Origin of the sequence: Staphylococcus argensis (genome assembly GCF_002902305.1) — a bacterium.
Taxonomy (GTDB): domain Bacteria; phylum Bacillota; class Bacilli; order Staphylococcales; family Staphylococcaceae; genus Staphylococcus; species Staphylococcus argensis.
The window spans coordinates 19,609-77,279 of record NZ_PPPX01000004.1 but is presented as its reverse complement, the minus strand read 5'-3'; the positions used below and the strand labels follow the sequence as shown (position 1 = coordinate 77,279).

Genomic DNA, 57,671 nt, shown 5'->3' with positions numbered 1-57,671 from the left:
TCTACGAGATCGTATAAGTCCTTGAGTTGCGTCACATCACGCTGTTGTGTCGCTGGATTACATGAAATATAAATAATCTTCTTAGGTTGAAGTTCACGTAACGTTTGGATAAAGCGTTCGTCGCAACCTTTACGCGGTGGATCCACCATGACCACATCAGGACGAATACCTTGCTCTTTCCATTGTAGAATAACTTCTTCTGCTTTACCAGGGACAAAAGTCGTATTGTTAAATCCATTTCGAGTCGCATTAAGACGGGCATCCTCAATAGCATCAGGTATCACTTCTACCCCGTACACGTGTTTAGCTTTAGGTGCCATATAGAGACCAATTGTACCGATACCACAATACGTATCTAGCACGACTTCTTCACCTTGTAGATCCGCATAATCGAGCGCTTGCTGGTAAAGTTTTTCAGTTTGTGAAGCGTTGATTTGATAAAATGATTGATCGCTAATCTTAAATTCTACATCGGATAAGCGATCGTCAATTTGTTCGTCACCAAATAATAATATCGATTTCTTACCCATAATCACGTTGGAATGAGACATGTTAATATTCTGTTTGATACTCTTAATTTGAGGGAAGTGTGAGGTCAAACGTTGAACGAGCGTATTGCGTTGTTTAAACTTTTTACCATTCGTCACGAAGATGACCATGAGTTGATCTGTATAGTGACCGCTTCGAATCACCACATGACGCATGAGACCGCGCTTACTCCGTTCATCATAAACGCTCACACCAAGCTCATCGAACCACTGTTTCAATGCCACCATAATCTCATTCTGTGAAGGATGTTGAATCATGCATTCTTCCATATCAATGATATCGTGGCTCCGTTGTCTAAAGAAGCCCATCTTAACATGTCCATCTTTATTTCGCCCTACTGGTAATTGCGATTTATTGCGATAATACCAAGGGTCTTCCATACCAATTACGTCACGGATAGGTGTATCCGCAAAGTCTCCTTTACGATGGAATAAATTAACGACTTGTTCCCTCTTCATCGCAAGTTGCGCCTGATAATCCATGTGTTGGAGCTGACATCCGCCACACTTGTGATAGTACACACAAGGTGGGTCGACACGGGATTCACTCGCAACGTTGACTTGTTGCAACTTCCCTATCGCAAAGTTCTTCTTGACCTTAATAATCTTATATTCAATTTCCTCGTCTATTAACGCATAGGGTACAAAGATGGGATAGCGGTCAATCTTTACTACACCATGACCTTCGTGGGTTAAATCTTGAACTGTCCCTGTCTTTATATCGTTTTTCTTAATATCTATCATCTTACTCTCACTCCACATGAAAAGAGGTTAGGTACTGACTCAACTGCCTAACCTCGTGAATTGAAGAATAAGGTCTTTCTTTGCCTTATTCTTATACAGGACTTGTTTTGAAATGATATAAACTTTCTTATCAATACAAACCAACTATGACGTTACTTCGTATTAACATCTTCCGATTGTGTTAATTCTTCGTTATGAATATCATTTGGCGTAAACACTTCAATATGTCTTTCTAAATTCAAGAAATTTCCTGGTAGTTTACCACCGTATTCTCCATCCACATTCAGTTGCATATTCGCAAACGACGAGATACTTACTGATTTCGCCTTTTTATAAATCACTTTCGGATGTTTCGTATGTTCTCCGCGTGATGCAAGTGTCATAATGTGGCCTAATTCCGCTAGGTTGGCCTTTTCAACAATAATAAGTGTAAAATAACCGTCGTCTAACTTGGCATCTGGAACAAGCTTCTCAAAGCCGGCCATAGAGTTCGTCAATCCAAGAAGGAAGAGTAACGCTTCGCCTTGAAAGACCTCCTCATCATACTCAATACGAATATCCACAGCTTTCATCTGAGGCAACATCTCGAAACCTTTAATGTAATATGCGAAAGGCCCAACTATCGATTTCAACTTGCTCGGTGTTTCATAGGATACCTCTGTGAGTTTACCACCTGCAGCCAAGTTGATAAAGTAACGGCTATTCATCTTACCAATGTCTACTTGCGTCGTGTGACCATTAACGATGACATCTACGGCTTTCATGATATTAGATGGTAAATGTAAGGCACGACCGAAGTCATTGACTGTTCCCATTGGGATGATTCCGAGTTTCGGACGATTGGGTTGTTCAGCAATTCCGTTCACAACCTCATTTAACGTTCCATCGCCCCCTGCTACGATCAGCAAGTCATATTCTTGTTCTAATGCACGTTCTGCTTCTTTCGTCGCATCACCAGAGCGTTCTGTCGCGTAGGCGCTCGTTTCGTATCCTGCCTTCTCAAGTTTGATGAGTACATCCGGTAGAGCGCGTTTAAACATCTCCTTACCTGATGTGGGGTTATATATTATTCTCGCTCGTTTTCTCATAATTTCAACCTCGATTTTATATACTCATATTCTATATTAAAGGATATATACTATTCTTCAAAGCATTTAGATTTTAGCGAGAAAGCCATTGTTTGCGCATTTATAGATTGGTGGTTGAGACATTGAGTTATTATGTAAAAGTGTTATACAACATGGATGAATTCATTTTACTCACTGAAACAAAAAAACTGCCGATAAAGCCATTCACTTTATCGACAGTCGTAATCATCTATTAACGATTATCTAATTCTTGTTTCAATAATTTGTTAACGATTTGAGGGTTCGCTTGACCTTTAGACGCTTTCATGATTTGACCGACTAAGTAACCCATCGCTTTACCTTTACCGTTCTTGTAGTCTTCAACGGATTGAGGGTTGTTGTCTAACGCTTCGTTCACGTATTGTTTCAACGTATCTTCATCAGAGATTTGAACTAAGCCTTTATCTTCCATGATTTGCTTAGCATCGCCGCCATTCGCAGCTAACTCTGGGAAGACTTTCTTAGCGATCTTACTACTCATCGTACCGTCTTCGATTAATTTGATCATACCAGCTAGGTTCTCAGGCGTTAACTTCGTATCTTGTAACTCAACTTGGTGTTTGTTGAGGTACTCGTTCACGCCACCCATGAGCCAGTTAGAAGTCAACTTGATGTCAGCGCCATTTGCGACAGCACCTTCGAAGAAATCGGACATTTCTTTCGTTAATGTTAAGACGTGCGCATCATATGCTGGAAGTTCGTACTCTTCAACATATTTCTTCTTACGTGCATCTGGTAATTCAGGAATCGTTTGACGTACGCGCTCTTTCCATTCTTCATCAACGTAGAGTGGTACGATATCTGGTTCTGGGAAGTAACGGTAGTCGTCAGAACCTTCTTTGACACGCATTAAGATCGTCTTACCAGTAGATTCATCGAAACGACGTGTTTCTTGAAGAATTTCGCCACCATTCAATAATTCTTCTTCTTGACGTTTTTCTTCATATTCAAGCCCTTTACGCACATAGTTAAATGAGTTCAAGTTCTTCAACTCTGTTTTAACACCAAATTCTTCTTGGCCGTATGGACGTAAAGAGATATTGGCGTCACAACGAAGTGAACCTTCTTCCATCTTACAGTCAGATACGCCAGTGTATTGGATGATAGAACGTAATTTTTCTAAGTATGCATACGCCTCTTGTGGAGAACGGATATCTGGTTCAGATACGATCTCAATTAAAGGTGTACCTTGACGGTTTAAGTCTACGAGAGAGTAGCCTTCTTTGTGTGTAGACTTACCAGCATCTTCTTCCATGTGTAGACGAGTGATACCAATGCGGCGTGTTTCGCCATCCACTTCGATATCGATGTGACCATTCTCACCAATAGGTTGGTCAAATTGTGAGATTTGGTACGCTTTCGGATTATCTGGGTAAAAATAGTTTTTACGGTCAAATTTAGATTCAGTTGCAATGTCCATGTTCAACGCCATTGACGCTCTCATCGCCCAATCTACTGCGCGTCTGTTCACGACAGGTAACACACCAGGATAAGCTAAATCGATGACATTCGTATTAGAGTTCGGTTCTGCACCGAAATGCGCAGGTGATGGAGAGAACATTTTAGAATCTGTCTTTAATTCTACGTGGACTTCAAGTCCGATAACTGTTTCAAAATGCATAATTCCACTCCTTATAATTGTTCATATTCATCATGTAAATTGAATTGTGTTTCGTATTGGTATGCAACACGATAAAGTGTCTTCTCATCGAATGGTTTACCGATAAATTGTAAGCCAACTGGACGACCTTTAGACTTGCCACAAGGTAGAGAGATACCTGGAAGACCAGCAAGGTTCACTGGCGTAGTGAGTAAGTCATTTGCATACATAGTTAGTGGATCGTCAATCTCTTCACCAATATTGAACGCAGGTCCTGGTGTTGTTGGTCCGACAACGACATCATACTCATTAAAGATACGTTCGAAGTCTTGTTTAATTAACGTTCTCACTTTTTGAGCTTTTTTATAAAAGGCATCATAGTAACCTGAGCTTAACGCGAACGTACCTAAGTAGATACGACGTTTAACCTCTTTACCGAAACCTTCGCTTCTTGAGAATTTGTAAAGTTCTTCTAAAGTCTTCGCTTCTGGTGAATGATAACCGTAGCGAATACCATCAAAACGCGCTAAGTTAGCTGACGCCTCTGAAGAAGCGAGTAAGTAATATGATGGAATACCAAATTTCGTATTTGGAAGTGAAACTTCATCAACAGTTGCACCGAGTTCTCTCAACGTTTCAACTGCTTTCTTCACGAGTTCTTTCGTTTCTTCTTCTACACCTTCACCTAAGTACTCTTTAGGTAAAGCAATCTTCATACCTTTGATGTCTTGTCCGATTTCAGAAGTGAAATCAACATCATCGACAGGCGCACTCGTTGAATCATGTTCGTCTACACCTGAGATTGCTTGTAATACTAAGGCATTGTCTTTAACATTGCGAGTTAAAGGTCCAATTTGGTCTAATGAAGACGCAAATGCGACTAAACCGAAACGAGAAACACGTCCGTATGTAGGTTTAAGACCCACAATACCACAGTACGCTGCTGGTTGACGAATAGAACCACCTGTATCTGAACCTAAACTAAATGGTACGAGTCCAGCGGCTACAGCTGCAGCAGAACCACCTGATGATCCGCCTGGTACAGCATCATGGTCAAATGGGTTAAGTGTCTTCTTGAAGTAAGATGTTTCAGTAGAACCACCCATCGCAAACTCATCCATGTTGAGTTTACCGATTAATACAGCGTTCTCATTGTGCAATTTGTTCATTACAGTAGATTCATAGATCGGTACGAAACCTTCTAACATCTTACTTGCACAAGTTGTTTCAACACCTTCAGTGATAATATTATCTTTAATACCCATTGGAATACCAAAGAGTAAACCTTCCATTTGATCTTTCTCTTGTAATGCGTCGAGCTCTTCAGCTTTCTTCATCGCATTCTCTTTATCTAAAGCTAAGAAAGATTTAATCGTAGCGTCAGTTTCTTCAATCGCATCATAGATATCACTGACTACTTGAGATGGTTTAATCTCTTTGTTGTGAATCATGTTAATTAAATTCTCTACAGACTCATAACGAATCGTCATCTTACGCATCCTCCCCGTTCATGACTGATGGTACTTTGAATTGTCCATCTTCTGTTTCTTTCGCATTCTTCAATGCAAGCTCTTGAGGAATGCCCTCTTGCGCTTTATCTTCACGTAAGACATTCTGTAAGTCTAATACGTGGCAAGTAGGTTCAACATCTTCAGTGTTCGCTTCATCTATTTGATTAGCAAAGTTTAGAATACTCTCTAAAGATTCTTGCATTTCAGTTGTTTCATCTTCAGTAATTTGAAGTCGAGCTAAGTTCGCAATATGCTTAACCTCATCACGTGTCACTCTAGCCATTAGTTTAAAAGCCTCCTTAATTACTCATTCATTACAAAATTGTATCAAAATTAATAGAGAAAATCTATAAGCAGGCGCATACTCGTAAGTTTGAAGTTGAGGTAACAGTGTGTTTAAACAATTTGTTCTTACTTGGTTTTGATTATCGTAGCAACTACCAAACTAACAAACCCGTAGATACATCTCTAAATGTGGATCTACGGGCAGTCATTAAACTAGCTCAATGATCTACTTGTATGATTTCAATCGATTTATTTGTCCTTTCTACCATGATAAATCGTATTAAAATAAGTGCTTGAGGTAATTAAATATATAAATCCATAAATGAGTGTAACCAACACTAGAATAATGAGATTCGAGATTAAATAATCCCCATAGTTAATCATCATTATCGAACCAAGTAAACGATATGCCATTTTACTTGCGACTAAAGAATGTACTACTGTTACACCTATAGGTAAAGCAAAGATCCAGATAATTTGCTTACGAATAATTCGCTTGATGAGCGGTTTATCAAGACCAACTTTTTTCATAATTTGATAGTTCCGATGATCTTCAAAGCCTTCAGAAACTTGTTTATAGTACATCATTAGGAATATGCCAATGAGTAAAGTAATACTAACAATCGTTCCTAAGAAGACAAATCCACCAAACATATCAATCATCACTTCACCTTTTTCTTTCTTACTTTCTATTTGAACTTCATATTTATCTTCAAAATCTTCTTTATGAGATTCAATGGCTTGTGCGTTATTGACATTAAATCTGGCTTCAGCATTCGTAGTTAAAGCATTATCATCAGTGACATGTTGCGTTACTTTATTGAGTACGTCTTGATCTTTAACGACAATATAAGCATAAGAAAGTGCTCCAGCTCCTTCAATTTGATTCTCATTTAAATGTCGCGTTTGAAATGTATGCCCCAATAATTTTAAATGCTTAGCCTTTTGAAGCTCCTCGAGATTACTACCTAACCCTATTTCATCTTTTGATATATGAAGATGTGCATGTTTCTCTCTATTGAAATCTTTTTCTGTTTTAAAGTTCAACATTATTCGTGAACCTGATCCTTGTTCTCGAATTTCTCCTTTATGTTCGCTCGCCATCATCGTCGTTTCTTTAACATTTTTGATATCTTTAACCTTCGTATACTGACGTAGTTCTTGAACTATCTTCTTATTCGACTTCACTTGCTTGTCATACGAACTATCATCAAGTTGCGTTATCGTATAATCTTCTGAGGCCAAGCTTACAATTGTTTTTTGGATTCCTCGATAAGTTGTTAGAGATAAAGATAAAGTTACGACTAAGAATGTACATAACAATGTAATGCTTGCTAGACTTACCGCGTTGACTTTCATTCGGGAAAGTAAACCTGAAATAGAGAAGAAATTCACCTTTCGATAATAAATATTAGGAATATTTTTTAAAGCTCTAAGAACTAATACGCTACAGGATATAAATAATAAGTAAGTTCCTAGTATGACACTAGCTAAGGCACATAAGAACCCTAGTAAGTGATATTCATTTAAAAATGGATTAATCATCAAAGCGCAGCTATAAGCGATGATAACGAGTATTACTCCTACAATGCCAACTATACTTAACAACCACTTCGATCTGTGTTTTTCGGCCTTTTTACTACTTTGCAATAACCCTAACGGCGATTGCAATGAAATTTGGACATTATTAATCATAAGCAGAATAAGCATTACCACAGCTAAAGCGATAATCGTAATCAACATCGCTCGTACATCAAACGGATAGTCCATTGCAGTAAAGTTCTTATTCTCTGTGAGTTTGTTGAGTAAGACAAACATTAATTGACCAAATAAATAACCGCCGATAATACTTAATATTGCAGTAACGATATACTCAACAATACTTTCAATCAGTAGAATCAATCTAAGATGTTTCTTCTCCATACCTAAGATAATATTGAGCGCAAACTCTTTCTTACGCTGTTTCATTACGAAACGATTGGCGTAAAGTATAAAGATAATAAGAAGTACTGAGACGAAGAAATCACCCGCCACTGCAATTAACTTTGTCGTATCACTTCTATTCTCTAAAAACTCATTATTAAAAAGCGAAAAGAGTATATATTGCATACCAAACATCATAGACATCGAGATGACGAAAGGAAAGATGATTCGGGGTAAAGTAATAAAGTTACGCATCGCGATTTTCCACATTAAACGAAAGGTCATGCCTATACCCCACTTCCGTTAATCATCGCTAAACTATCTGCAATCCGCTTCTGGAACTCACTTTGTGATTCTTCGCCACGATAAATTTCATGATAAAGTAAGCCGTCTTTAATAAACACGACTCGCTTTGCATAGGAAGCATCCGTATTTGAATGCGTAACCATTAGGACGGTCTGACCATCCCGATTGATGTCTCGAAAGATATTCATGATATTCGCCGAAGTCTTTGAATCGAGCGCTCCTGTAGGTTCATCAGCTAATAATAACTGCGGTCGACTAATTAATGCTCTACCGATAGCCACACGCTGTTGTTGTCCTCCAGAAACTTCATAGGGATATTTGTTGACAATATCGTGAATGCCCAGCTTATTTGTAATTTCTTCAAGTCGTTCATTCATCACATTCACTTTTTCGTCAGACAAGACGAGCGGCAATAGAATATTATCTTTATTGTTCATCGTATGTAATACATTGAAATCTTGAAAGACAAATCCAAGTTGGTTACGTCTAAAGCGTGCTATGTCTTTACTTTTTAAATGACTCGTTTGTTGACCATCTAAAATAATTGATCCTGCCGTCTCTTTATCGAAAGTCGCTATGAGATTAAGTAAAGTCGATTTGCCCGAACCTGATTCACCCATAATGGCTACAAACTCACCTTTTTCTATAGAGAAGTTCATATCTTTGAGGGCTGTAACTTGATTGCTACCCCTACCGTAAGTTTTCTTCACATTTTGTATCTGTAGTAACATTCGCAGGTCCTCCTTCTTCCTTACTTCAATGATATAAGAAATAGCGTTACGATTCATTCAATCTTTCAATATTGTAAGGTTCAATTTTTGAGTATATGAGTTTGTATGAAACTGAGCACATTAACCACCTCTAGCCGCATAACATAAAAAGTCAGAGAGCGCGATACTCTCTGACTTAACTTCAGTTAATTACTATTTTTATAAATATGAACTTGAGGCTCGTCATCATCTTTACCTTTACTAATTAACGCTTGCGGATTATTACCATCTTTGATGTGAATTTCATACTCATCCACGTTATCAAAGTATTTTTTCGCCTGCTCTGTCACATATTGTGTGATACCAATCGTTTCAGCCTTGCCGTAATAATCAATAGGCACGTCGATAGAAAGCTGTTGCGGTGACTTCTTGTTGAATTTCACAGTACCTACCGCTTGAGTAAAGTTATTAAAGTAAGATTGGAGATTGTCATTAAACTGCTTAAAGTTATTATTCAGACGTTCATCTTTATCAGCAGCTGTTTCTGAAGGCAGCAATGCTGTCGTTTGGTCGATATCTTTCCACTCATTGATACGCGTTTTACCTTCGTCAACTGTCGTACCTGCCATAAATTCACCCGGCGTAATTGCATTCTCGCCTGACTGTTTGTAAATCGCGAAATGAATAGGAATATCTTTCAACTCTTTATTCTCACGCAGACGCGTTAAGATTTCGCCTGCCATTTGCTTACCTTGTTTCTTCACTTCGTCCGAATCTAATTTCTTACTATACGTTTCTCCATTCTTCTCTTTCTGATAGTAATATTTACTATTCATCGCAAGACCAATCGTCATACCTTTGATGTGCTTACCTTTCGTATCACCACTGTCGTAGAAGTCTTGTTCGAGGATGTTAGAGAGATAAGCTGGTGAGTGTTCAGCAATCTTCTCAGGATCTTTCTCACCTTCATGAGACGGATTCAAACCTAGATTCTCATCCGCTTTCTTCTCTTTACGCTCATCTTTATCCATCTTCTTGATTTCATCTTTCGTATATTTAGGATCTAGATAAGCATTGACGGTATCTTTATCTAAATATTGACCATCTTGATAGAGATACTTGTCAGTTGGAAAGACTTCCTTACTCAAGTCCAGCAAACCACTCTCGAAGTCTTGACCGTTATAACTATTCGCCATGTTATCTTGTAGTAGACCACGTGCTTGGCTTTCTTTAAAAGGCAAGATAGTGCGGTAGTCGTTACCTTGCACGTCTTTATCTGTTGCCTTCTGCTTTACTGAACTTGAATCTTTCTTGCTACTTTGTTCTTCTTTATTGCTCTCTTCTTTCTTGTGGCTATTATCTTGACCACAAGCTGAGAGCATTACTACTGCTGAGATTAGTAATATGAATGTTCTTTTCATGCTCAATCTCCTCTAACCCTCTATTTCTTTTTGCTTATCCACAAAGTCTTCTTCAGACCAAATAGGTGTGTCGAATTTCTTCGCTTTGTCGAGTTTCGAACCTGCATCTTCACCTGCAATGACTAAATCCGTCTTCTTCGTCACACTGCTTGTTACTTTCGCCCCTTGAAGTTCAAGCCAATTTGAAGCTTCTTTACGCGTCATTTGATGCAGCTTACCAGTCAGTACGATAGTTTTATCTTTAAAATCAGGGTGACCGTCGACCTCAGTGCGTTTCACACCTTTATAGTCCATATTAACATCTTTGTCTTTTAATTTATTAATTAAAGCAATAATATCATCATTTTCAAGATAAGTGACGACAGATTGCGCTAATTTATGACCGAAATCAGGAATTTCCATTAACTCGTCCTCAGTAACATGGAATAAGTGATCAATCGACCCATATTTCTCAGCTAGAACTTGACTTGCTTTAACACCGAGATGACGAATACCTAAGCCGAAGAGTAAATGCTCAAGTGAATTGGCCTTAGAGCGCTCAATTGCTTCTAGTAAATTCTCAACTTTCTTCGCACCCATACGTTCTAAAGGTAATAAATCTTCTTCAGTTAGATAATAAATGTCAGCGATATCACGAATCACGTTGTGCTCATATAGCTGGTGGATAATCTTCTCACCTAAGCCATCGATATTCATCGCTTGACGAGAGACGAAATGAATTAAGCCTTCAACAAGCTGCGCTTGACATTTCGGGTTGATACAACGCAACGCGACTTCTCCTTCAATACGAACGAGCTCATGACCACAACTTGGACAGTGCGTTGGCATATGATAGGTTTCCGTACCTTCTGGACGGCGATCGAGAATCGGTTTAATCACTTCTGGAATGATGTCGCCTGCTTTCTTAATCACCACACTGTCGCCGATGCGAATATCTTTCTCGTGAATAAGGTCTTCATTGTGTAATGAAGCACGAGAAACAGTCGTTCCTGCCACTCTTACAGGTTCTAATATGGCAGTTGGTGTTACCACACCAGTGCGACCGATGCTGAGTTCGATATCCGTTAGTGTCGTCACAACTTCTTCAGCTGGGAATTTATACGCAATAGCCCAACGTGGTGATTTCTGAGTAAAGCCCATTTCCTGTTGTTGTTCTAAATTATTCACTTTAATTACAATGCCGTCGATGTCATAAGGTAATTCTTCACGATGCTCCGTCCATTTTTCAATATATGCTAAGACTTCATCAATATTATCCACGCGTTGACGTTCTTGGTTTGTCTTGTAACCAAGTTGGTCGAGTTCGTCTAACGCTTCACTTTGCGTCTCAGCGTTAAAGTGAGTGAAGTCGTTCACGCTATAAAGGAAGACGCTGAGCTTACGTTTCGCTGCGAGTTTAGAATTGAGCTGACGTAGTGAACCTGCCGCAGCGTTTCGTGGGTTAGCGAAAGGTTGTTCACCGTTGGCCTCTTTCTCTTCATTTAAAGATAAAAATGATTGACGGGGCATATACGCTTCTCCGCGTACTTCGAAAGTTAACGGTTCTTTAATTTTTAAAGGAATCGCATGAATCGTTCTCAGATTCTCAGTAATATCTTCACCTGTCGTACCATCGCCTCGTGTTAACCCTTGAACGAAACGACCGTTCTCATATTTTAAAGATACGGCTAAACCATCAATCTTCAATTCACACATATATTCAACTTGACCGACCTGCTCACGAATACGTTGGTCAAATTTACGTAATTCTTCTTCGTTAAATGCATTCCCTAAACTGAGCATCGGCGTATCATGGTTTACCTTTTCAAAGGTAGATTGGGCCTGCCCTCCGACACGGACAGTTGGAGAATCAGGCGAACGAAACTCTGGATGTGCCTCCTCTAGATCGATGAGCTCACGCAATAGTTTGTCATACTCACTGTCGGGTACGGAAGGATTATCTTGGACATAGTACTCATAACTATATTGATTTAATAATTCGTGTAATGTCTCCACACGTTCTTGTAATTGACTCACGCTTTAGTCCTCCTTCTTATCAATAGGTGCAAACTGAGCAAGGAGTCGTTTCGGTCCTGCAGATTTGAAGATAATATCGAGTTCAACAGAACCATTCTTCTCGCTCACATTACTTACCATACCCTCGCCCCATGATTTATGCACAACTTTATCTCCGACATTCCAATCGGTAGCGACCTGTTTCTTACGTGGGGATACGGTACGTTTACTAAAACCACGTTTCTTAGGTTGTTTCGTCGCAGAGTGGAATTTGCTTCCGCTACCATAGAGTTGATCTTTCTTCTCGACATCTAATAAACCTTCAGGAATTTCATTGATAAAACGAGAAACCATATTAGATTGAGAGCGTCCATACAACATACGAGACGTCGCATGCGTCATATAAAGTTCTTCCTCTGCTCGTGTAATCGCCACGTAAGCAATACGGCGTTCCTCTTGCATTTCATGGTCATCATCGCTTTTAATCGCACGAATATGAGGGAAGATTGATTCTTCCATACCCATGATAAAGACGATTGGGAACTCTAGACCTTTCGCAGAGTGCATCGTCATGAGTGTCACACCATTTTCAATTTCCGCTTCATCAATATCTGCTACAAGTGATAGATCAGTTAAGAAATTAATGAGTGATTGTTCTTCAAGTGGTGTCTCTTCTTCGTAGTTCGTCGGCACAGACATAAATTCATCAATGTTCTCTAAGCGGCTGCGAGATTCAATCGTTTGAGCTTTTTCCAACATTTCACGATAGCCAGATTTAGTTAGTACTTCTTCCACGATTTCACTGATTTCTAAGAATTCTTGTTCTTTGATGAGATTGTTGATCATATCGTAGAAGTGAATACATTCTTGAGTGACTTTTTTCGATAAACCAATAAAGTCTACTTCAGCTAAAGCATCAAACATACTGATGTCACTTTGTTGCGCATATTTTTGAATCTTTTCAACAGACGAAGGACCAATACCTCGTTTAGGCACGTTGATAATACGTTGTAAACTAATGTCATCATTACTATTCGCAATGACGCGTAAATAACTAAGTAAGTCTTTAATTTCTTTACGGTCGTAGAACTTCTGACCACCGACCATAACGTAAGGAATATTCGATTTCATAAATGATTCTTCGAGCACACGAGATTGTGCATTGGTACGGTAAAGAATCGCCATATCTTTATAGTCTTTACCTTTTTTACGTTGTTTCATGATTTCTTTCACTACGTACTCTGTTTCATCTTTCTCAGTTGTCGCTTCATAGTAATGAATCTTCTCGCCTTCGACGTTAGCTGTCCATAATCCTTTAGGTTTACGCTCAGTATTATTCTTAATCACTTCATTGGCAGCGTTAAGAATCGTTTTTGTTGAACGATAGTTTTGTTCGAGATAGATTGTTTTTGCTTCTGGATAATCTTCTTCAAATGACAAGATATTTTGAATATCTGCCCCACGCCAACCATAAATAGATTGGTCAGAGTCCCCTACGACACATAAATTTTTGAACTTTTTCGCGAGCATATTCACGAGCGTATATTGTGCTCTGTTCGTATCTTGATACTCATCGACGTGAATGTACTGGAATTTATTTTGATAATACTCTAATACTTCGGGTACACGTTCAAAGAGATGGATAGTCGTCATGATAAGGTCATCAAAGTCGAGCGCTTCATTTCTAAAGAGCTGACGTTGATAGCCTTTATACACTGTAGCTACCATTTGTTCCATGTAGTCAGAAGCTTCTTTTTGAGCATCTTCAGGCGTTTTAAGCTCATTCTTCAAATTACTAATTGCGCCCATAAACATACGCGGCTCAAACTTCTTACTGTCGATATTCTCCGTCTTCAACACATCTTTAATCACTGATTTCTGGTCAGTTGGATCGAGAATAGTGAAATTACGCTCAATACCGATACGGTCAGCATCACGGCGCAAGATACGTACACACATTGAGTGGAAAGTAGACATCCAAATCACTTGTGCTTCTTCACCTACGAGTTGTTCCACACGTTCTTTCATCTCACGAGCTGCTTTATTGGTAAAAGTGATCGCTAAAATATTGTAAGGTGAAACATCTTTTTCATCGAGTAAATATGCAATTCGATGCGTCAATACGCGTGTCTTACCTGAACCTGCGCCAGCCATTATTAAGAGCGGGCCTTCAGTTGTGCGCACCGCTTGGCTTTGTTCATCGTTCATCTTCGCTACTAATGGATTCATTTATGACGTGACTCCTTTACTTTGACAGTTTTTAAAGCTTTTTTAACATCTTTATAAATAATATCTCCGACGATAATGGTATCTGCAAACTCGGCCATCTCTCGTGCTTTCTCTAAACTTGAGATACCACCGCCGTAAAATAATTGCGTTTCTGTTAGCATCTCGCTCGCCATCTTAACCTCTTCAACGTCACCGTATGTACCACTATATTCTAAGTACATTACTGGCAACTTGTACATATTGTTGATCATACGCGCATACGCTTCGATGTCGTCTAATGAGAGCTCCGTGTTAGCTTCAGTCTTAGTTGCAACTTTGCTTTCTTCATTCATCACGACGTATCCTTCGAAGACCACTTCATCGAAATCAATGACGTGGCCAAATTGTTTCATGGCTTCGAGCAAGATTCCGTTATGATATGTAACATTCGTGCTATTCAACACTGTTGGGACGAAATAGAAATCGAACCCTGGCATAACACTTTCTACATTAGAAATTTCTAACACTAATGGTAGTGGATAGCGACGCACACGGCTCATGAGATGGATGACATTGTCTTCTGTAACATTGTCTGTTCCACCTATCATGATGGCATCTGTATTCGACATACAAACCGCTTCTAAATCATCATCGCTGATTTCTTTAGCGGGATCGAGTTTAAATATATGTTGCCATTTCGTAATGTCGTACATAGTCATTTCTCCTTTTCACATACATTGCATTATAGCATTTTTCAACCCACGTTTCTAAGTCGTTGCTATCCTTTCTACATATAATAAAGGGCTGAAACTCTTAGGTGTCTCAGCCCTTACTTCATACGCTATTCTATCGTTTCGATATCCATTCTGTCGAGGATCATTGTATATGCATCGTTGCCCCATTGTAATGAGCGTTTAACTCGAGAAATCGTTGCGGTAGACGCACCAGATTCTTCTTCAATCGTCGCGTAGGTGTAACCTTGCTTAATCATCTTCGCAACTTGAAGTCGTTGCGAAAGTAATTGCAATTCATTAACCGTACATAAATCATCGAAGAATTGGTAACATTCCTCACGGTTCTCTAAAGTTAAGATCGCATCAAATAATTCATTAAGTGCTTGGCCCTTAATCTTATCTATTTGCATTATGAAACAACCCCTGTTTTATGATATTTAACAATTTAACGGACTAACACGTTAAAGTGTAAACATTTTTACGTTAAATATCAACTAACTCAATCACGAAATCTTATTCTAAACCAGCACGTTGGAAGATAGTATCCACTTGATTCAAGTGATGTTCTGGGTTGAAGCATTCATCTAAATCTTCTTTAGAAAGTAAATCTGTAATCTTACTATCTTGTTCAACTAACTCTCTGAATGGTGTCTTCGTTTGCCAAGATTCCATCGCTTTCGGTTGCACTGTGTCATATGCCTCTTCACGCACCATGCCTTTGTTGATCAACGCTAGAAGCACACGTTGAGAGAATACGAGACCGAATGTCTTATTGATATTCTCTTTCATATTGTCTTCGTAAACTGTTAAACGGTCGATGATGTTTGTAAAACGATTTAACGCATAGTCTAATGCGATCGTTACATCCGGTAACATCACACGCTCAGCAGATGAGTGAGAGATGTCACGTTCATGCCAAAGCGGAACGTTCTCGTAAGCTGTAGTGATATAACCACGGATGACACGAGAGATACCTGTGATGTTTTCAGAACCTACAGGGTTACGTTTATGTGGCATCGCTGATGAACCTTTTTGACCTTTCGCAAAGGCTTCTTCTACTTCGCGTGTTTCCGTTTTTTGCAAGTTACGAACTTCTACAGCAAATTTCTCTAAAGAAGTACTGATAAGTGATAATGTCGCGATGTAATAAGCGTGGCGATCACGTTGTAAAGTTTGCGTAGACACAGGCGCGCAATCTAAGCCAAGTTCTTTACAAACATGCGCTTCAATTTCTGGAGGGATGTTCGCAAATGTACCTACTGCCCCACTCATCTTGCCGACTTCAATTTCTTCACGCAAGCGTTTGAAACGTTCAAAGTTACGTTTCATTTCTGCATACCATAGTGCCATCTTCACACCGAAAGTCGTTGGTTCTGCATGCACTCCGTGTGTACGACCCATCATCAATGTGTATTTGTATTTTTTGGCTTTTTCAGCAAGAACTTCAATGAAACGTTCTAAGTCTTTCTCGATAATGTCGTTTGCTTGTTTAATCACATAGCTCAATGCTGTATCTACGACGTCAGTTGAAGTTAAACCATAGTGTACCCATTTACGTTCTTCACCAAGTGTTTCAGATACTTGGCGAGTGAAAGCAACCACATCGTGACGTGTTTGTTCTTCAATTTCTTTCGCTCTATCAACGTCAACTTTGGCATTTTGACGAATCTTCTCTACATCTTCCTTTGGAATATAACCAAGTTGACTCCACGCTTCACATGCTAAGATTTCTACCTCTAACCATGCTTCATAGCGATTTTGGTCTGTCCAAATACGAGACATTTCTTCTCTAGAATAACGTTCAATCATGACATTAACTCCTATCTTTGTTTTAATATTTTTACAGTTAAAATATGTATATTTCCTTACAATCAATAATTATAGTTCGTCTTTGAACCCTTCAACTCTAGTTTACCAAAAATCATCGTAAATGTATAAGGCTTTTGTGAAATGTCTGAGATTTTTCTGCTCTGTAGTCAGTAAAGAAGTCGAATAAGACATACTTACTAGCGTTTTTTCTAGTCGCATAGCAGGAGCAGACATAATACTTTAAGTCTACAACTCCTCTAAATGAAGTGAGTTTCAATCGTTTCATTTTTCTAGACTTTTTCCTCTACAATAGCGAAAAAATAAGTGAAGGCCATTGCCTCGTTAAACCGACAATGACCTCCACTCTTCAACTCAACTGTTATTCTTCTATTCGTTTACCAACAAATTGAATTTCTTGTCTTAACACTTCAATTGAACCATCTGGTTGTTCTTGGTAAACGGGTTTCTCAAAGCGTTTCACAGGCATATAGCCCGCTTCACGCATACGTGCTAAACAATCTTGAATTGTTTCGTTATCCTCTACTTTGAACTTCTGTTGCTTCTTCATAAATACTTTCCACTTCATCCGTATCGTATTGTTTAATCTTACGGCTACGAACGCCACGTGCCCAGAAACCACCGTGAATTGTACGTGGTTCGTAAGCGATGACAAAGGCTTTCGCATCAATTTGTTTCACCGTTTCGATCAACTTAGCTTCGTAACGTCTCGGCGTTAAGATTTGCATGACGATACGTGCACCATCACGACCATATGCCGTGTAGTGTGTGACACCATAACCCACATCTCTAAGTTGACGTGGCAAGTCAAGCTCGTGTTCAGCCGAAGTTACGTTGATGACAGTATAACCTAGTGCGAGCTTTTCTTCAATCTTCATCCCAACAATGATACCGACAGAGAAACCTAATGCATAGGCGATGATATTCTGGATTTGATCTAAACTCGACATGACGAGTCCAAGTCCCACGACGTACACAAGTACTTCTAAAAAGCTAACGATGGCAGCCATATAACGATAGCCTTTTAAAGTTAATATGGTTCTCATCGTAAGAAATGTGACGTAGCAGACGTTAATAACGAATATGGCAGCGACCATGAGCCAAGGGTTGGAACTGATGAATGACATGAGGGCATGTTCCTTTCTTCTCGTTAAATAAATTCAGCTCATTTTACCAATTAGAAAGTTTCTCTGTCACTCAGAATGACTTGTATTCTATTAATTTTTTGGCCATGTATAACGCGTGTATGCGAGTTCGCGTTTATGCGCATTACGAACATAATGTTGTTCGATCTTCGCTTTCGCTTCACAAGGGACTTGCTTGCCTTCTAAATAGTCATCGATATCTTGATAAGTGACACCTAACGCTTCTTCGTCAGGCAATTGTGGTTTATCGTCCTCTAAATCTGCAGTAGGCACCTTATCATAGAGATGTTGTGGCGCGTCGAGGTATTGTAGTAATTGCTTGCCTTGTCTTTTATCCAAACCAAAGAGCGGTGCAATATCTGCAGCGCCGTCACCATACTTAGTGAAGAAACCAGTGACATTCTCAGCTGAATGATCCGTACCGATGACGATTCCAGAAGTATTCGAAGCGATAGAGAACTGTACTTTCATGCGCTCTCTCGCCTTCTCGTTACCACGTTGGAAATCCGTCAATTCAATACCCGCTTCTTTCAACGAAGCGACACTTTGATCTACTGCTGGCTTAATATTAACTGTAATCGTGCGATCAGGTTGGATATATTCTAATGCGTCTTCTACCTCATCAGCATCTTTCTGTTGACCGTATGGAAGTTTCACCGCGATAAATTCACACTCGCGCCCTTCTTCACGTAATGACTCTACGGCCATCTGACACAATTTACCAGCCAGTGTGGAATCTTGTCCGCCAGAAATACCTAAGACGAGACTTTGGATAAATTCGTGAGATTGAACGTAGTTTTTTATAAATTGTAAAATGGATTCTGTTTCTTCTTGACTGTCAATTTGAGGCTTTACTTTCATTTCTCTCACTATGATGGATTGAATATCACTCATGGTCTTCCTCCATTTCTTTAACATGTTTCGTCACTTCGTAAATACGTTCATGTTTATTGTGCCAACATCTAGAACTTAAATCGACAGGATATTCTTGTGGATTTAAGAGACGTTTGTTCTCTTCCCATAGTAATGCGAGGTTTGTCGTCAAATAATCACGCGCCGCATCTTCATCTGGTAAGTCGTAAACAAGTTCACCATCGACAAAGATATCTTCATGTAAATCTCTTGCTTCGAAAGATTTAATAAATTTCATCTTATACGTATGCACGGGATGGAAGAGTTTCAGTGGCGTTTCTGCTGTCGGATCTTCATCCGCAAGCGTGATATAGTCCCCTTCAGCTTTATTGGTCTTTTTATTAATAATACGATAAACATTCTTCTTACCTGGAGTTGTCACCTTTTCCGCATTATTAGACAACTTAATACGGTCCACATATTCACCATTCTCGTCTTCTACAGCCACGAGTTTATACACCGCACCTAAAGCTGGTTGATCATAGCCAGTAATAAGTTTCGTTCCGACACCCCAAGAATCTACTTTGGCACCTTGCGATTTCAAACTGGTAATCGTACTTTCATCTAAATCGTTAGAGGCCACGATACTTGCATCAGTAAAACCAGCTTCGTCGAGCATTTTACGTGCTTCTTTAGATAAATAAGCAATATCGCCTGAATCTAAACGGATGCCGATAAAGTTAATGGAATCGCCTAGCTCTTTCGCTACTTTAATCGCGTTAGGTACGCCAGATTTCAATGTGTGGAACGTATCGACGAGGAACACACAGTCTTTATGACGTTCAGCGTATTTACGGAAAGCTACAACCTCATCACCATACGTCTGAACCATAGCATGTGCATGCGTACCTGAAACCGGAATATCAAAGACTTTGCCCGCGCGCACATTACTTGTTGCGTCAAAGCCACCAATATAAGCTGCTCGCGCGCCCCAAAGTGCTGCGTCAACTTCTTGACCACGGCGGGTACCAAATTCCATCAGTTTGTCCTCATGTGCAGCCTGACGAATACGACTTGCTTTCGTTGTGATTAAAGTTTGGAAATTCACGATATTGAGTAACATCGTTTCAACGAGTTGCGCTTGAATTAATGGCGCTTCTACACGTAGTAAAGGTTCGTTGCCGAAGCATAATTCCCCTTCACGCATAGCACGGATGCTACCTGTAAAACGTAATGTTCTTAAATAATCTAAGAAATCATCTTGATAACCGATAGATTTCAAATAATCGATATCCGCTTCTGAAAAGTGAAAATTTTTAATATAATCAATCACACGTTTCAAACCGTTGAATACCGCATAGCCGCTATTAAAAGGCATCTCTCTAAAATATAAATCAAATACAGCTTTGCGCTCATGGATACCGTCGTTCCAGTACGTCTCAGCCATATTGATTTGATACAAGTCATTATGTAAGACGAGCGTATCATCTTTAAAACGTCCCACTTCTATCTCTCCAATCGTTCTTTTTTCACTAGTTTAACAAATCGCATGAGGCTAATCACTCAAAGACGTTCACTTTTCTTTCAAAAGCGTGATTTATGACTTTTAAATGAACAGTTATCGAAATATGAGGCTTTCTCAGTCAAACATCCTATAATAGACGTGAGGTGTTCACATGTATAAAGAAGCGAAAGATTTCATCGAGCTCATGTATGACGAGCTTGGTAAAGATAAACAAGAAATGACGCGACGTTTAGAACAAATTTATGCAGAAATTCAAAAGACAGGCACATATTGGCATACCTCTGAAGAATTAACATATGGCGCAAAGGTAGCATGGCGCAATTCCAATCGTTGTATCGGTCGTGCCCATTGGAATGGTTTGAATGTTGTCGATGCACGTGACATTACCAACGAATCAACGTTTATCCATTCTATTGAGGACCACATCGTGCAAGCGACAAATAATGGCAAGATCAAACCCTACATAACGATTTATCACTCCGACCATCCCCCGCGTATCTATAATAATCAACTGATTCGATACGCCGGGTACGACGATTGTGGTGATCCGATGGAACGAGAAGTGACCCAACTCGCCGAGCATTTAGGGTGGCAAGGACCACATACAGACTTTGATGTCTTGCCGCTCATCTATCAGATGCCTGGAGATAAAGTGAAATATCATGACTATCCTTCAGAAATTATTAAAGAAGTGCCAATCACACATCCACATTATCCTAAGTTACAAGATTTAAATTTACGTTGGTATGCGGTACCGATTATTTCAAGTATGGATTTAAAGATTGGTGGCATTACTTATCCCTCTGCCCCATTCAACGGTTGGTACATGGTAACGGAGATTGGTGTGCGTAACTTCACGGACAGTTACCGCTATAATTTATTAGAGCAAGTTGCGCGTGCTTTCGAGTTAGATGATTTAAAAAATACAAGTTTCAACAAAGACCGCCCCTTAATTGAACTTAATTATGCCGTCTATCACTCATTTAGAGCCCATGGCGTGTCGATGGTCGACCATTTAACGGCTGCTAAACAATTTGAAACGTTTGAACGGAATGAACACAAACGCGAACGTGATGTGACCGGTAAATGGTCTTGGTTAGCGCCACCATTATCGCCAACTTTAACACGTAATTATCACCATGGTTATTCTAATGAAATGCGAGATCCTAACTTCCATTACAAGAAAAAATCCCATTCAGGTTGCCCGATTCATAGCTCATAACCTGAATGAGATGTGCGCTGTTGCTTACACTGAATATTTGCGTCTATCAAGGGCGCGAACCTTTATAAGCAACAGCTTTTTAGTTGATATTAACTGTCTTCACTGAACATGCTTCTGGAACATCAAGTTGCAATCGTTGGATGCCTTTTAGATACAAGCGCTGATTGTCGGCTTCTTCAAATTGATTATCTGCGATGAGTACGCCATCATGTTGCGCGTTCTGGTAACTTTTAACCAATATCGCTGGATCTTTCATCGCACCGATAAACACGTTGTCAAAGATGTTCAAATTCTGACCTGACTGCGCCTCACGAACTTGCCCGCTCATGTCTGCAGCATTTTTACCTTTATTATTCTCACCTAAATAGCGAATGCCACCGTGACAGTGGTCAAAGTAATTGTGATGCACATACGTATCTTTATTCTTTAAAAGCGTCACAGCATAAGCTTGTAAATGGTCAAAATAGTTGTGACGGATATGAATATTCTCGTAGAACTTGTTATAACGGCTGGCGTGAGAACCGATAGCACGATGCCAAGGTCGCATACCTGGTGTATTAGAATTTCCGAAATAACAATGTTCAATTACGATATTCTTCGTAATCGTACCATCCCACGTCGAGAACTTAGGAAAGGCACCTGGCACTTGAATGTCGAGTTGCACCGCTTCAGAGAACCAGCGATCGCCATTATCGTCCGTAAACCCTTTGAAATCGCAATGACCGATGTACAAGCCGTCTAAACCGCACGCATCAATAGCATGACCGCCGACGATATCTTTAAACGTTACGTGCTTGAGCTGAATATCACGCGCATGACCCACACAGAGCGCAGTATTATTATAAGGATAACGCGCACCGTTCATATCGAACGTACCGCCAGAGATGTGAATATGCCCATTACCCTCATAGCCATGATAGAATTTGTAGCCTTTACCATTCTTCATCAACGCATCTTTACTATGGCGTTGCAATACTGCTTCGGCATCCATTTGAAGTGTCGTACCTTCGTATATGACGAGGGCTTTCGCAATATGATAGACCCCTTTCGGTACGTAGAGTGTCACTTCCGGATGCTTACGCGCGTAGTTGAGCGCACGTTGGAAGCCGATAGTATCAAATAGCTTATTACGCCCTTTTACTCCAAATTGTCGTACATTAATCATCATGAACCTGTTTCCCCTTTTGTAAAATCATTAGCATTACTTTATAACCCTTTTACACAACTCACAAACACGGGGAGTATAGGTGATTTGAACCCTTTGTGAAACCTGCTCACTTCACTCGTAATCGAAGGGTGAATGCGTTATGCTTAACTCAACTCGATTTACACTTTAACTCAAGGGGGATGTTATATGACGAACCGTGCTTTAATCGTAGTAGATTATTCGAATGACTTTGTGGCGCCGAATGGAGCGCTCACGTGTGGAGAGGCTGGCCAAGCGATTGAACCCTTTATCGTCAGTCGCATTGAGGAGTACAACAACAGTCAAGATACAATCTTCTTTATGATGGACTTACATTATGAGGATGACCCGTTCCACCCTGAAAGTCACCTCTTCCCACCTCATAACATTGAAGGGACGTTAGGGAGAGAACTTTATGGACGTGTGAACGATATTTATCAACGTATTCAATACAACGATTACGTTCATTATTTGGATAAAACGCGCTACGACTCATTCAGCGGTACACCGTTAGATTTGATGTTACGAGAACGTGGGATTACTGAGCTTGAGATTGTTGGTGTCTGCACTGATATTTGTGTTCTGCACACAGCAGTCTCAGCTTACAATTTAAACTATAAATTGACGATTCCAGCACGAGGTGTGGCTTCTTTCGATGACAATGGTCATCAATGGGCTTTGGGCCATTTCGCAAATTCTTTAGGTGCTGTGGTAGAACAATAAGTCCTAATCGTGCTAAAATATTAACAAATGAGAAACAAGTATGAAGAGGAGAATCAACAAATGGCTAAAACATATATTTTCGGACATAAAAACCCTGATACAGATGCAATTTCATCTGCATTAATCATGGCAGATTTCGAAAAGCAAACAGGAAACACTGATGCGACAGCTTACCGTTTAGGCGACATCAGTCCAGAAACACAATTTGCCTTAGATCACTTCAAAGTGTCTGCACCTGAATTACTCACAGATAACCTTGAAGATCAAGATGTTATCTTAGTTGACCATAACGAATTCCAACAAAGTGCAGACTCTATCGCTGATGCGAACATCAAACACGTGATTGATCACCACCGCATCGCTAACTTCGAAACAGCAGCACCACTCTACTACCGTGCTGAACCTGTAGGCTGTACTGCAACCATTCTTTATAAAATGTATAAAGAACGTGGCTTTGAAATCAAACCTGAAATCGCAGGTCTCATGATTTCTGGTATCATTTCAGATAGCTTATTATTCAAATCTCCAACATGCACAGATGAAGACCGCAACGCTGCTGAAGATTTGAAATCAATCGCTAACGTAGACTTAGAAGAATATGGTCTTGAAATGTTGAAAGCAGGGGCTTCTACAGCAGACAAATCAGCTGCAGAACTCATCGATTTAGATGCGAAATCATTCAACATGGGTGACCATGTAACGCGTATCGCACAAGTGAACACTGTAGATATCGATGAAGTGTTCGACCGTGCTGAAGAGTTAGAGAACGAAATGAACAAAGTGAGTGCAGAACAACAATACGATGTCTTCGTCTTACTCGTAACTGATATCATTAACAGTGACTCTAAAGTATTAGTGACTGGTGCTGATAAAGACAAAGTTGGCGAAGCATTTAACGTTCAATTAGAAAATGGTACTGCATTCTTACCAGGTGTTGTATCTCGTAAGAAACAAGTCGTACCCCCAATTACTGACGCGTTAAGCTAAGCGATACTAGCAAGCGCTTGAAATTAATAAATGAGGGTATATATAAAACTGAGAAAGTGACTTCTCAGTTGTTATGGAAAGTAGGATTTCAGTTGAAATTCTACTTTCTTCTTATTCTTAAATTTTTAATATGTGAAAGATACATAAATTTCGGTGGAGTGGTGGCATTTGTGCAATTCTGAGCTTGATGAGGTTCATTTTACCCAAATAAAGCTCGCAAGTGGCAAGATGCCCTATCCACGTCCTAGATATAGAATCCAAATAGGAGGCTTCACTGTGAGTACGATTGAAGCACGCGTTCGCGCAAATCAACAATACTTTAATACCCATGTCACTAAAGACATTAAATTTCGTAAAAAGCATCTCAAAGCCCTAAGTAAGAGCATTAAATATCATGAAGATCAGCTGCTCTCAGCTTTGAAAGAGGATTTAGGTAAAAGCAATATCGAAGCGTATATGACTGAAATTGGCTATACTTTAAAAAGCATTAAACATGCACGGAAAGAATTGAAAAACTGGTCTAAAACGAAACAAGTAGATACACCGCTCTACATGTTTCCCTCAAAAAGTTACATTATGAAAGAACCGTATGGCAGTGTCCTGATTATTGGACCATTTAACTACCCTTTCCAACTTGTGATGGAACCGCTAATTGGAGCTATCGCAGCAGGCAACACTGCTGTAGTCAAGCCCTCAGAGTTTACGCCACACGTGAGTCGGGTACTTCAAGCAATTATTGCGGAGGCATTCGATGAGCGATACGTGACTGTCATTGAAGGTGGTGTAGAAACCAATCAAGAATTATTAGTACAACACTTTGACTACATCTTCTTTACAGGTAGCGAGAAAGTGGGACGCATCGTTTACGAGGCAGCAAGTAAACATCTTACGCCAGTGACACTTGAACTTGGTGGTAAGTCGCCAGTAATTGTCGATGAGACCGCTAATATTAAGGTCACGAGTGAGCGGATTGCGTTCGGTAAGTTTATGAATGCAGGTCAAACATGCGTTGCACCTGATTATATTCTCGTTCAAGAGAAAGTTAAAAATGATCTCATCGAAGCACTGAAAAAGACCATTACTGAGTTCTATGGTAAAGATCCAAGTCAAAGTCCTGATTTCGGTCGTATCGTGAACGATAAGCATTTCAATCGCTTAAATGATTTACTCAATATTCACGAACCTGAAATTATTATGGGTGGAAAGGCTCAACGCGAAGATCGGTTTATTGCTCCGACGTTGTTAGATACTGTGACAACTGATTCAGCCATTATGCAGGAAGAAATCTTTGGTCCGCTTCTTCCTGTCATTACTTATGGTGAGCTAGACGAAGCTTTTGATATTATCAAATTTAAACCTAAGCCACTAAGTTTATATTTATTTAGTGAAGATGAGAATGTGACTGATCGCGTATTGAATGAACTTTCCTTTGGTTCAGGTGCGATTAATGACACGGTAATGCAATTAGCTAATCCAAACTTACCATTTGGTGGCGTTGGCCAATCAGGCATGGGTCATTATCATGGGCGTTACAGTTTCGAAACCTTTAGTCATGATAAATCTTATGTCTTTAAATCCACTCGTTTAGAATCTGGATTGATGTTCCCGCCTTACAAAGGTAAATTTAAATACATTAAACAATTTTTCAATAAATAAAATGAGGTCGCGCGCACTCAACTTTGACGCTCCCCTCTTCACTTTAGTAGTAATAAGAGATTCGAGCGTTTGTTGCGAGTGTGTCGCGACCTTTTGTGAATTCAAAAAGAGTCCGGGACGAATATTCAACGCCCCAGACTCTTATTTTATAATTATTGAACGAATTGTACGCATACACCTTCTGGCGCATGAGCTTGATTATCAGTCATCGTTAATTTGCCTGTTTCTTTATCTCTTTTAAACACAGTGAGAATAGAATCGTCTTCTTGATGTGCACAAACGAGATATTCATCAGAAGGACTAATATTGAAATCGCGTGGGAAGCTACCACCACTTTTAACAATATCTACTAGTTCTAATCCTTCAGCACCTTCAGTCACTTTGAAAATAGCGATGCTGTCGTGACCACGGTTACTGATATAGACAAACTTCTGATCGTGAGAAAGACGCACTGCCGCGAGCTTCGTATCACCTTCAAATGATTCAGGAATCGTCAAATGACGTTCAACCTCTTCGAACTCACCATCTTCATACGTCATCACACTCACGTAGTTAGACAGTTCGTGAACAACATATGCATGCTTGCCATCTTCATGGAAAGCGATATGACGTGGTCCATCTCCTGGCTCAAAGTCGTAAACAGCATATTCTTTAAGGCCGTCCATACCAAATTGATATGTCACAAGCTTGTCTGTGCCCAAGTCGAGCGCTACCACATACTGATGATCCGGCGTTTCTTTCATCATATGCACGTGCGGCGCATCTTGACGTTCTTTAGGGCCTGTTTCATAGTCATGCTTTAACTCATGCATAAGCCCTTCGATATGCCCAAATTGAGAGTTAATCTTGTAGAGACGAGCGAGCCCTGCCCCGTAACATGCTTCAAACACGTATTCACCATTTGAAGCCGCTTCTACATAGCAACCATTGCCTCTAGAAACGAGACAGTCGTTGATATAACCAAGCGTGCCATCTTCTTTAATCTTAAAGCTAGTGATGCCGCAATCGTCGCCATCTTCTTCCTTTGTTACAGCATATAAGAAATCTTGATGCTGATTAATATATGTTGAACCTTCTAATTCATATCCAGTTTCCACATTTGAAATTGTCCCCTTTGATTCGTCGAGATCAAAGCGATAAATACCTTTGCCTGACGCTTTCGTATACGTACCTACAAAGCCTTGCGTCATTATTGAACCCTCCAATGTATTGTTAACTTCATTCTAATAAATACCCGTTTGAATTAACACTGAAATGTTTTTGTTGAGGTGAATTCGCGTGTGGTGTTTACGAGCTCATACTTTTTATCCTATATGAGTAAAATTAATTATCTGAAATCTTGAAGAAAAGACTTGCGATATACGAACACTTGTTCTATAATATTGAGTGAAAGGTGGAGGTTACAATGATTCCTGATAAGTACAAAGACGAGACGGATTATCGCAAGATCCCTAGAGAATACTTGGATTCTCAGATTCCGCAAGGTCGAGGTATGGTCAAATGGGCGCCGTTCGCCACTTTACCCGAACAGTTCGAACGTATTCATGAATACATACTTGATCAAGATAAGATTCAGCGTCCAACATTATCAGAGGATCAGTTGAATGAATTGAATTGCAAGATGCATCAAGCCTTGCATGATGAGCAACCTGTGCAAATGGAATACTATCAAGCTGGTGCTCTACATACCGTCGAACTTCATATTACCCACATTGATATGTTGAATATGAGTTTGAAAGGTCGCGATTACCATTCCGATAAACCACTGACTTTCTCCTTGTTAGATATAACTGCTATTCATTTCCTCTCTTAGTATGAAAAAAACGGTTATAGCCATGGCTATAACCGTTCATATTCACATGATTAATCATGTGATTCAATATCAGAAACGATTTGTTTCGTTTTGTTTTCGATGTCTTCAAAGTCTTTTTTGAATACAAAAGCGAAAACTACAGCACCAACACCTGCAAGTAAAGAAAGTGTTAAAAGTGTGCCGAATGTAAATTTAAATAAACCTTTGATAAAATTCCACATGTCTTGTTCACCTCGTATTTATATTGCGTCACTATCACTATGATAGCACATTTCGAAGTATCAATAAATATATACCCTTTCTCATCTCAATTATGCAAAAAGGTATTATATTTCCCTATTACTCAATAGAAGTTAGATTGACTGACACTTCAAACACCTTGTGATACTATCAAAGTTGAATTCAATTCCGTAAATCATTTATACGTCTTCGGTGAATATGTGGGGTCTAACAACGTAAGCTAAAGTAACAAATTCTTATCTTGCCCACCAGTTCTTGAGGACATTGACTATAGTGCGGTAAATCATCATCACTCCCACATTTTTAATGAGTTTGATTATATTTTAAATGCTCAGTGTAGAATTTACCATTAATATCAAATTACACTATAATTACAATTTTGTAAGAAAGAGGTTTTGTCGGTGCAACAGGTCTCATCTGAAATTATGACGTTCAAAGGGTCGCATTATGACTTAGGTGTAGAAACGGCTAAGTGGTTACAAACGACCGAAATTTTGAAAAATCGTGAAAAAGAATGGCGCAAGCGAACGCCGAGATTCGATATTGATATCAACGAGACATATCAAATCTTCCAAACGTACGCGCCTCAGATTTGGGAAGAACTCAGAGGTATGCAAGATGTGCTTAATTTGCCTACACGACAAATGCTTCTCAATTTCGCACATTATCGCTTTACCGATTTGAAAGATAGTGGCTGTACGGTTTATATCGGTGATGATTATTTATTGAGAAATTATGATTATCATCCAGCTACATATGATGGCCGATACTTACTCTTTCAACCAAACGATGGTGGTCTTGCTCAAATCGGTCCTACCTCAAGAATTACAGGACGTATGGATGGGATGAATGAGGCAGGTTTAGTCATGGGGTACAACTTTATGCATCGAAAGAAACCTAAGAACGGTTTCGTTTGTTATATGATCGGTCGACTTGTATTACAGTATTGTAAAGATGTACCTGAAGCCATTCAATTTCTTAAAGAAATACCACATCGTAGTTCATTTAGCTATATCGTTATGGATAAACACCTTAATCATGCCATCATCGAAGTTTCACCACGTTCAATTGAAGTACGTTATGACAGAACGTGTACCAATCATTTTAAATTGCTCACTCATGAGAATCGAAATTATACGAAAGAATCGAAAGCGCGCTTACATCAAGTGTTGAAACATACTTCTCATGGTTTGAAGCCAGATGATGCCTTTCAGTTATTTAATGACCCTCAATATGGCATTTATAGTAAACTATTTAAAAGTTGGTCAGGCACTATTCATACCGTTCTCTACAATCCTCAATCTTTAGAAGCTTGGATTACTTTAGGTAAGAATGATACTCCTCGTGTCTTTAACTTTAATGATTGGTTAAACGGAAACGAGGTTAACCTCTCTCCCCTTCAAGGAGCCATTGATACAGATCTTACTTTTGCGACACACTAATAAAGAAAGTCCGAGGTAAGGAGAACAATTTGTTATTCTCCATACTCGGACCTTCATCTTATTTAATATAAATGTCTCCATAATACGTATAAAGCTCTATTTTATTATTACCGTTCCCTACCCTATAATCTTTAAAATACTGATTATCAATATGTTCTTTACCAAATATCGGATTAAGCTTTAGTGATGTATCTTTCGGCTTATGTTGATAATTCAGATGGATATCACCATTATCAGACGATGCCTTAAAGTTACACAATGGCTGCATATCAGTAAGATGAATATCGTTTTTATGATTGATCACAGCTACGTTCTTTAATAACGTTTTATGCAAATTAAGTTCGCCTTCGTCTGTCTTGAGCTTGCCGCCAAGTATTTCGCTGTTACTAATGTGGGCGCTTAATCGCGTAGTTAAGTACTTAAGTCCTTCAATCTTTGAATCTTCGATGTTAATTTTGGGATTACTATATTCTGTTGATTCCAAGCTTAATGATTTAGTAGCAATATCTTTAATTGTAAGTTCACCATCAACATTATGTATCTTGAATGAATTTAACTTTTTAGGAGGAACTGTTATAACTAAACTATCTTTTTTAAGTCGAAATGGATTGAAGTTCATACCATAACGATCTTTCTTATTTACCTTCTCGCTAATTGTTAAACGATTGTTTGAATGAGCACTACGAATATATCTTTTACCTTTATAACGAATGGCAAAGTGTTTCCCTTTCTTAATCGTCACATCTTGTCTTACTTGGGATTTCAAATTAATTGTAAGATCATCCGCACCTTTATGAAACGTTTTTTGATATTCATTGATTTTAAACTTTTGATGTTCAAAGCCAAACCAAACAAGTGTCGCAGCTAGAAAGCAAATGATAAAAAGGCTCAATCCAATGATGAATAATCTCTTCATGTTACGGCTCTCCTTTTCATCTTATCGTTATTCCATCGTAAATATTTAATAATGTATCGATAGAGTATATGCGTCAAACTTAGGACGACAGCAATAATCATCAATCCTACCCCAACATAAGCAAAGGTAAAGAGATAATTACTTATGGCCATACTAAAGTTATCATTCATCACCCCGTTGAGTAATAGAATGATAGGTGTCGCAATAAAACCGCATCCTAATAAAAGTAAGCCAATAAATAGAATTGCAATAATGACTATAGGTATTAGCAAAATAATTGATGACAGCAAGCTCACACTAAAGGATGTAGACAGTGCACGCATTACATTCTTCATCGTAGGTTCAAATTCGGCTTTCTTCAAATCATCATTCACCATAATATCTTTAGCGATTTGCTTAGGAGCAGGCAACTCCCCTACGATCTGATATTCATTTTTTCCTTTTTGTTCTTCATCAAAGAAATATCGTTCATATTCGAACATTTTTAAATCTCGTTTATACTTCGATAGACGATGCAATTCTTGTTCGAGTTCGTTAAGAAAAGTAATCTTATCCATAATAAAACCGCCATTGACTAGGAATATATTATTAAAATAACAAGAGTTAATATTATGTATCTTTAAAGACAAATAAATTATATTATTTCTTTAAATATAGCATACGCGCATGTGAGATGCATCCTCTTCAAATGAATTTCTAAATATAGAAAAGTGGATATAGATGAAATTCACCTATACCCACATAGTCAATATTAGATATCTTTTTTAGCACCGTAGAATAAGTTAATAACAAACAGTACTACGACAGAAGCTGGTGTAATAAACCATTGCCAGTTTGAGAATGTTTGATCTGTGCCTTGTGTTTTTTCAGGTATATAACCAAAAGGTATATACTTAAGTGCATCTTTAATCTTATCACCGAAATGTGGAATCATCGGTAAGAATGAATCTGCAACAGGAACGATGATGATTAAGAAGATTCCTAGTGTAAAAATCAATGCTGGTTTAGGCACAATTAAAGCGATTAAGAATAAGAATAAACCATAGAATAAATAAGTAAAGATAACAAACCATAAATAATCAAAATATTTATGTGTTTTAATTGAATCCGTATCCACACATGCTTGTACGATTTGAGTGTAAATCGTTAAGATCAACATGAATAATACAGCGATTAATACTATAGAAATTGTCTTCGCTATAATATAACCTATTCTGTTCTTAGTTTTGTTCATGTAAAGCTGGATTGTACCTTGAGATAAATCACGTGTAATCGTTTTGATGACGAATAATAATCCAGTGACTGTAAAGAACCAAGCCGCCATACCGATGATAGCACCAGTTGGTACTGAATCATTCTGATGCACAAACATGTAAGTAATACCAATTTGAGGTAAGATAGCTAAGATAAGTGCAATATATGTTAATGGACTCTTAATGATGCTATACAAATCATATTTAACTAATTGTAATGGATTCATTATTTATCACCTCTCTGATTTATACTAAAGTAAGTATCACGTAGAGAACTTTTACGTGTTTCAATGTATTTCGGATAAATATCTTTAGATGCTAAAGCTTTAAGAAGTGGTTTGTAATCTTTTTGGGCTTTAAGAATAATTTCTCCACTTTCTTTATGAGATTGCATAACATTGAACTTCTCAGTTAATAATTCAAGTGCTGTACCAAATTCGTCTGGATTAATAGTAAGCACGGTGCTGTCTGATGGCGCTCCTTCTGACATATCCACGTCTTGAACAAAGTGACCATCTCTTAAGAACACAGCACGATCACAAATCAATTCAATATCTTCTAATTTGTGACTTGAAATTAAGATTTTCATACCGAGATCTTGTACTAAAGATTGGATTGTTTTAAGTACATCGATTGAACCATCTGGATCCATACCGTTTGTAGGTTCGTCCAAGATAAGGAACTTCGGTTTACTCATGAGAGAAACTGCGATAGCTAGCTTTTGTTTCATACCCATTGAGTACTTTTTAACCTTTTTATTCATATAAGGACGCATACCGAATGCATCGATAATTTTGTCAGTATATCCTTTATCGAAACCTTTTCCTAATACTTGAGCAAATTGTTTCAAGTTGTTAAGACCTGTTTTATTATCATAAAGCTTAGGATTTTCAATTAAATATCCCATGTTATGATTTTTACCTAGGTCGACTTTACCTTGATAATTTGCAATATTACCGTTCATAATTTTCATTAATGTTGTTTTACCAACACCGTTTTTACCAATTAAACCGACAATCTGACTTTTACCGAAATCAAAGTCAATCTTATCTAAGACAGTATTATCATTATACGTCTTAGTTACTTCTTGTAATTGCATCTAATTCCTCCTTTAACTTACTTTTTTTAGTTGGATAAAATAGTTAATAATCAACATTACAATACTGACTAGAAGATAACCTGAGTTAAACCACGGATTAAATACGTTAATGTAGTTGTCCATGTGTCCAAGAATAAATACGCGGATACCGAGGTAAATCATTGTAATTGCTAATGGCAGTAGCAAGCACATTGCTAATATATGGAATAAATAAGTTATTCGTTCTTGTTTCACTTCGGTATATCTTCTAAACACGCCTGGTATTGTGAAGAAGTTTACTGCTACGTATACTAGTGGAATAGCATAAGTCCAATTCATTCCATTCATTACAGAAAGCGGAATAGAATATAGTCCTAATACAATCGCTCCACCTAGTGTGAAAATTAACATTGTAATGTAGTTCGCATTTAACATTTGTTTCTTGGAGAGTGGTAAGCTTCCAAAGAACCAATAAGCTTGTTCACCTAACTTATGATGTACTCTAAATATATGGGCTGAATCTTTGATGGATAGGAAATAAAATATTACTACCAAAAATGGAAATATAAGTTCAGAAATTGAATAAACTAATTTATATCTAATTAGAAATTGTAATGGTGAGAGGAGTGCTAAAATTAAATAAATAATAATGGTTGTCTGACGCAGCTTCAAATTTCGGATGACTAAACTTTTCATGGAAGGTCACTCCTCTCATATTATTTGTTTCTGACTTTCTTACTTTGAATGTAGTAATTGATTAAGAGCCATAGTGTACTAATTGTTAAGTAGCCTATATCAATTAATATAGATATTTCATCTAGATATTCGTCTGCTACTGAACCAGATAACACATGAGTTATGATAAAGATTGCAGTAATAACTAGAGAAATAATTATCCATATCATTGGAATAATTATATACATTAAAATTAAGTAAAAAATATAGTTTACATTATCAGATTTAACTTCTGTGTATCGCTTAAATGCAATAGGCATAGCTAAGAAATTAAATGCAATATAAGTAGTAATCCAATTTATAGTCCCCATATCTGCATTTGGTAAACTCGTTGTAGGCTGATAAACTAAAAGAACTAAACACCCTAAAGCAGTGAAAATCAGCATCGTAAATAAGTTGGCGTTAAGCAAAGAAAACTTACTTACTGGTAAACTTGCTTGGTAATAGTACGAATCTTTGCCTAATTTACTATGAAAACGAAACAAATGAGCTGAATCCTTAATAACGATAACGAGTAGTATCGTTGATAGGATTCCTATAATCCAATTCCCTAAGTTAGTTCCATCTGGAATAAGACATTGAAATGGTGAAATAGCTATTAACAGAACATATATTATTAGCGTAGTTTTTCTTAGCTTGATATTTCTCAGTAAGAGTTGTTTCATTGAGATGCCACCTCGTCTTGACTTTGATGAGAACTGTGGCTCCCTTCTATATCACCTTTACCTAAATAAATCATGAGTTCTTCAATTGTTGGGTTATTTACCATCACTTGATTACCAAATAGTTCTTCAAACACTTGATGTTCTTTAGTTAGTGCAGTAAAGCCTGTTTTATTATCTTCATGGAAGATAGTTAAATCTTTAAGTTCATCATCAAGCAAATCGTTAGATCCACGCACAATTTTATAGTTTTGGATGATTTCATCTAAGTAGTTATCTAAGATAATATCGCCGTCCTTGAGATAAACTAAGTAATCGGCAATTTTTTCTAGGTCTGAAATAATGTGCGTAGAAAGTAAGACTGTCTTGTTCTCGTTAATTAATTCTTTCTGAATTAAATCTAACACTTCATTACGAACGATAGGATCAAGACCGGCTGTTGGCTCATCAAGAATGAATAATTCAGCATCATGACTAAATGCAAAAGCAATATTTAGCTTCATCTTCATTCCTGTTGATAAAGTCTTAATCTTCGCTTTGTAGGGTAAATCGAATTGATTTAAATAATCATAGAAGGTATCGTGATTCCAGTTCTTATAAAATGGTGCAATCATTTTTTCAGCTTTTTTAATCGTCCACTTATCGTTCAAATAGAGTTCAGAATAGACAAATCCGATTTTTTCTTTAATCCCTACTTCATCCATGTTCATAGATTTGCCAAACAAACGAATAGAACCTTTATCTGCTTGTAAGAGATCCATGATCAAGCGAATAATTGTTGTCTTACCTGATCCGTTCGCCCCAATGAAACCAGTGACAAATCCTTGAGGTACATTAAATGAGATATCGTCTAACTGAAAGCGTTTCGTCTTATAGCTCACATTATTTAACTCAATCGCATTCATCATTCTTCCTCCTCATAGATGAGTGATAGGATGTCTACTAATTCGGATAACGACATGCCAATCGTCTTGGCTTCTTTCGCCATTGATTTCGCGTAGGATTCGATAACTATAAATTGCTTCTCTTTCAAGATATTACTATCTTGTTCTTTAACGAAAGTGCCCTTACCGCGAATGGTATAGACAAAGCCATCTTTCTCAAGATCTTCATAAGCACGCTTAGTTGTAATAACACTGACGCTTAAATCTTGTGCGAGCTCACGCATAGAAGGAAGATGTTCCCCAGGTGCAACGATTCCCTTAAGGATGTTCTCTTTCACTTGTTGTTTTATCTGTTCGTAAATCGGCTGTTCACTATTATTTTTTAAAAGTATTTTCATGAACGTCCTCCCCTATCAACTGTATATACATAGCATACACACTATATACAATATTGTAAACCCTCTGAGTAAAATTTATGTTAAAAAACGCGTTATTACAGGAGTTAAACTGTACATATATACTATATACACGGTCAAAAATCGACATGTACACCTAAACATTATTCAATTTACTGCTCGATCACTAAAATTGCACACATAAAAAAAGCGCCCCATAATCAAAGATTACGGAACGTGTTAAAATCAATTGTTAATGTTAGAAAAGCAGAAGAATCTACTCTTTCTCACTAATTACTTCTTTTTACGTTGTTTTTCTGCTTGTTGTTTACGATAATATTCTTCCCGCTTCTTGCGACGATCATTACTGCGATTAATAAAGGCACAAATCATAAACATGATAGCGGCAATGAGTAGTTTGATACCTGTACTTTCATGATCTGTCGCTTGTAAGTAATAACCAACTATAAATAAGATAATTGCTAATGTCACAAAGATTTTCGTTAAATGTTTCATTATTTCACCTCAAAACATTACCAGTATAACAAAGTCCTCATCACTTTACTAAGTCGATTACCGTCATTATATCATCTTAATACCCTTTAAATCATAGCTGACCTTGTGTCTGTCGCACAACTTAATGTATTTAATTATATAAATACCTTGCTGTATTATTTCACTAATGCTACAATTAAGTTGTCCACGAATTATACTACACAACCCCAAGTCAGCCGCAACCTGACTTGGGGTTTCTTTACGTGTAAGGCCACCTATTTATCTTTCCATTTATTCTCTAACCAAATTCGGAAGATAATGAGGATGCCACCTGAAAGTATGGTGATGATTAAATCTTGCCACCACTCCATTATACTACACCTCCCACATATCGAAATTCCATGTAGGACTAGGACGGCCTAACGTTATTCTAACACAAATTAACGAACACGTGTTCGATTTTATTATAATTTGTTCTGTAAAAGTGACAAAACACGCTACATCACTTTATCTTTAGCTCATTTCAAGATAAACTTAGAGATGAAATATGAATTAGATGAAGAGAGGTTGAACAACTATGAACCCTTTAGCATTAGATTTAAACGAACAACTAACTAAGTCTCAACCACAAATTGCTGATATGCTTTCTGACTTGGGTAAATTGATGTATTATCCGAAAGGCATTTTATCTCAATCAGCTGAAGCGAAATCTACAGAATACAATGCCACTATCGGAATGGCTACTTATAGAGATAGAAAAATGTATGCTGACAGTTTATACAATGTCTTCTCTGAACTCGAACCGGACGAGGTGTTCCCATACGCACCACCTCAAGGTATTGAAGACTTGCGTGATCTTTGGACTGATAAGATGCTTCGAGACAACCCAGAACTCAGTAAAGACGACTTCTCAAGACCTATCGTGACGAACGCATTAACTCACGGTTTATCATTAGTTGGCGATTTATTCGTGGATACTAACGATACGATCTTATTACCAAGTCACAACTGGGGTAACTATAAACTCGTATTCGGCACACGTCACAGTGCGCAAATTGACACTTACCCTATCTTTGATAATGAAGGTCATTACACTACACAAGCGTTAGTTGAAACGTTAGACCAAAGTAATCAAGAGAAGATCTTCTTAGTCTTAAACTATCCAAACAACCCAACAGGTTACACACCTTCTAAAGATGAAGTAAATGAAATTGTTCAAGCAATCAAACGTGTAGCGGATCGTGGTACTCACGTCATCGCAGTAGTCGATGACGCATACTTCGGCTTGTTCTACGAAGATGTGTATCCATATTCATTATTCTCAGCTTTAACACAACTTGATTCTGAAAATGTGTTACCTATCCGTTTAGATGGAGCTACGAAAGAATTGTTTGCATGGGGCTTACGTGTTGGTTTCATCACGTTTGGTATTAAAGATCCACAAGCTCAAGAAGTCATTGAAGCGAAAGTGAAAGGTTTAATCCGTAGCAATATCTCAAGCGGTCCTATGCCTTCACAAAGTATCGTTAAACACGTTCTTGAGAACCGCGATCAACTTGATCAAGAATTAGAACATAACTTTGAAACGTTGAAAGCACGTTATGAAGTGACTAAAGAACTTGTGTATGATGAGAAATTCAGTGATTATTGGCAACCATATGACTTTAACTCTGGCTATTTCATGGCACTTAAAGTTAAAGGTGTGAAACCTGAAGCGTTACGAACACACCTCATCGATAACTATTCTATCGGTATTATTGCCTTAAATGATACTGATATTCGTATCGCCTTTAGCTGTATTGAAAAAGATGATATTCCACATGTCTTCGAATCCATTGCCAAAGCGATTAGCGAGTTACAGTAATGACATGTTAAAAGGAGGAGCACTTCGCGGTGCCCCTCCTTCTTTAGTATATTTGCGCATCAAAATCGTATCTTAAATTTGCTTTAACACTCGTGTCATTTCTTCAATTTTACCATTGTGAAGCGGAACGTGAATGGCATTCAAGGCGATCAATTCTCCTAAAGTTTCGCATCCAATCATCGGTTCCTCTAGCTCAGTTTCGAGCTGAGTAGAAGTCAAATTTCCTACTCGCTCCGGTAACGTCTTGATGTGATCGAGAATTTCTTCGATTTCAGGAACCTCTGTGTCTCCCCAGTCAGATGGTCGCGTACCATAGCCAAAAAGCTGGTTGTAACGACCTACATCAACTTCGTTCTGCTCAACCATTGAAAGCGCAAGTTCAAATACTGTGAGCAAGTGACCGTACTGCCAATGTAGCGTGTTTGGAAAATACTCACTTTCTTTATCTAATACTGAAGCCACTTCCCAATTATCATAACCTTCGAGTAAGTGGTTGATTCCTAACTCTATAGCGTCATTTAATGTATCTTTAGCCATAAATGACGATACACTCCTTTCACAAATTCTCGTTATTATGGGAATACCCCTCGAAAACTAATCTTATACATTTATATCTACAAAAATAATTTAAAATTTTTATAGTGAAACCATTAATTCTGTAGTATAATCATTATTAAATGAACCTGTTCATTAACTTACATAATCATCTTTATATAAGGCGGAGCGAAATATGAAAAAGATACTTTCCATTTTAACTGCATCTGCAATATTATTAGCTGCATGCGGTAATGATAATCATGAAGAAAAACATTCTACCCATCATGATAAGAAACACAAAAGTGAAAACAAGGAGAAAGAGAAAAATAATTCAAAGAAAGGCTCAAAGAATCCCTCAGACTCTAATAATGAAAACGAAAATAATACAAACAGTTCTAGTATTAACAACGAACAAGCTTCTAATAATAATCAAACTTCTAAAGATAACGATGAGTTAAACTCAGAGCAATCTACTCAAAATCAAACTAAACAACAACCTGCTCAAACTCAAACGAATCAGCAGCAACAATCACAAAGTACAGGTTATGACCCTAATAACCCATATATGAATATGCCAGATCAAGAATGGAGAAAAAATACCGGTGATGGTATTTCTTCAGGAGAAAAACAAATAATGCATGAAATAGAAAGTGGACAGTATCAAGGGGAAGATGCTGAGCAAAAGCTAGAAGCAATAAAATACTATCAAAATATGTATAGTAATTAAATTAAATAATCTCTTGATAATCGCATCTGTAGTTTATGCAATTATCGGGAGATTTTCTCTTATAGTTTCATGAGATTCACTATTTCTTTTCCTTTTCAATTTGAGTAAGAGTTTTTTGATTTTTAATCATTAAATTATCGAGTTTATCAGTATACGACATATCCACATCAAATTGATAATTTTCTGTAGACCTTATACCAGCTGTGAACTTAAGTTTTTTATCGTTATTTATATAACCAGTTATGTCATAACCATCCATGGGGTTTCTTTTAAAATTAGTAAACGTTATGCTCTTATAATTTTTAACATTATATTTCATGTAAGTAGTGATTCTTTCTTTTTGCTCACTATAAAATTTCTCTTTTTCGTTATGCTTATATATTAAATAAGACCCTACAACTATTAGAATTAGAGCTATAATTCCAACATTTAAATAAGTCTTTCTCTTCACTACGATCATTCCTCAAAGATAAATTCATAAATATCATAGTAAACATAACATATTTCAATACACTTTACCGAGATCTATCTAATTCCACTAATACTTATCTCTTCCTCATTAGCTTTACTTTTGTTAACCGAAACTCAAATTTAATTCGCTCTCTACTAACATATTTTATCTTTTCTACGGGCTCCCACGATATCTCTATGAGTTAAAATGTCTCTCAACCTACACTTTAATCCTGAACCTCGTTACTTCACAATTCCGCCTAATACTATGGGTACTCTGCGTCCCAACCCACCTCTCCCAAACCCACAAAAAAGGACGCCTCCCACAAGTCCAATCAACTCATGGAAGGCGTCTCCATCTATTTATATAATCATTTTAAATCTGAGCGGCATTATTATAACCGCCAAATCGGAGCTCGACACACACATCAAATCACTGACACACCGGCATCCAGCACTATTCCTACATCATACCTGGCATGCCGCCGCCCATTCCTGCTTGACCTTCGTTGTCATCTTTATCAGGAATTTCAGCAACGACTGCTTCTGTAGTTAAGAACATCGCTGCGACACTTGCTGCGTGTTGTAATGCAGAACGTGTCACTTTTGTAGGATCCACGATACCTGCATCAATCATGTTTACCCATTCGTCATCTGCAGCGTTAAAGCCTACACCGACATCGGCATTTTTCAAGCGTTCAACGATTATTGAACCTTCTAAGCCAGCATTTTCAGCAATTTGGCGTACAGGCGCTTCTAACGCTTTCAAGACGAGGTTTACACCTGTAGCAACGTCACCTTCTGCTTCGATATCCGCAATTTTATCATAGATATTCATATAAGCTGTACCGCCACCTGCAACGATACCTTCTTCAACTGCGGCACGTGTTGAGTTCAACGCGTCTTCGATACGGAGCTTGCGTTCTTTGAGCTCAGTTTCACTCGCAGCACCCACTTTGATCACTGCTACACCGCCTGCTAATTTCGCAAGACGTTCTTGAAGTTTCTCGATATCGAACTCAGATTCAGTTTCTTCCATACGTGCTTTGATTTGACTCACACGAGCGTCGATATCTTCTTCTTTACCGTCGCCATCAACGATTGTTGTGTGATCTTTCGTGATTTCTGCTTTATTGGCAGTACCTAACATGTCCTCCGTCGCATCTTTCAAGTCTAAGCCGAGGTCGTCAGTGATGACTTGCGCGCCTGTGAGGATCGCTAAGTCTTTTAACATTGCCTTACGACGATCGCCGAAGCCTGGCGCTTTAACAGCTACTGCAGTGAACGTTCCACGCATACGGTTGAGCACGATGTTAGTTAATGCATCGCCTTCGACTTCGTCAGCCACGATTAAGACTGGACGGTTAGATTGTACGACTTGTTCGAGTAAAGGTAGGATATCTTGGAATGATGAGATTTTCTTATCTGTGATTAAAATGTAAGGGCGTTCGAGATCTGCCACCATTTTATCTGAATCTGTGACCATGTATGGAGATTGGTAACCACGATCGAATTGCATACCTTCAACAACTTCGAGTTCAGTGTTAAAGCCGTTAGACTCTTCAATAGTGATAACACCGTCATTACCTACTTTGTCCATCGCTTCTGAAATATATTTACCAATTTCTTCGTCAGCTGCAGAAATTGAGCCAACTTGCGCAATTTCATTTTTATTTTCAACTTTTTGAGAAATATCGTGCAATGCTTGTGTTGCCACTTCCACTGCTTTATCGATACCTTGACGAATACCGACTGGGTTTGCGCCGCTTGTCACGTTCTTAAGCCCTTCTTGAATCATCGCTTGAGCTAATACTGTAGCGGTAGTCGTACCGTCACCAGCGATTTCGTTCGTCTTGTTCGCAACTTCTTGAACGAGTTTCGCACCCATATTCTCATAAGGATCTTCAAGTTCGATTTCTTTAGCGATTGTCACACCATCGTTTGTGATGAGTGGAGATGTATACGATTTATCTAACACGACATTGCGGCCTTTAGGACCGATTGTTACTTTCACCGCATTTGCGAGTTTATCGACACCGCGCAACATTGCTTGGCGTGCGTCTTCTGAGTATTTCAAGTCTTTAGCCATTATTGGAACCCTCCAGTTCTACTTCAATTATTGAATTACTGCTAATATATCTGATTCACTTAAGATTAAATATTTGTTGTCGCCTTGTTTCACTTCTGTACCTGCGTATTCTTGGAAGACGACTTTATCTCCTTCTTTAACTTCTGGTTCAACGCGTGAGCCGTTATCGAGTAGTTGGCCTGATCCGACTGCTACGACTTCACCTTCATTTGATTTTTCTTTTGCACTATCAGTTAAGACAATACCACTTTTCGTAGTTTGTTCTTGTTCAATTTTTTTGATTACAACACGATTGCCAATAGGTTTTAACATGTTGTTACCTCCTCATCGTCGGGAAAAGTTTAGCACTATCGCCTTTCGAGTGCTAACATACTTTTATATTAATCAAAGTTGGTCAACATTTCAAGTTTAACACTCACGTATTTTGTACCTGAATCACTTTTACGATAAAATGAATTATAAACAAAAATTGGAGGTACATTATGTCACGTGTATCAATTTCAATCTTAACGATTGTTATTTACTTACTCGCACAGTTCGGGCCATTGATCTTAAAAGGGCTCGGTTTCTATAACGGCATGTCAGATAAAGAACTCTTGACGGCTAATATGTATACGCAAGTCATCCTCTTTATCATCGCTGCCATCATCATTATCTTCTTACATAATTTCATTCGCAATCCATTACGACTTGAACGTCCGCCGAGAGAAGAGAAACGTTACGTCATTCTCTGGGCAGTCGCAGGTTATGTGGCTGTGATGATGGCGCAGATGCTCACAAATATCATCAACATCCTCCTCGGTGCACCACAGTCGAGTGAGAACACAGAGAACTTGATGAAAATCGCGCGTCAATTCCCAATGTTTATCATCTTGATTTCTATCGTGGGGCCAATGCTTGAAGAATTCGTCTTTCGTAAAGTCATATTTGGCGAGATTTACAACATGATTCGCGGTTACAACAAATTAGCCTTTATCCTTGCGGCAGTCGTGAGTTCTACAATCTTCTCATTTGCGCATAGCGATCCGTCCCACTTCTTAACTTATTTCGTGCTCGGTATTATACTCGCTGGATTCTATGTCTATACGAAACGCATTTGGGTCAGTATTCTGATTCATATGATGATGAATGGTACTGTCGTATTGATGCAGATTGTGATTGGTCCAGATAAAATTAAATCATTACAAGAACAAACATCATTTATTTTACATTTCATTTTCTAAAAAACGAGAAACCATCTCTTCCGCTTCAACTTTATGGAAGAGATGGTTTCTTTGTTTATGAATCTTCAGGTTTTCTTAAGCGATAAATGTAGGCAATAATAGTGCCGAGGAAGATGACGACCATTGCTGTGATGAGCGAAATCGTTGTACGCTTATATTTCACTGCTTCGTTCGCTGCATCTTGATTCTTGCTCGTATCTGTCATCTTGTCATCTTTATTCTGCTGATATTCGTATTGACTTTTACTCTTATCGTTACCCTCGTGTGGCTTCTTTAAATCCGGCATTGAACCAATATCCCCTGTGATCAGCGCTAGCACTTGTTGGTCTAAATTCTTGTAATAGTGAGAGGCTTTGAGCGGGTTAAAATATTGGAATTTGAAATATCGCGTTTGTTTCTGTAATGAGTTTAAATAATGATTATCAGAGAAGTTTTGTTTTTTAAGGATATTATTAATTTCATTATTACTTACTTTATTATCGTTATGATGCAACTCTTTTACTTGATCGACGACGAAAGGATTGTATTTGAGAGAACCGGTCGCCATAGACTTAAAGCGTTGAAGAATGGAGTTGTCTTGCGAATCCTGATTACGCTGTCCTGTGAAACGGTCGTACCAATGACTGCGTGATTGATTCGAATCTGGTTGTGTATTCTGTGACGTTGGACGATTCACTGTTGAGGTAAAATTCGTGCCATTAAATCGATTTTGATTTGAATCGTTTCGACTAGTATTCCCCTGCTGGTTCGAATTATGATGTGCAGGTGGTACCATACCTTGATAATCTGGGCGTTGTTGATGTGACGGCTGATGATTTACGCGTGTCGGCTCATTGTGATGTTGTTGCGCCGGTGGTACACCTTGTGGGTTGTCACTCTTTCCTTGACCAGGTTGATGTGCTTGGCCTGACTGTCCACCTTGTTGCGATGGTTGTTGAGAAGATGGATTGTGCTGGCCATCGTGACCACTTTGCCCGCCTTGTGGACCAGATGGCTGACTTGGATGTTGCGAATGAGATCCTTGCGAACCTGAACCAGATGGCTGGTCACCTTGTGAAGGTTGGCTAGGGTGTGGATCTTGATCTCCTGAATGACCGCCTTGATGTGAAGGGTCTGACGGTTGATCTGGATCGGTTTGTCCACCTTGATGATCGCCTTGACCTGGTTTGTCGCTTGGTTGATCATCTCCGTCGTGCCCAGGCTTGTCACTCGGATCTCCTTGATCGCCGGGGTTGTCGTTATGTCCTGGCTTATCGCTCGGATGATCTTTGCCGCCACTTTGGCCACCTTGTCCTGGCTGATCTTGACCGCCGTGAGGGTCACCTTGATCATCGGAGTCTCCACCTTTACCAGGTTGATCTTGACCACCTTGCCCAGGATCTTTCCCAGAGTGAGATGGATCATCACCAGAGTGTTGGCCACCAGACGGATCTTGTGAATCATCATCAGAATGATTATCGTGTTTGCCATCTCCTGATTGATCATTGTCACCTTTTTGGTCATCGTCATCACCTTGATGTTTTCCAGGATCGTCTTGGTGGTTGTCATCTTTATCATCGTCGCTACCTTGACCAGGGTTATCGTGTTGATCATCGCCTTGTTGGTCTTTGTCAGAATCTGAGTTGTCATCTTTTTGGTCATCGTCTTGTTGTTGATCTGAATCAGCTTGGTCATCATCACCACTTTGATCATCATCTGACCCTTGGTTATCATCACCATTCTGGTTTGAGTTAGAATCATTCTGATTATCGTCAGAACCATCTTGATTGTCGTTACCTTGAGAATGATCTAGGTCTTTGCCAGCATCACTATTTGAGTTATCGCCCTCTTGTTGATTACTGTCGTCAGAATGATTATCTTGGCCCTCTTGTCTCTCGTCTTGACCACTATTATTGGACTCGTCATCGTCATTTGAATTTTGACCTACATCGTCATTGTGACGCTCATTTTCATGATCAACTGAACCATTTTCTTGATTATCAGTGGTATTTTCTTCTAAATTATTTTCATCTTGCTGGTTTTGACTTTCACCACTTGATTGTTCTTCCTTTGAGTCTGAAGCGGATTGCTGATTACGACTGTTCTGGCTATCGTTATTTCCTACTGTTTCTGTACTCTCAGCTGGTTCACTAGCTGATCCCTCTTGATCGTTTTCGTTGGAAGTTACTTCTTCACTTTGGTGAGGCATCTCGTCTGTTTCTTGTCTATCGCTGGACTGCCCCTCTTCATTTTCTTCAGTTTGATTCTGGTTCACCGCTTCAAATGATGACTGATTCGTCATCCCAGCATCATTTTGCGCATTCATCATCGGCGCATTTTCTACTTGATTATGAGTCATGTCTTCCGCACTCGCTTGTTTACTCACCAATGATGTACTTAACGTGAGTATTGCACCTGTCGCTATCAATTTATGTGGCCATTTTTTCATCTCGCTCACCTCTCTTTCTCCCATTCTTCACATTGTTCTTATCTGTAACTTAACATATTTTATTATGTTAATAGTACTTTTTGAATATGAATTTAAAAAATTAATTTTATCGTAAAATCTTTGTAACACTATGACTTCAAAAAAGTCGAATTTATTATATTTTGAAAACGCTATCATTTTCTAGTATATTATGTATAATTACTTTTATAAAAGGACTGATAAAAGTGAAAGTGCTTGTATTACAATTCAGAATAGAACCCGCAAATGCACAACAAAACGAAAATAAGATCAAACAACTCTTTGACAAAAACGTCACAGAACACACAGAATGCGTTGTACTTCCAGAAATGTGGAACAACGGCTACGCCTTAGCACAACTCAATGACCTAGCAGATCACAACTTACAACGCAGCCAGCAATTCATCGCTCAACTCGCACAAGACTATAACGTCGCAATTGTAGCTGGATCTGTCTCAAATATTAAAAATGATAAAGTTTACAACACTGCATTTACTGTCAACAAATCTGGAGAAATCATCAATAACTACGATAAAGTGCATCTTGTGCCGATGTTGCAAGAGCCTGACTATCTCGAAGCTGGCGACAAAGTACCTGAAGCGTTTCAACTTACAGACGATGTCTCAGCAACTCAGATTATTTGCTATGACTTGAGATTTCCTGAACTCTTACGCTATCCAGCGCGAGAAGGTGCACAAATTGCTTTCTATGTCGCACAGTGGCCAGAAGCCCGTAAAGCACATTGGCGTGCCCTACTCCAAGCGAGGGCAATTGAGAATGATATGTTCGTCGTGGGAAGCAATGGTTGTGGCAACGATGGCGCAACAGAATATGCAGGCCATTCAATCGTCGTTAATCCAAATGGTGAAATATTAGCGGAATTAGAACACGAAGAAGGACAAATTGAGTTAGATTTAAATATGGAAGAAGTGACTCAACAGCGTAAAGCAATACCTGTTTTCGAGAACTTGAGAAAGGAACTTTATAAGTAGAGAGCATAGCAATCGGTAACGAAACTACACAGAATCAACATCTTCAGACATAGGGAAAGCCGTGAGCTTGGGAGGGACTCACGGCTTGATTATTAAGGGAATGTTTTACAGTTATTTTTTCTTTATCTATTTTTGGGGATGTTATTAATTATGAAAAAATTTAGTGAATTTACCGATTATTATAATGATAGATTGAATGATGTTACGATAGCTTACATGTTAATACTTGTTTGCTGTTGCTTAAGCAAATGTAATGACACTTGACTTGCGACTGAGCAATATTACAGTCTTAATAGGGATTATCAATGCTTACTTAGTGAATTTCTTAACTGTTTCTGCGATTAATTTAACAAATTTAGTTACTGTTTCTACGATATCTTGTGTCATAAATCTGTAACTCCTTGTTAAATATTCAAAGAAATGATATCGTTCTACTTTCAAACTATACGAAGAGTCAGTTACAACCGAACGATTCGAGTATTGATTCCTAGTTTGTATCAGTAGCGCTATCTACACTTAGAAATTCAAGTGACTCTGTATCATCTCTTTATGATACATCTTTATTAAAACACGGTGCCAACCCCTGTTGGTACATAATCCCTAACTCGTAATTTTTTATTCTAAACTGTATTCTATTTTATGTTAAAATCAATAAGGAAAATATTTTAATAACAGTTAGGAATTAAATGTGAACAGTTAAGCATGTAAATGCACAGTTCTTACTTTAATTCGTATAATTAGAGTAAGGAGAGAAACGCTATGGCAAAGTTTATAGATAATGGTATAGAAAAATTTGCTAGTTATCTCAGAGATCGAAATAACTTAGACCATATCACCTATTTAAAAGTGAGATTGGGTATGCAAACTGTAATGATAAACTTGACTAAAATGATTGTAACTTATGGCGTCTCCCTTCTTCTAGGAATCTTCCTTTATACACTAACTGTTCATTTAACATTTTTAATATTACGGTTTAATGCTCATGGAGCACACGCTAAAAAACCATTATATTGTCATATATTTAATTTGATTTTATTCATTTTTCTACCTTGGCTAGTAACCTTAGTGAGATCAGATTATATAATGTTATTTTTAGCACTTTTAGGTGTCGCTCTATTAATTAAATATTCACCTGGAATTACTGAAAAACAACCAATACCAAAGAAGTTTCATAAAAAGAAAAAAATATTAGCAGTTATAACAGCTATCATTTTAATTGTGATATCATTTTTCTTGAATAAGCCCTTCTCTGGACTTATATATTATGGAATATTTATAATAGGCATTCTACAATTGCCTATTTTCTTTAAAAAGGAGGAGCTCTAAAATGGCAATTTTAGATACTTTATTTAAAATATTAATCAATGTTTTTACTTATTTTGGTAATATAGCCGCAAAAGTAGGTTGTGGTGCTTATATAGATGAACCGACTGTTCCAAAAGAATTAATAGATAAAATGGATAAATAAACCTAGAAAGTGTGTAAATTATGGATACTCTAAATGACTTAATCATCGGGACAATTCAATTAGTTATAACTTACTTTACTGTGGTAGTCATAAATAATTTAAAACTTAAAACCAAAGATTATATCTTCTTTATAGTATTAACTATATTCTTACACATTTTACTCATATATCTTGGTAGAGAAAGTATCTTTATATTTTTACCAATTATGATAGTGTATCTATATCGCAAAAATAAAACATTTGGTGTACTCTCTTTAGTCCTTTCTTCACTTTCTTTATATTTTTCTAACGTAGTAGCGATTTGGACTTTAGGATCATTTGGTATTTTTGATAAAGGTCATTACTTTTTAATAGGATATACTTCTATCTTTTTCGTTTCCAGTGTAATTCTAACGTTTTTAATTAGATTTCTTACTAAAAGATTATCTAATACCATTTTATCCGTTAATAATGTTTATCTTATAATTTTGAGTATAGTTTTATTTTTAATATTTGTTACGGTGTATTATATACTGCCAACCGAATATAGTTCATTTGTTTCTTATAAAGTAATGGCAATAATTAGTGTGGTAGGTATAGTAACTATTTCAATGTTAATAGTTACTATTTCTTTTACTATTTTAAGAGAGGTACACTATAAGCGTAATAAAAGAGAAATTCAAAACTATTACGAATACACGCTTAAAATTGAAAAAATCAACAATGAGATGCGCAAATTCCGCCATGATTATGTGAATATCCTCTCAACGATGTCTGAATTTATTCGTGAGGATGATATGGAAGGTTTGCGCAAATATTTTAATGAAGAAATCGTACCTATGCAAGACAATATGCAGGCGAAATCGATTAAGATCAATGGCCTAGAGAATTTCCATGTACGTGAAATCAAAGGGCTTCTTACGACGAAGATTCTTCAAGCGCAAGAGAAAAACATCAGAATCAGTATTGAAGTGCCTGATATTATTGAAAAGATTAATCTTCAAACGATCGACCTCTCCCGCATGATCGGCATTATCTTAGACAATGCGATTGAGGCGTCTGAACAACTTGAAGACGAACCACTCATCAGGGTTGGTTTTATTCAAGAGAGTGAATCTGTTACATTTATAGTAATGAATAAATGTCAACCTGATATGCCACGTGTTCACACGCTCTTTGAAGAGAATTTCTCTACTAAAGGAGATAATCGTGGTTTAGGTTTATCTACATTGAAAGAAATTGCTGAGGATAATGAGAATGTGCTACTAGATACAACGATTGAGAACGGCTTTTTCATTCAAAAAGTAGAAATATTAGACTTCGAGCCTTAAGGATGTGACGAGATTTGAAAATATTCATTTGTGAAGATGATATTAAGCAACGTGAAAGTATTGAATCAATTATCAACAACTACATTATGATTGAGGAGAAACCAATGAAGGTGGAAATGTCTACGGACGATCCTTATGCGGTACTTGAGCGTTCTAAAGAAATTAATGATATCGGTTGTTATTTCTTAGATATTCAACTTGAAGCGGACATGAACGGAATTAAACTCGCGAGTGAAATTCGTAAGCATGACCCTGTCGGCAATATCATTTTCGTAACGAGTCATAGTGAGCTCACTTATCTGACTTTCGTTTACAAAGTTTCCGCTATGGACTTTATTTTCAAAGATGAGCCAAATGAGCTACAAAAACGTATTATCGATTGTCTTGAAACGTCTGAAGCTCGTCTCAAATTGCTCAGTAAAGAAAGTAATGTTGAGACAATCGAATTGAAACGCGGTAGCAACTCCGCCTATGTACAATATGATGACGTGATGTTCTTTGAATCATCTTCCAAATCCCATCGACTTATCGCTCATTTAGATAATCGCCAAATTGAATTCTATGGTAATTTGAAAGAATTGAGTCAGCTTGATGACCGTTTCTTTAGATGCCACAACAGCTTTGTTGTTAATCGCCACAACATCGAGTCGATCGATTCGAAGTCACGGACAGTTTATTTTAAAAATGGTGAAGAGTGCTATGCCTCTGTTCGTAACGTGAAAAAGATTTAATTCCATATTTACACACGAAAGCACCGCCCTACTCATGGGACGGTGCTCATTTTATACTATTCAAATCATTGTTCTTTATTCAGACCCGCTTCAACTGCCTCGCGTTCAGGTATACTACTAATTGCGCCATATTGCGTCGTAACTACACTCGCAACATAGTTACTAAAGCGCAACATGTCTTCCCCATTCTTTTTAAGCAAATCAGAAAGGGACTGTTTATCTTCTTCTAACAAGCGAGCAATAAACGCTCCGATAAAGGCATCTCCAGCGCCTGTAGTATCGATTGGTTGTACTTTAAAGCCGCCATGACTTAATTCTGTGCCGTCTGCTAAATAAAGGGTTGCTCCTTCAGCACCTTTCGTATAAACAACCGCTTCTACCTGACCTTGGAAAAGCCAGTCAAGCGCTTCTCTTTCATTACTTTTACCCGTCACAAACTCAAGTTCCTCATCAGAAATCTTCACTATATGTGCCTGAGGAATAAACTGACGAATCGCCTGCTGACAAGCTTCTGGACTATCCCACAACGGCAAGCGCACATTCGGATCAAATACTACTGTTCCGCCTACACGATGAAACGTATCAATCAATGCTTGGTGCGCCTCACGCATCTCACTCTCAACCAAGTCAACGGAACAGAAATGCATAATATCGTCTGCATGGACATCCAAAGTTTCAATATTAACCTTGTCGTACAACATATCCGCTGAAGGTTTGCGATAGAATGAGAAATCGCGTGCACCGCTAGCAGTTAAGCTCACAAACGCTAGCGCGGTCATCGCTTCTGACGTTCGCAACACGTGCTTTGTGCCCACGCCAATCTCATCTAATGTACTCACAATTAAATCACCAAAGGCATCTTCTCCAAGTTGCGTTACCATTTCAGCTTGGTCACCTAACTTCGCTACTGTAGCAGCAACGTTACAAGGCGCACCTCCTACTTGGCGAGTGAAACCTTCAACGTCTTTCAATAATATATCTGTTTGGTTAGGGATAAAGTCGATCAACGCTTCCCCAATCGCAAATAAATGACGCATTATGCATTCTCCTCTAAATCATATTTCGTAAATTTCAAGTATACTTGTCCTGATTCTGTTGAAGCTTTAATACCTGTCGCTTCTGAATCAGGGAAGATACGTGAAGTCAGTACACGTTCGCCATCATTACAGAAGATTTCTATGCTTGAAGTATCTACAAAGATTTGAAGTTGCTGTAACGGTGTGTCGAGTACTGTACTTCGTGTCGTTCCATCTACAGGTTCTGGCAGAGGTCCGCTTTCAGAGCGATCTAACGTTAACTTCTGTGTACGCGTGTTATACGTAATCAAAGTCGATTGCGTCTTTGAGGCACGTAACTCGAAATAGAGTTCTGTCGCTTCATTTTCCAGAATATCTATTATGAGCTCATATTGCTTGCCTTCGTATGGCTGTAATTTGCGATTAAATTTATTCGCATAGCCGAGCGCCGTTTCCTCATTGGTGCGCAACTTCTGTAAATTCGCAATCGGACGTTGCTTTAACTTGCCATCCTCAATATGTAATGAGCGTGGAACTGTAAGACAATGTGCCCAATCGTCTTTATCAGTTGGGTAAGCTGTGTCTGGCAAGCCCATCCATCCTATCAAGATGCGCTCTCCGTCTTCGCTCGTAAACGTCTGAGGTGCGTAAAAATCAAACCCGTGATCCAATTCTAAGAAATCGCCATGGTTTAACTCCAATTGTTCAATATCAAATTGACCAATTAAATAACCTGATTGATAAATATTGCGATAGCGTTCGCCATCACTTTCAATACCTTGAGGACAGAACATGACGACATCATGCCCATCTAATTCAAAGTAATCAGGACATTCCCACATATAGCCGAATGCATCGAGACGCGTCTGCACTTCTCCATGAAATTCCCACTTCACAATATCTGTCGATTTATACAAGAGGAGGCGCCCTGCTTCATCTTCAGTTTGCGCCCCTAAGATCGCATAGTAGGTATCACCACGTTGAAAGACTTTCGGATCTCTAAAGTGTTGTGTATAGCCTTCAGGTGGACCAGCAACCATAGGTTTAGGAAACTTCTTCAATGTCCCATCGTCTTCCATTTTAGCAATCAACTGAGAAGACGTACGTGACCAGTCCTCATCCCGATGGTTACCTGTATACATGTAATACAAGCGACCTTGATACTCAAAGGCACTGCCACTATAAACGCCGTGACTATCGTACTCCGTATCCGGTTTCAGAATCGCGCCATGTGGTTCAAAGTGCACGAGGTCACGACTGCGATAGTTAAACCAGTATTTCAAGCCATGCACCGCACCGAGTGGAAACCACTGGTGAGAGATGTAATACTCGCCATCGTAGTAAATCAACCCGTTCGGATCATTCAACAGCCCCGTCTCAGGTTGAATATGGAAAGTCTGGCGATACGGCGACTCCGCCACTTGTTCTTTCATCGCTTCTAGTGTGACTGGACTCACCGCTTCCATAGGTTGATATCGTTCTTCTCTCGTCCACGCTTTCATATCCGTTCCTCCTGTTACTTACTCATGACCTTATTCTAACATGGATAACCGCTCGTTTGGTATCGGTTCCACTTATTCATTCCTTATGATTCTCTTTCTGTAAAATGCACATCAATCATCTGTGGTGACTGAATTGATTGTTGATTGAGCGCTTTGAAAAGTTGTGCAATCGCGACTTTGCCTGCTTCACGATATTGATATTTCACTGTATGAATCGGTGGCGATACAAGCTCAGTCATCGGATCTCCACCAAAACCAATCATCGTCGGCCAATGTTCTCGCGTTTGATGTTGACTACAATATTTATAGACTGCTAAAGCAATGGCATCCGTAGCCCCTACAATCGTGTCATATTGCGATATAGGATGTTGTTGAAAATACGCTGTGATATCTTGCAATGCATCTTGATAATTAAATGACGTTAATGTGAAGTTAGGCTTAATATTATGATGAGTTAAAGCGTTGAGTACGCCCTTTTTACGTAACACACCCACTGCGTAGTCTTCTTCTGTCACACCGAAGAATTGAACTTGGGGTGACTGGGACATTGTGTTTATCTCCGAATTGGACGTACCATGCCCCATCGTCTGTTGACCTATGTAATCGCCCACGAGTTGACCTGCACGATAGTCATCATGAACGACGCAATTGAAGCTTTCTTTGTTCTGACCAACAATCACAACTGGAACACCTAGCTGGTCGATGATATCTTGAAGTTCTTCCGTAATTTCCGTTGCCATAAAGACGATGCCATCCACCTTACTACGCTGAAACATCTTTAACGCTTCAATTTCTAAGCCTTTATCCAAGTTCGTGAAATTCAGTAAGAGTTGGCAATCATGCTCATCACAGGCCTCTTTCACGCCACTAATCGTTTCGTCGACCGCATGTGAATTCATGCGCGGAATGATGGCCCCTATCAAATTCGTACGTCGCGCTCTCAAACTTTGCGCAAACTGGTTCGGTTGGTAATTCGTTTCTTGAATAATTTGATCTAATAACTGTTTCGTTTGTTCGCTCACTGAACCATTATTCAGATATCGCGATACCGTACTTTTAGACACGCCTGCCATCTTCGCTATATCTGTAATATTCTTCATATCTAAGACCTCTCAACACTCTTGTCACTTACGATTTCAATCCATATTTTACCACACAGCTTACAGTGAACCTACTCTTTAATGGGAATTAACTTGAGATTGTTATCGTCTATTTCGCGTATAGTAAAATGCCTTTCCGCCTTAATATAAAAATGCCGCTTCAATCATCACGACAGAAGCGGCATCACTTTTACATATTATTCTATTCTCTTAAGCTTTCTGAACTGTAATCGTCCATGAAGCGTCATCAAGTTGTTCGTAATTTGTTACTGGATAGCCTTGTTCTGCTGCCCAGTTTGGAATCGCCTCAGTGGCTTGCGTGCAGTCAAAGTCGATCTTCAATTCGTCTCCTGAATCCAATGTTTCCATCTTCTTCTGTGCTTCAATGAGTGGGAATGGGCAGACCATACCTACTGTGCCTAATTCATGTACCATGCTTATACCTCCTGTATATTAAGTCGTTTGCGTTTGATGAGATTTCACTTGCGCTGTTTGTGATTGAGTTGCTTTCTTCGCTTGTTTCATTGGTTTAACGAACATGAAATAACTCATGAACCAAGTTCCGAGGATCATTGATGCGAGTGCAACCCAGCCTTTCCATGAGAACATCGCTGTTTCTACAAGACCGTTACCGATTGAGCAACCGCCAGCTACTGAAGCACCGAAGCCCATGCATACACCGCCGATTACGCTATTGCGAATTGTCTTCTTATCTGGTAGACGCCATTTGAATTCGCGAGAACCACATGCGGCAATATAAGAACCGATAAAGATACCTAAGACGAGCATTACGCCCCAGTCGATGAGTTTAAGATCACCTGTCACTAGGAATTGTGAGATGTTCGCTGAAGGTGTCGTAATTCCTAAGCCATGCATACGCCCTGTCATTTCACTTAAAGGCCATGCGAGTAAGGCCACTAATCCGACACCGATCGCGGCTACGAACGGGTGATAGCGTTTTTCGAATAATAGATGTCTAAGACCCGTATATTTTTGTTTTAATTTCGGAACTGCAATTTTAGGTTTCGGTTTGCGTAGTGTTTTTACCACAAAGAATAGTGTGATCAATGACAATGCAATGACCCAAACCCAGTTCGGAATGCCTGTCGTATCAGCCATGCTAGTGCGGTATTGTGTAGGCTGATTGACGCGTCCCATCACTGGTTGGAGAATACCAAATTTCGTCACTGCTGAAGTGAAACCGTATGCGACGAGCGCGACCCAACTTCCGATGAGACCTTCACCTGCACGATACCAAGTTCCTGTTGCACAACCACCTGCGAGAACGATACCGATACCAAAGATAAATGAACCAATGATTGTACCAATGAGTGGATAAGATTCATGTGGTACTTTCACGACGCCGAATGCAGATAATGTAAATAGTCCAATACTTTGAACTGCAATGGCGATTAATAATGCGTAGAACATCTTGTTGTTCTTCTGGACATACATGTCACGGAATCCACCAGCGAGACAGAATCTCGTACGCTGCATAATAAATCCGAGTAGTATACCAACGATAATCCCAGTTAAGATCAACCAGTTCATAACTTCACTCCCTATTCCCGATAAAACTAATATGATTAATAACAATAATAATACTATAATAATCCTATTTCAAGACTTCTGACTAACATTATGTTAGAGATAATTTGCATATAAGATAAAAGTGAAGATGTATACTATTGACACTAGAAGCATCTCTTTTCAGCACACAAAAAAAGAGCGAAACCTTCATAAGTTCCGCTCTCTGAATAATATATTCATTTGTGATGGTGACATGAGCCTTTTAACCAAAGCTACATCACCTTTAATCTTAAATTAACGATCAAGTTGGTCAATGTTCTCAATCGTCTTCACTGAACCGCCGTCAACAGTTACGACCACACTAAAGTTATTTGTCGTATCTGAGTCATATACGAGGTCGTCACCTTCGTGATCGTCAGGTTCACTATACACATCGATGTACTCACTCTTGCTGACACCGTGAGGCGCAATCGCAACTTGTTCAACCTCATCATCATCGTTATAGTAAACAGCTAAATCATGGTACTGCTTGAAGACGTGGTCACGTCCATCGACTTCACCTTCAGGATGACCGAGTTTCTTCTCAACTTGCTCTCTCGTCATACCATTATTGATACCGTTATAACCTTGTTTAGATGGTGCTTTCATATAGTTTTTATCAAAATGATCACTGAATACGTTTACTTTCGCTGCATCAGGATCTGTTGGGTTATCCGCGGGGTCGTCATCTTTGTCTTTATTACTAGAACTATCATCAGAATCACTAGACTTCGATTTGTTTGAATCTTTCTTAGACGCATGTTGAGACTGCTTGTGATCGTCTGATTTGTTTGTATAGTGATCATAAAGTTTATAGGCACCAAAGATGAGCGCTGCAAGAATAGCTAAGAAGATGATTGTTGAAATCACAATCCACACTTTAGAGCCACCTCGTTTGTCTGGCTCCTGTTGATATGTATGTGATGCTTGACGTGTTTGTTGATGTGGCTCATGTGATTGAGAAGCTGAAGATTGAGTCGTATGGCGCGCATGATCTTGGTGACCACCTTGATTATGTTGTTGCTGAGCAGATGCGTGCTGAGAATCATGATGTTGAGATTGTGTTTCTTCCTTATCTTGCTTGTGTGATGCTTGTTGAGATGCATTTGCATTTCTAAGTGGTGCGCCACAATTCACACAGAACTTTTGATTTTCTGAGTTCTTATGACCGCAATTGGTACAGAAGACCATTGTTATACATACCCCTTTCAATCGTATTACGAAAAATGTGACATTTATTGATATAGCTAATAAAAATAGGATAATAACAGAATATAGTAATCATTATCCCATTCTCACTAGCTTTAATCTTAACTTTGGTAATTCTTCATAAAGAATAGTAGTGACTGCAATTCGATACCTAAATCAATTTGATGGACTTGAACAGAGTCTGGCGTCTCAATACGTGCAGGTGAGAAATTCAGGATTCCTTTAACCCCTGCTTCCACCAATTGATTGGCAACATTCTGAGCTGCAGATTCTGGCGTCGTCAGAATCACTACATCTATCGCTTCATGCGCCAACGTCTCTTGCAGTTGATCCATATGTTTCACAGCAACACTACCGATTTGTTTACCGATAATCTCATCTCGGATATCGAACGCCTCAGTAATCGTCATTTCATCATGGATAGAGAAGTTATATGTGAGCAAGGCTTTCCCAAGGTTACCTACACCCACGAGAGCAATTTTAATATCTTGGTTCTCGTTGATTTCATTTTTAAAAAAGTTTAACAAACTCTCGATGTTATAACCATAGCCTTTCTTACCTAACTCTCCAAAGTAGGAAAAATCACGACGTATCGTTGCTGAATCTATATTTAGACCCTCGCTAATGGTCTTAGAATTAACTCGATCAATTCCCTTTGCTTTCAAGGTATTGACGAATCTATAATATAAAGGTAAACGCTTTAAAGTAGCGCGAGGAATCTTATCGCTATGAATAGCCATTTGGGCTTCCTCCTCAATATGAGTCTTCAATCAATGAAACTATTACTCTTAGATACTAACTAGCTAATGGAACGAGTCTCGGGTAAATTAATGAGTATGCAATTTTCAATGTTTTGACTCTCGCTTGCATATGGGACCACACTCAACTAATTCTTTTCGCTCAAAAAGCTCAAAGAATGGATTTTCGTTGTGGTCTAGCTCCATCATGCGTCTCGAGTCGACATTGAAAATAATTTCTAATCACTCATTTTATCTATTATTTTCTTAAGCTGATACACTTTATTATATTTTAGACTCATCATTCCATAATAGCTATTTATTTGTATTCGTCGTCAATTAACATCTAGTTATCGACAATCTAAAAAATATTATACCTTAATACTTTATGAAAATAAACAACTCTTATTTTATCCAAAACCCTAATAATGTAAAATATGAAAGTGAGTGAGGTGCAAAGCAGAATGATTCTATTACAACTCAACCATATTACTAAATCATTCGACGGCGAAGACATCTTCAATGATGTCAATTTCGAAGTCAAAAGCGGCGA

Annotated in this window: 57 protein-coding genes (1 of these 57 running past the window's edge); 15 read left to right on the top strand and 42 right to left on the bottom strand. The window is 38.5% G+C overall.

The window, feature by feature from the left end; all coding sequences use genetic code 11:
• The 17 genes from rlmD to CD039_RS06520 all read right to left on the bottom strand — a co-directional run.
• On the bottom strand, window positions 1–1,292 hold the 5' portion of the coding sequence (rlmD, locus tag CD039_RS06600) for a 23S rRNA (uracil(1939)-C(5))-methyltransferase RlmD (protein ID WP_103371662.1). The gene continues 73 nt to the left of window position 1, outside the view; the window shows 1,292 of its 1,365 coding nt (coding positions 1–1,292); it begins with the start codon at window positions 1,290–1,292; the stop codon falls past the left edge of the window.
• Between the two features lie 152 nt (window positions 1,293–1,444).
• The gene (locus tag CD039_RS06595; RefSeq protein ID WP_103371661.1) at window positions 1,445–2,380 is read right to left on the bottom strand and encodes a diacylglycerol kinase; all 936 of its coding nucleotides are present in this window, start codon (window positions 2,378–2,380) and stop codon (window positions 1,445–1,447) included.
• 232 nt (window positions 2,381–2,612) lie between these two features.
• A complete protein-coding gene (gene gatB, locus CD039_RS06590; RefSeq protein WP_002472970.1) occupies window positions 2,613–4,040 on the bottom strand; it encodes an Asp-tRNA(Asn)/Glu-tRNA(Gln) amidotransferase subunit GatB in 1,428 nt (475 codons plus the stop codon).
• Window positions 4,041–4,051: 11 nt separating this feature from the next.
• Complete coding sequence (gatA, locus tag CD039_RS06585) at window positions 4,052–5,509, bottom strand: Asp-tRNA(Asn)/Glu-tRNA(Gln) amidotransferase subunit GatA (protein WP_070503557.1); 1,458 nt, start codon at window positions 5,507–5,509, stop codon at window positions 4,052–4,054.
• Window position 5,510: 1 nt separating this feature from the next.
• On the bottom strand, window positions 5,511–5,813 hold the full coding sequence (gene gatC, locus CD039_RS06580; protein WP_103371660.1) for an Asp-tRNA(Asn)/Glu-tRNA(Gln) amidotransferase subunit GatC: 303 nt from the start codon (window positions 5,811–5,813) through the stop codon (window positions 5,511–5,513).
• Window positions 5,814–6,064: 251 nt separating this feature from the next.
• Window positions 6,065–8,023 (bottom strand): FtsX-like permease family protein, encoded by a 1,959-nt coding sequence (locus CD039_RS06575; protein ID WP_103371659.1) that lies wholly within the window; start codon window positions 8,021–8,023, stop codon window positions 6,065–6,067.
• Window positions 8,024–8,025: 2 nt separating this feature from the next.
• On the bottom strand, window positions 8,026–8,775 hold the full coding sequence (locus CD039_RS06570) for an ABC transporter ATP-binding protein (protein WP_103371658.1): 750 nt from the start codon (window positions 8,773–8,775) through the stop codon (window positions 8,026–8,028).
• Between the two features lie 185 nt (window positions 8,776–8,960).
• Window positions 8,961–10,175, bottom strand: a complete 1,215-nt coding sequence (locus CD039_RS06565; RefSeq protein ID WP_103371657.1) for a CamS family sex pheromone protein — start codon at window positions 10,173–10,175, stop codon at window positions 8,961–8,963.
• A 12-nt stretch (window positions 10,176–10,187) separates the two neighbouring features.
• Entirely contained in the window at window positions 10,188–12,191 is a 2,004-nt protein-coding gene (gene ligA, locus CD039_RS06560; protein ID WP_103371656.1) for an NAD-dependent DNA ligase LigA, read from the bottom strand.
• A 3-nt stretch (window positions 12,192–12,194) separates the two neighbouring features.
• On the bottom strand, window positions 12,195–14,399 hold the full coding sequence (gene pcrA, locus CD039_RS06555) for a DNA helicase PcrA (RefSeq protein WP_103371655.1): 2,205 nt from the start codon (window positions 14,397–14,399) through the stop codon (window positions 12,195–12,197).
• On the bottom strand, window positions 14,396–15,091 hold the full coding sequence (gene pcrB / locus CD039_RS06550; protein WP_103371654.1) for a heptaprenylglyceryl phosphate synthase: 696 nt from the start codon (window positions 15,089–15,091) through the stop codon (window positions 14,396–14,398). Before pcrB ends, pcrA begins: the two co-directional genes overlap by 4 nt.
• A gap of 128 nt (window positions 15,092–15,219) precedes the next feature.
• On the bottom strand, window positions 15,220–15,522 hold the full coding sequence (locus CD039_RS06545; protein ID WP_103371653.1) for a YerC/YecD family TrpR-related protein: 303 nt from the start codon (window positions 15,520–15,522) through the stop codon (window positions 15,220–15,222).
• A 103-nt stretch (window positions 15,523–15,625) separates the two neighbouring features.
• Window positions 15,626–16,921, bottom strand: a complete 1,296-nt coding sequence (purB, locus tag CD039_RS06540) for an adenylosuccinate lyase (protein ID WP_103371652.1) — start codon at window positions 16,919–16,921, stop codon at window positions 15,626–15,628.
• 379 nt (window positions 16,922–17,300) lie between these two features.
• Complete coding sequence (locus CD039_RS06535; RefSeq protein WP_002472951.1) at window positions 17,301–17,489, bottom strand: NETI motif-containing protein; 189 nt, start codon at window positions 17,487–17,489, stop codon at window positions 17,301–17,303.
• Window positions 17,455–18,066, bottom strand: a complete 612-nt coding sequence (locus CD039_RS06530) for a DUF2179 domain-containing protein (protein ID WP_049406431.1) — start codon at window positions 18,064–18,066, stop codon at window positions 17,455–17,457. The genes CD039_RS06535 and CD039_RS06530 overlap by 35 nt, the downstream gene beginning before the upstream one ends.
• Before the next feature lie 90 nt (window positions 18,067–18,156).
• Complete coding sequence (nadE, locus tag CD039_RS06525) at window positions 18,157–18,978, bottom strand: ammonia-dependent NAD(+) synthetase (RefSeq protein ID WP_103371651.1); 822 nt, start codon at window positions 18,976–18,978, stop codon at window positions 18,157–18,159.
• Entirely contained in the window at window positions 18,971–20,440 is a 1,470-nt protein-coding gene (locus tag CD039_RS06520; protein ID WP_103371650.1) for a nicotinate phosphoribosyltransferase, read from the bottom strand. Before CD039_RS06520 ends, nadE begins: the two co-directional genes overlap by 8 nt.
• A 172-nt stretch (window positions 20,441–20,612) precedes the next feature.
• Here CD039_RS06520 and CD039_RS06515 point away from each other — a divergent pair, with 172 nt between their 5' ends.
• Window positions 20,613–21,683 (top strand): nitric oxide synthase oxygenase, encoded by a 1,071-nt coding sequence (locus CD039_RS06515; RefSeq protein ID WP_103371649.1) that lies wholly within the window; start codon window positions 20,613–20,615, stop codon window positions 21,681–21,683.
• A gap of 79 nt (window positions 21,684–21,762) precedes the next feature.
• On the opposite strand, the gene CD039_RS06510 is transcribed toward CD039_RS06515, so the two are convergent.
• Window positions 21,763–22,851, bottom strand: coding sequence for a glycosyl hydrolase family 28-related protein (locus CD039_RS06510; protein WP_103371648.1), 1,089 nt, complete (start codon window positions 22,849–22,851; stop codon window positions 21,763–21,765).
• A 186-nt stretch (window positions 22,852–23,037) separates the two neighbouring features.
• On the opposite strand from CD039_RS06510, the gene CD039_RS06505 reads away from it, so the two are divergent.
• From CD039_RS06505 to CD039_RS06495, 3 genes are all read left to right on the top strand, one after another.
• Entirely contained in the window at window positions 23,038–23,592 is a 555-nt protein-coding gene (locus tag CD039_RS06505; RefSeq protein ID WP_103371647.1) for a cysteine hydrolase family protein, read from the top strand.
• A 60-nt stretch (window positions 23,593–23,652) separates the two neighbouring features.
• Complete coding sequence (locus CD039_RS06500) at window positions 23,653–24,579, top strand: manganese-dependent inorganic pyrophosphatase (RefSeq protein WP_103371646.1); 927 nt, start codon at window positions 23,653–23,655, stop codon at window positions 24,577–24,579.
• 276 nt (window positions 24,580–24,855) lie between these two features.
• Window positions 24,856–26,235 carry an aldehyde dehydrogenase gene (locus CD039_RS06495; protein ID WP_103371645.1) on the top strand — a complete coding sequence of 460 codons (1,380 nt, stop codon included), beginning with the start codon at window positions 24,856–24,858 and terminating at the stop codon, window positions 26,233–26,235.
• Window positions 26,236–26,387: 152 nt separating this feature from the next.
• On the opposite strand, the gene pglS is transcribed toward CD039_RS06495, so the two are convergent.
• Window positions 26,388–27,428, bottom strand: a complete 1,041-nt coding sequence (pglS, locus tag CD039_RS06490) for a 6-phosphogluconolactonase (RefSeq protein WP_206169771.1) — start codon at window positions 27,426–27,428, stop codon at window positions 26,388–26,390.
• A 212-nt stretch (window positions 27,429–27,640) separates the two neighbouring features.
• On the opposite strand from pglS, the gene CD039_RS06485 reads away from it, so the two are divergent.
• Window positions 27,641–28,048 carry a YolD-like family protein gene (locus tag CD039_RS06485; protein WP_103371643.1) on the top strand — a complete coding sequence of 136 codons (408 nt, stop codon included), beginning with the start codon at window positions 27,641–27,643 and terminating at the stop codon, window positions 28,046–28,048.
• A gap of 50 nt (window positions 28,049–28,098) precedes the next feature.
• Here the strand turns inward: CD039_RS06485 and CD039_RS11855 are convergent, their stop codons facing one another.
• Window positions 28,099–28,269 (bottom strand): hypothetical protein, encoded by a 171-nt coding sequence (locus tag CD039_RS11855; protein WP_167386237.1) that lies wholly within the window; start codon window positions 28,267–28,269, stop codon window positions 28,099–28,101.
• Window positions 28,270–28,689: 420 nt separating this feature from the next.
• On the opposite strand from CD039_RS11855, the gene CD039_RS06480 reads away from it, so the two are divergent.
• Window positions 28,690–29,730: a C45 family autoproteolytic acyltransferase/hydrolase gene (locus CD039_RS06480; RefSeq protein ID WP_103371642.1), complete on the top strand. Its 1,041-nt coding sequence runs from the start codon at window positions 28,690–28,692 to the stop codon at window positions 29,728–29,730.
• A 58-nt stretch (window positions 29,731–29,788) separates the two neighbouring features.
• On the opposite strand, the gene CD039_RS06475 is transcribed toward CD039_RS06480, so the two are convergent.
• The 10 genes from CD039_RS06475 to CD039_RS12245 all read right to left on the bottom strand — a co-directional run bounded on the left by CD039_RS06475 (window position 29,789) and on the right by CD039_RS12245 (window position 36,519).
• Entirely contained in the window at window positions 29,789–30,646 is an 858-nt protein-coding gene (locus CD039_RS06475) for a DUF4097 family beta strand repeat-containing protein (RefSeq protein ID WP_103371641.1), read from the bottom strand.
• Complete coding sequence (locus tag CD039_RS06470) at window positions 30,643–31,203, bottom strand: DUF1700 domain-containing protein (protein WP_103371640.1); 561 nt, start codon at window positions 31,201–31,203, stop codon at window positions 30,643–30,645. Before CD039_RS06470 ends, CD039_RS06475 begins: the two co-directional genes overlap by 4 nt.
• Before the next feature lie 194 nt (window positions 31,204–31,397).
• Window positions 31,398–32,126 carry a phenol-soluble modulin export ABC transporter permease subunit PmtD gene (gene pmtD, locus CD039_RS06465; protein WP_103371639.1) on the bottom strand — a complete coding sequence of 243 codons (729 nt, stop codon included), beginning with the start codon at window positions 32,124–32,126 and terminating at the stop codon, window positions 31,398–31,400.
• Window positions 32,126–32,998 (bottom strand): phenol-soluble modulin export ABC transporter ATP-binding protein PmtC, encoded by an 873-nt coding sequence (gene pmtC, locus CD039_RS06460; RefSeq protein ID WP_002471750.1) that lies wholly within the window; start codon window positions 32,996–32,998, stop codon window positions 32,126–32,128. The genes pmtD and pmtC overlap by 1 nt, the downstream gene beginning before the upstream one ends.
• Window positions 32,999–33,010: 12 nt before the next feature.
• Window positions 33,011–33,673 carry a phenol-soluble modulin export ABC transporter permease subunit PmtB gene (gene pmtB / locus CD039_RS06455; RefSeq protein WP_103371638.1) on the bottom strand — a complete coding sequence of 221 codons (663 nt, stop codon included), beginning with the start codon at window positions 33,671–33,673 and terminating at the stop codon, window positions 33,011–33,013.
• 20 nt (window positions 33,674–33,693) lie between these two features.
• Entirely contained in the window at window positions 33,694–34,377 is a 684-nt protein-coding gene (gene pmtB, locus CD039_RS06450; protein WP_103371637.1) for a phenol-soluble modulin export ABC transporter permease subunit PmtB, read from the bottom strand.
• A complete protein-coding gene (gene pmtA, locus CD039_RS06445) occupies window positions 34,374–35,279 on the bottom strand; it encodes a phenol-soluble modulin export ABC transporter ATP-binding protein PmtA (protein WP_103371636.1) in 906 nt (301 codons plus the stop codon). Before pmtA ends, pmtB (CD039_RS06450) begins: the two co-directional genes overlap by 4 nt.
• Complete coding sequence (pmtR, locus tag CD039_RS06440; RefSeq protein ID WP_002471752.1) at window positions 35,279–35,656, bottom strand: PSM export ABC transporter transcriptional regulator PmtR; 378 nt, start codon at window positions 35,654–35,656, stop codon at window positions 35,279–35,281. The genes pmtA and pmtR overlap by 1 nt, the downstream gene beginning before the upstream one ends.
• Before the next feature lie 291 nt (window positions 35,657–35,947).
• On the bottom strand, window positions 35,948–36,169 hold the full coding sequence (locus tag CD039_RS06435; protein ID WP_002471740.1) for an SE1626 family protein: 222 nt from the start codon (window positions 36,167–36,169) through the stop codon (window positions 35,948–35,950).
• Between the two features lie 254 nt (window positions 36,170–36,423).
• Window positions 36,424–36,519, bottom strand: a complete 96-nt coding sequence (locus CD039_RS12245) for a Trp-rich small protein (protein WP_088606353.1) — start codon at window positions 36,517–36,519, stop codon at window positions 36,424–36,426.
• A gap of 206 nt (window positions 36,520–36,725) precedes the next feature.
• On the opposite strand from CD039_RS12245, the gene CD039_RS06430 reads away from it, so the two are divergent.
• Complete coding sequence (locus tag CD039_RS06430) at window positions 36,726–38,012, top strand: aminotransferase class I/II-fold pyridoxal phosphate-dependent enzyme (RefSeq protein WP_103371635.1); 1,287 nt, start codon at window positions 36,726–36,728, stop codon at window positions 38,010–38,012.
• Between the two features lie 72 nt (window positions 38,013–38,084).
• Here the strand turns inward: CD039_RS06430 and CD039_RS06425 are convergent, their stop codons facing one another.
• On the bottom strand, window positions 38,085–38,549 hold the full coding sequence (locus CD039_RS06425; RefSeq protein ID WP_103371634.1) for a DinB family protein: 465 nt from the start codon (window positions 38,547–38,549) through the stop codon (window positions 38,085–38,087).
• A gap of 193 nt (window positions 38,550–38,742) precedes the next feature.
• Between CD039_RS06425 and CD039_RS06420 the strand changes: the two genes are divergently transcribed.
• The gene (locus CD039_RS06420; protein WP_103371633.1) at window positions 38,743–39,276 is read left to right on the top strand and encodes a hypothetical protein; all 534 of its coding nucleotides are present in this window, start codon (window positions 38,743–38,745) and stop codon (window positions 39,274–39,276) included.
• Window positions 39,277–39,355: 79 nt separating this feature from the next.
• Here the strand turns inward: CD039_RS06420 and CD039_RS06415 are convergent, their stop codons facing one another.
• From CD039_RS06415 to groES, 3 genes are all read right to left on the bottom strand, one after another.
• Window positions 39,356–39,736, bottom strand: coding sequence for a DUF1433 domain-containing protein (locus CD039_RS06415; protein ID WP_103371632.1), 381 nt, complete (start codon window positions 39,734–39,736; stop codon window positions 39,356–39,358).
• 453 nt (window positions 39,737–40,189) lie between these two features.
• Window positions 40,190–41,815 carry a chaperonin GroEL gene (gene groL, locus CD039_RS06410; RefSeq protein WP_103371631.1) on the bottom strand — a complete coding sequence of 542 codons (1,626 nt, stop codon included), beginning with the start codon at window positions 41,813–41,815 and terminating at the stop codon, window positions 40,190–40,192.
• A gap of 27 nt (window positions 41,816–41,842) precedes the next feature.
• Window positions 41,843–42,127 carry a co-chaperone GroES gene (gene groES, locus CD039_RS06405; RefSeq protein WP_103371630.1) on the bottom strand — a complete coding sequence of 95 codons (285 nt, stop codon included), beginning with the start codon at window positions 42,125–42,127 and terminating at the stop codon, window positions 41,843–41,845.
• Window positions 42,128–42,297: 170 nt separating this feature from the next.
• Between groES and mroQ the strand changes: the two genes are divergently transcribed.
• Entirely contained in the window at window positions 42,298–43,038 is a 741-nt protein-coding gene (gene mroQ, locus CD039_RS06400) for an intramembrane glutamic endopeptidase MroQ (protein ID WP_103371629.1), read from the top strand.
• A gap of 55 nt (window positions 43,039–43,093) precedes the next feature.
• Here the strand turns inward: mroQ and CD039_RS06395 are convergent, their stop codons facing one another.
• A complete protein-coding gene (locus CD039_RS06395; RefSeq protein WP_142384379.1) occupies window positions 43,094–45,466 on the bottom strand; it encodes an SdrH family protein in 2,373 nt (790 codons plus the stop codon).
• Window positions 45,467–45,690: 224 nt separating this feature from the next.
• Here CD039_RS06395 and CD039_RS06390 point away from each other — a divergent pair, with 224 nt between their 5' ends.
• The 5 genes from CD039_RS06390 to agrA all read left to right on the top strand — a co-directional run bounded on the left by CD039_RS06390 (window position 45,691) and on the right by agrA (window position 49,985).
• Entirely contained in the window at window positions 45,691–46,476 is a 786-nt protein-coding gene (locus CD039_RS06390) for a carbon-nitrogen family hydrolase (protein WP_103371627.1), read from the top strand.
• A gap of 759 nt (window positions 46,477–47,235) precedes the next feature.
• Window positions 47,236–47,802 carry an accessory gene regulator AgrB gene (locus CD039_RS06385; protein ID WP_103371626.1) on the top strand — a complete coding sequence of 189 codons (567 nt, stop codon included), beginning with the start codon at window positions 47,236–47,238 and terminating at the stop codon, window positions 47,800–47,802.
• 1 nt (window position 47,803) lies between these two features.
• On the top strand, window positions 47,804–47,944 hold the full coding sequence (gene agrD, locus CD039_RS06380) for a cyclic lactone autoinducer peptide AgrD (protein WP_103371625.1): 141 nt from the start codon (window positions 47,804–47,806) through the stop codon (window positions 47,942–47,944).
• Between the two features lie 20 nt (window positions 47,945–47,964).
• A complete protein-coding gene (agrC, locus tag CD039_RS12240) occupies window positions 47,965–49,254 on the top strand; it encodes a quorum-sensing sensor histidine kinase AgrC (protein ID WP_103371624.1) in 1,290 nt (429 codons plus the stop codon).
• A gap of 14 nt (window positions 49,255–49,268) precedes the next feature.
• The gene (gene agrA, locus CD039_RS06370; protein WP_002471758.1) at window positions 49,269–49,985 is read left to right on the top strand and encodes a quorum-sensing response regulator AgrA; all 717 of its coding nucleotides are present in this window, start codon (window positions 49,269–49,271) and stop codon (window positions 49,983–49,985) included.
• Window positions 49,986–50,050: 65 nt separating this feature from the next.
• Here the strand turns inward: agrA and CD039_RS06365 are convergent, their stop codons facing one another.
• From CD039_RS06365 to CD039_RS06335, 7 genes are all read right to left on the bottom strand, one after another.
• Window positions 50,051–51,022 (bottom strand): carbohydrate kinase family protein, encoded by a 972-nt coding sequence (locus CD039_RS06365; RefSeq protein WP_103371623.1) that lies wholly within the window; start codon window positions 51,020–51,022, stop codon window positions 50,051–50,053.
• Window positions 51,022–52,503 carry a sucrose-6-phosphate hydrolase gene (locus tag CD039_RS06360; protein ID WP_103371622.1) on the bottom strand — a complete coding sequence of 494 codons (1,482 nt, stop codon included), beginning with the start codon at window positions 52,501–52,503 and terminating at the stop codon, window positions 51,022–51,024. Before CD039_RS06360 ends, CD039_RS06365 begins: the two co-directional genes overlap by 1 nt.
• Before the next feature lie 83 nt (window positions 52,504–52,586).
• Window positions 52,587–53,603 carry a LacI family DNA-binding transcriptional regulator gene (locus CD039_RS06355; protein ID WP_103371621.1) on the bottom strand — a complete coding sequence of 339 codons (1,017 nt, stop codon included), beginning with the start codon at window positions 53,601–53,603 and terminating at the stop codon, window positions 52,587–52,589.
• A 210-nt stretch (window positions 53,604–53,813) separates the two neighbouring features.
• Window positions 53,814–54,038 carry a sulfurtransferase TusA family protein gene (locus CD039_RS06350; RefSeq protein ID WP_002471757.1) on the bottom strand — a complete coding sequence of 75 codons (225 nt, stop codon included), beginning with the start codon at window positions 54,036–54,038 and terminating at the stop codon, window positions 53,814–53,816.
• 18 nt (window positions 54,039–54,056) lie between these two features.
• The gene (locus CD039_RS06345) at window positions 54,057–55,154 is read right to left on the bottom strand and encodes a YeeE/YedE family protein (RefSeq protein WP_103371620.1); all 1,098 of its coding nucleotides are present in this window, start codon (window positions 55,152–55,154) and stop codon (window positions 54,057–54,059) included.
• Between the two features lie 273 nt (window positions 55,155–55,427).
• A complete protein-coding gene (locus CD039_RS06340; RefSeq protein ID WP_103371619.1) occupies window positions 55,428–56,363 on the bottom strand; it encodes a zinc ribbon domain-containing protein in 936 nt (311 codons plus the stop codon).
• Between the two features lie 119 nt (window positions 56,364–56,482).
• Window positions 56,483–57,121 (bottom strand): redox-sensing transcriptional repressor Rex, encoded by a 639-nt coding sequence (locus CD039_RS06335; RefSeq protein WP_103371618.1) that lies wholly within the window; start codon window positions 57,119–57,121, stop codon window positions 56,483–56,485.
• 461 nt (window positions 57,122–57,582) lie between these two features.
• Between CD039_RS06335 and CD039_RS12145 the strand changes: the two genes are divergently transcribed.
• On the top strand, window positions 57,583–57,671 hold an 89-nt coding region (locus CD039_RS12145), incomplete at its 3' end, for a hypothetical protein (protein WP_276307645.1).

Bases quoted from the DNA above. Each gene is read 5' to 3' on its own strand.
- groL (WP_103371631.1), bottom strand. From the start codon at position 41,815: ATGGCTAAAGACTTGAAATACTCAGAAGACGCACGCCAAGCAATGTTG.
- CD039_RS06425 (WP_103371634.1), bottom strand. From the start codon at position 38,549: ATGGCTAAAGATACATTAAATGACGCTATAGAGTTAGGAATCAACCAC.
- CD039_RS06475 (WP_103371641.1), bottom strand. From the start codon at position 30,646: ATGAAGAGATTATTCATCATTGGATTGAGCCTTTTTATCATTTGCTTT.
- pmtR (WP_002471752.1), bottom strand. From the start codon at position 35,656: ATGAAAATACTTTTAAAAAATAATAGTGAACAGCCGATTTACGAACAG.
- gatC (WP_103371660.1), bottom strand. From the start codon at position 5,813: ATGGCTAGAGTGACACGTGATGAGGTTAAGCATATTGCGAACTTAGCT.
- CD039_RS06575 (WP_103371659.1), bottom strand. From the start codon at position 8,023: ATGACCTTTCGTTTAATGTGGAAAATCGCGATGCGTAACTTTATTACT.
- CD039_RS06420 (WP_103371633.1), top strand. From the start codon at position 38,743: ATGAAAAAGATACTTTCCATTTTAACTGCATCTGCAATATTATTAGCT.
- CD039_RS06485 (WP_103371643.1), top strand. From the start codon at position 27,641: ATGATTCCTGATAAGTACAAAGACGAGACGGATTATCGCAAGATCCCT.
- CD039_RS06430 (WP_103371635.1), top strand. From the start codon at position 36,726: ATGAACCCTTTAGCATTAGATTTAAACGAACAACTAACTAAGTCTCAA.
- CD039_RS06340 (WP_103371619.1), bottom strand. From the start codon at position 56,363: ATGGTCTTCTGTACCAATTGCGGTCATAAGAACTCAGAAAATCAAAAG.
- CD039_RS06535 (WP_002472951.1), bottom strand. From the start codon at position 17,489: ATGAAGAAGCAACAGAAGTTCAAAGTAGAGGATAACGAAACAATTCAA.
- CD039_RS06395 (WP_142384379.1), bottom strand. From the start codon at position 45,466: ATGAAAAAATGGCCACATAAATTGATAGCGACAGGTGCAATACTCACG.
- purB (WP_103371652.1), bottom strand. From the start codon at position 16,921: ATGATTGAACGTTATTCTAGAGAAGAAATGTCTCGTATTTGGACAGAC.
- agrD (WP_103371625.1), top strand. From the start codon at position 47,804: ATGGCAATTTTAGATACTTTATTTAAAATATTAATCAATGTTTTTACT.
- pmtB (WP_103371637.1), bottom strand. From the start codon at position 34,377: ATGAAACAACTCTTACTGAGAAATATCAAGCTAAGAAAAACTACGCTA.
- gatA (WP_070503557.1), bottom strand. From the start codon at position 5,509: ATGACGATTCGTTATGAGTCTGTAGAGAATTTAATTAACATGATTCAC.
- agrC (WP_103371624.1), top strand. From the start codon at position 47,965: ATGGATACTCTAAATGACTTAATCATCGGGACAATTCAATTAGTTATA.
- groES (WP_103371630.1), bottom strand. From the start codon at position 42,127: ATGTTAAAACCTATTGGCAATCGTGTTGTAATCAAAAAAATTGAACAA.
- CD039_RS06345 (WP_103371620.1), bottom strand. From the start codon at position 55,154: ATGAACTGGTTGATCTTAACTGGGATTATCGTTGGTATACTACTCGGA.
- CD039_RS06335 (WP_103371618.1), bottom strand. From the start codon at position 57,121: ATGGCTATTCATAGCGATAAGATTCCTCGCGCTACTTTAAAGCGTTTA.
- CD039_RS06500 (WP_103371646.1), top strand. From the start codon at position 23,653: ATGGCTAAAACATATATTTTCGGACATAAAAACCCTGATACAGATGCA.
- pmtD (WP_103371639.1), bottom strand. From the start codon at position 32,126: ATGAATCCATTACAATTAGTTAAATATGATTTGTATAGCATCATTAAG.
- CD039_RS06545 (WP_103371653.1), bottom strand. From the start codon at position 15,522: ATGCAAATAGATAAGATTAAGGGCCAAGCACTTAATGAATTATTTGAT.
- CD039_RS12245 (WP_088606353.1), bottom strand. From the start codon at position 36,519: ATGGAGTGGTGGCAAGATTTAATCATCACCATACTTTCAGGTGGCATC.
- CD039_RS06350 (WP_002471757.1), bottom strand. From the start codon at position 54,038: ATGGTACATGAATTAGGCACAGTAGGTATGGTCTGCCCATTCCCACTC.
- CD039_RS06515 (WP_103371649.1), top strand. From the start codon at position 20,613: ATGTATAAAGAAGCGAAAGATTTCATCGAGCTCATGTATGACGAGCTT.
- pmtC (WP_002471750.1), bottom strand. From the start codon at position 32,998: ATGCAATTACAAGAAGTAACTAAGACGTATAATGATAATACTGTCTTA.
- CD039_RS11855 (WP_167386237.1), bottom strand. From the start codon at position 28,269: ATGTGGAATTTTATCAAAGGTTTATTTAAATTTACATTCGGCACACTT.
- gatB (WP_002472970.1), bottom strand. From the start codon at position 4,040: ATGCATTTTGAAACAGTTATCGGACTTGAAGTCCACGTAGAATTAAAG.
- CD039_RS06565 (WP_103371657.1), bottom strand. From the start codon at position 10,175: ATGAAAAGAACATTCATATTACTAATCTCAGCAGTAGTAATGCTCTCA.
- pmtB (WP_103371638.1), bottom strand. From the start codon at position 33,673: ATGAAAAGTTTAGTCATCCGAAATTTGAAGCTGCGTCAGACAACCATT.
- CD039_RS06570 (WP_103371658.1), bottom strand. From the start codon at position 8,775: ATGTTACTACAGATACAAAATGTGAAGAAAACTTACGGTAGGGGTAGC.
- CD039_RS06435 (WP_002471740.1), bottom strand. From the start codon at position 36,169: ATGAAACATTTAACGAAAATCTTTGTGACATTAGCAATTATCTTATTT.
- CD039_RS06595 (WP_103371661.1), bottom strand. From the start codon at position 2,380: ATGAGAAAACGAGCGAGAATAATATATAACCCCACATCAGGTAAGGAG.
- pcrB (WP_103371654.1), bottom strand. From the start codon at position 15,091: ATGTACGACATTACGAAATGGCAACATATATTTAAACTCGATCCCGCT.
- CD039_RS06355 (WP_103371621.1), bottom strand. From the start codon at position 53,603: ATGAAGAATATTACAGATATAGCGAAGATGGCAGGCGTGTCTAAAAGT.
- CD039_RS06505 (WP_103371647.1), top strand. From the start codon at position 23,038: ATGACGAACCGTGCTTTAATCGTAGTAGATTATTCGAATGACTTTGTG.
- pcrA (WP_103371655.1), bottom strand. From the start codon at position 14,399: ATGAATCCATTAGTAGCGAAGATGAACGATGAACAAAGCCAAGCGGTG.
- pmtA (WP_103371636.1), bottom strand. From the start codon at position 35,279: ATGAATGCGATTGAGTTAAATAATGTGAGCTATAAGACGAAACGCTTT.
- CD039_RS06415 (WP_103371632.1), bottom strand. From the start codon at position 39,736: ATGATCGTAGTGAAGAGAAAGACTTATTTAAATGTTGGAATTATAGCT.
- nadE (WP_103371651.1), bottom strand. From the start codon at position 18,978: ATGAGTGATATTCAATCCATCATAGTGAGAGAAATGAAAGTAAAGCCT.
- CD039_RS06530 (WP_049406431.1), bottom strand. From the start codon at position 18,066: ATGTCATTCATCAGTTCCAACCCTTGGCTCATGGTCGCTGCCATATTC.
- CD039_RS06510 (WP_103371648.1), bottom strand. From the start codon at position 22,851: ATGATGATTAATGTACGACAATTTGGAGTAAAAGGGCGTAATAAGCTA.
- CD039_RS06365 (WP_103371623.1), bottom strand. From the start codon at position 51,022: ATGCGTCATTTATTTGCGATTGGGGAAGCGTTGATCGACTTTATCCCT.
- CD039_RS06360 (WP_103371622.1), bottom strand. From the start codon at position 52,503: ATGAAAGCGTGGACGAGAGAAGAACGATATCAACCTATGGAAGCGGTG.
- CD039_RS06470 (WP_103371640.1), bottom strand. From the start codon at position 31,203: ATGGATAAGATTACTTTTCTTAACGAACTCGAACAAGAATTGCATCGT.
- CD039_RS06385 (WP_103371626.1), top strand. From the start codon at position 47,236: ATGGCAAAGTTTATAGATAATGGTATAGAAAAATTTGCTAGTTATCTC.
- mroQ (WP_103371629.1), top strand. From the start codon at position 42,298: ATGTCACGTGTATCAATTTCAATCTTAACGATTGTTATTTACTTACTC.